58 protein-coding genes and 1 tRNA gene (1 of these 59 cut by a window edge) are annotated in these 55,318 nt (G+C 63.1%); 34 read left to right on the top strand and 25 right to left on the bottom strand.

Translation table 11 applies throughout. The features are described from left to right. Positions 1–358, top strand: partial view of a riboflavin biosynthesis protein RibF gene (gene ribF / locus D1159_RS09015; RefSeq protein WP_161845340.1) — the end only. The gene continues 554 nt to the left of window position 1, outside the view; only the last 358 of its 912 coding nucleotides appear in the window; its start codon lies off the left edge, out of view; its stop codon occupies positions 356–358. A gap of 117 nt (positions 359–475) precedes the next feature. After that, positions 476–1,363 carry an RluA family pseudouridine synthase gene (locus D1159_RS09010; protein WP_161845339.1) on the top strand — a complete coding sequence of 296 codons (888 nt, stop codon included), beginning with the start codon at positions 476–478 and terminating at the stop codon, positions 1,361–1,363. A 111-nt stretch (positions 1,364–1,474) separates the two neighbouring features. On the opposite strand, the gene D1159_RS09005 is transcribed toward D1159_RS09010, so the two are convergent. From D1159_RS09005 to D1159_RS08985, 5 genes are all read right to left on the bottom strand, one after another. Next, on the bottom strand, positions 1,475–2,434 hold the full coding sequence (locus D1159_RS09005; protein ID WP_161845338.1) for an oligopeptide/dipeptide ABC transporter ATP-binding protein: 960 nt from the start codon (positions 2,432–2,434) through the stop codon (positions 1,475–1,477). Continuing rightward, on the bottom strand, positions 2,425–3,444 hold the full coding sequence (locus tag D1159_RS09000) for an ABC transporter ATP-binding protein (protein WP_161845337.1): 1,020 nt from the start codon (positions 3,442–3,444) through the stop codon (positions 2,425–2,427). The genes D1159_RS09005 and D1159_RS09000 overlap by 10 nt, the downstream gene beginning before the upstream one ends. A 13-nt stretch (positions 3,445–3,457) precedes the next feature. Beyond that, positions 3,458–4,351, bottom strand: coding sequence for an ABC transporter permease (locus tag D1159_RS08995; RefSeq protein WP_161845336.1), 894 nt, complete (start codon positions 4,349–4,351; stop codon positions 3,458–3,460). Positions 4,352–4,363: 12 nt separating this feature from the next. Beyond that, on the bottom strand, positions 4,364–5,290 hold the full coding sequence (locus D1159_RS08990; RefSeq protein ID WP_161845335.1) for an ABC transporter permease: 927 nt from the start codon (positions 5,288–5,290) through the stop codon (positions 4,364–4,366). 98 nt (positions 5,291–5,388) lie between these two features. Then, the gene (locus tag D1159_RS08985; protein ID WP_161845334.1) at positions 5,389–6,945 is read right to left on the bottom strand and encodes an ABC transporter substrate-binding protein; all 1,557 of its coding nucleotides are present in this window, start codon (positions 6,943–6,945) and stop codon (positions 5,389–5,391) included. 458 nt (positions 6,946–7,403) lie between these two features. Between D1159_RS08985 and D1159_RS08980 the strand changes: the two genes are divergently transcribed. From D1159_RS08980 to D1159_RS08960, 5 genes are all read left to right on the top strand, one after another. After that, positions 7,404–8,288 (top strand): MurR/RpiR family transcriptional regulator, encoded by an 885-nt coding sequence (locus D1159_RS08980; RefSeq protein ID WP_161845333.1) that lies wholly within the window; start codon positions 7,404–7,406, stop codon positions 8,286–8,288. Between the two features lie 69 nt (positions 8,289–8,357). Then, on the top strand, positions 8,358–9,731 hold the full coding sequence (locus tag D1159_RS08975) for an amidohydrolase (RefSeq protein WP_161845332.1): 1,374 nt from the start codon (positions 8,358–8,360) through the stop codon (positions 9,729–9,731). A 13-nt stretch (positions 9,732–9,744) separates the two neighbouring features. Further along, entirely contained in the window at positions 9,745–10,458 is a 714-nt protein-coding gene (locus D1159_RS08970) for a flavodoxin family protein (protein ID WP_161845331.1), read from the top strand. 93 nt (positions 10,459–10,551) lie between these two features. Continuing rightward, on the top strand, positions 10,552–10,857 hold the full coding sequence (locus D1159_RS08965) for a TIGR04076 family protein (RefSeq protein ID WP_161845330.1): 306 nt from the start codon (positions 10,552–10,554) through the stop codon (positions 10,855–10,857). Between the two features lie 6 nt (positions 10,858–10,863). Next, positions 10,864–12,099 (top strand): amidohydrolase, encoded by a 1,236-nt coding sequence (locus D1159_RS08960; protein WP_161845329.1) that lies wholly within the window; start codon positions 10,864–10,866, stop codon positions 12,097–12,099. 63 nt (positions 12,100–12,162) lie between these two features. On the opposite strand, the gene D1159_RS08955 is transcribed toward D1159_RS08960, so the two are convergent. From D1159_RS08955 to lspA, 7 genes are all read right to left on the bottom strand, one after another. Beyond that, positions 12,163–13,473 carry a [Fe-Fe] hydrogenase large subunit C-terminal domain-containing protein gene (locus D1159_RS08955; RefSeq protein ID WP_161845328.1) on the bottom strand — a complete coding sequence of 437 codons (1,311 nt, stop codon included), beginning with the start codon at positions 13,471–13,473 and terminating at the stop codon, positions 12,163–12,165. 30 nt (positions 13,474–13,503) lie between these two features. After that, positions 13,504–13,926, bottom strand: coding sequence for an ATP-binding protein (locus tag D1159_RS08950; protein ID WP_161845327.1), 423 nt, complete (start codon positions 13,924–13,926; stop codon positions 13,504–13,506). A 3-nt stretch (positions 13,927–13,929) separates the two neighbouring features. Beyond that, positions 13,930–14,271, bottom strand: a complete 342-nt coding sequence (locus tag D1159_RS08945) for a DRTGG domain-containing protein (RefSeq protein WP_161845326.1) — start codon at positions 14,269–14,271, stop codon at positions 13,930–13,932. Between the two features lie 227 nt (positions 14,272–14,498). Further along, the gene (locus D1159_RS08940) at positions 14,499–15,683 is read right to left on the bottom strand and encodes a DEAD/DEAH box helicase (RefSeq protein ID WP_161845369.1); all 1,185 of its coding nucleotides are present in this window, start codon (positions 15,681–15,683) and stop codon (positions 14,499–14,501) included. Next, a complete protein-coding gene (locus D1159_RS08935; protein WP_161845325.1) occupies positions 15,683–16,534 on the bottom strand; it encodes an HAD family hydrolase in 852 nt (283 codons plus the stop codon). Before D1159_RS08935 ends, D1159_RS08940 begins: the two co-directional genes overlap by 1 nt. Before the next feature lie 52 nt (positions 16,535–16,586). Beyond that, on the bottom strand, positions 16,587–17,492 hold the full coding sequence (locus D1159_RS08930; RefSeq protein WP_161845324.1) for an RluA family pseudouridine synthase: 906 nt from the start codon (positions 17,490–17,492) through the stop codon (positions 16,587–16,589). Further along, a complete protein-coding gene (gene lspA / locus D1159_RS08925; protein ID WP_161845323.1) occupies positions 17,467–17,952 on the bottom strand; it encodes a signal peptidase II in 486 nt (161 codons plus the stop codon). Before lspA ends, D1159_RS08930 begins: the two co-directional genes overlap by 26 nt. Before the next feature lie 188 nt (positions 17,953–18,140). Here lspA and D1159_RS08920 point away from each other — a divergent pair. Then, positions 18,141–18,225, top strand: a tRNA-Leu gene (locus tag D1159_RS08920). 121 nt (positions 18,226–18,346) lie between these two features. On the opposite strand, the gene D1159_RS08915 is transcribed toward D1159_RS08920, so the two are convergent. After that, positions 18,347–18,781 (bottom strand): Rrf2 family transcriptional regulator, encoded by a 435-nt coding sequence (locus tag D1159_RS08915; protein WP_161845322.1) that lies wholly within the window; start codon positions 18,779–18,781, stop codon positions 18,347–18,349. A gap of 175 nt (positions 18,782–18,956) precedes the next feature. On the opposite strand from D1159_RS08915, the gene cysK reads away from it, so the two are divergent. Further along, positions 18,957–19,889 (top strand): cysteine synthase A, encoded by a 933-nt coding sequence (gene cysK / locus D1159_RS08910; protein WP_161845321.1) that lies wholly within the window; start codon positions 18,957–18,959, stop codon positions 19,887–19,889. Between the two features lie 83 nt (positions 19,890–19,972). Here cysK and D1159_RS08905 read toward each other — a convergent pair whose 3' ends face one another. The 9 genes from D1159_RS08905 to D1159_RS08865 all read right to left on the bottom strand — a co-directional run bounded on the left by D1159_RS08905 (position 19,973) and on the right by D1159_RS08865 (position 32,716). After that, entirely contained in the window at positions 19,973–20,902 is a 930-nt protein-coding gene (locus D1159_RS08905) for an ABC transporter permease (RefSeq protein WP_161845320.1), read from the bottom strand. Between the two features lie 12 nt (positions 20,903–20,914). After that, positions 20,915–22,075 carry an ABC transporter permease gene (locus D1159_RS08900; RefSeq protein WP_161845319.1) on the bottom strand — a complete coding sequence of 387 codons (1,161 nt, stop codon included), beginning with the start codon at positions 22,073–22,075 and terminating at the stop codon, positions 20,915–20,917. A 108-nt stretch (positions 22,076–22,183) separates the two neighbouring features. After that, positions 22,184–23,224, bottom strand: a complete 1,041-nt coding sequence (locus tag D1159_RS08895) for a BMP family protein (RefSeq protein ID WP_161845318.1) — start codon at positions 23,222–23,224, stop codon at positions 22,184–22,186. A 76-nt stretch (positions 23,225–23,300) separates the two neighbouring features. Beyond that, positions 23,301–24,824 (bottom strand): ABC transporter ATP-binding protein, encoded by a 1,524-nt coding sequence (locus D1159_RS08890; protein ID WP_161845317.1) that lies wholly within the window; start codon positions 24,822–24,824, stop codon positions 23,301–23,303. Positions 24,825–24,860: 36 nt separating this feature from the next. Continuing rightward, positions 24,861–26,591 carry an adenine deaminase C-terminal domain-containing protein gene (locus D1159_RS08885; RefSeq protein ID WP_161845316.1) on the bottom strand — a complete coding sequence of 577 codons (1,731 nt, stop codon included), beginning with the start codon at positions 26,589–26,591 and terminating at the stop codon, positions 24,861–24,863. Between the two features lie 134 nt (positions 26,592–26,725). Next, positions 26,726–27,712: a LacI family DNA-binding transcriptional regulator gene (locus D1159_RS08880; RefSeq protein WP_161845315.1), complete on the bottom strand. Its 987-nt coding sequence runs from the start codon at positions 27,710–27,712 to the stop codon at positions 26,726–26,728. 227 nt (positions 27,713–27,939) lie between these two features. Then, positions 27,940–30,306, bottom strand: coding sequence for an ABC transporter permease (locus D1159_RS08875; protein ID WP_161845314.1), 2,367 nt, complete (start codon positions 30,304–30,306; stop codon positions 27,940–27,942). After that, positions 30,303–30,959 carry an ABC transporter ATP-binding protein gene (locus tag D1159_RS08870; protein ID WP_161845313.1) on the bottom strand — a complete coding sequence of 219 codons (657 nt, stop codon included), beginning with the start codon at positions 30,957–30,959 and terminating at the stop codon, positions 30,303–30,305. Before D1159_RS08870 ends, D1159_RS08875 begins: the two co-directional genes overlap by 4 nt. A gap of 5 nt (positions 30,960–30,964) precedes the next feature. Next, positions 30,965–32,716, bottom strand: coding sequence for a zinc ribbon domain-containing protein (locus D1159_RS08865; protein WP_161845312.1), 1,752 nt, complete (start codon positions 32,714–32,716; stop codon positions 30,965–30,967). Positions 32,717–32,930: 214 nt separating this feature from the next. On the opposite strand from D1159_RS08865, the gene D1159_RS08860 reads away from it, so the two are divergent. The 22 genes from D1159_RS08860 to D1159_RS08755 all read left to right on the top strand — a co-directional run bounded on the left by D1159_RS08860 (position 32,931) and on the right by D1159_RS08755 (position 47,155). After that, positions 32,931–33,224, top strand: coding sequence for an XRE family transcriptional regulator (locus tag D1159_RS08860; RefSeq protein WP_161845311.1), 294 nt, complete (start codon positions 32,931–32,933; stop codon positions 33,222–33,224). Continuing rightward, positions 33,214–34,470: a PBSX family phage terminase large subunit gene (locus D1159_RS08855; RefSeq protein ID WP_161845310.1), complete on the top strand. Its 1,257-nt coding sequence runs from the start codon at positions 33,214–33,216 to the stop codon at positions 34,468–34,470. Before D1159_RS08860 ends, D1159_RS08855 begins: the two co-directional genes overlap by 11 nt. Before the next feature lie 19 nt (positions 34,471–34,489). After that, the gene (locus D1159_RS08850) at positions 34,490–35,656 is read left to right on the top strand and encodes a phage portal protein (RefSeq protein ID WP_161845309.1); all 1,167 of its coding nucleotides are present in this window, start codon (positions 34,490–34,492) and stop codon (positions 35,654–35,656) included. Beyond that, a complete protein-coding gene (locus D1159_RS08845; protein WP_161845308.1) occupies positions 35,653–36,570 on the top strand; it encodes a hypothetical protein in 918 nt (305 codons plus the stop codon). The genes D1159_RS08850 and D1159_RS08845 overlap by 4 nt, the downstream gene beginning before the upstream one ends. Positions 36,571–36,592: 22 nt before the next feature. Continuing rightward, positions 36,593–36,928 carry a hypothetical protein gene (locus D1159_RS08840; RefSeq protein ID WP_161845307.1) on the top strand — a complete coding sequence of 112 codons (336 nt, stop codon included), beginning with the start codon at positions 36,593–36,595 and terminating at the stop codon, positions 36,926–36,928. An 18-nt stretch (positions 36,929–36,946) separates the two neighbouring features. Then, positions 36,947–37,978: a phage major capsid protein gene (locus D1159_RS08835; RefSeq protein WP_161845306.1), complete on the top strand. Its 1,032-nt coding sequence runs from the start codon at positions 36,947–36,949 to the stop codon at positions 37,976–37,978. After that, entirely contained in the window at positions 37,971–38,327 is a 357-nt protein-coding gene (locus tag D1159_RS08830) for a hypothetical protein (protein ID WP_161845305.1), read from the top strand. Before D1159_RS08835 ends, D1159_RS08830 begins: the two co-directional genes overlap by 8 nt. Further along, the gene (locus D1159_RS08825) at positions 38,324–38,650 is read left to right on the top strand and encodes a hypothetical protein (RefSeq protein ID WP_161845304.1); all 327 of its coding nucleotides are present in this window, start codon (positions 38,324–38,326) and stop codon (positions 38,648–38,650) included. Before D1159_RS08830 ends, D1159_RS08825 begins: the two co-directional genes overlap by 4 nt. A gap of 1 nt (position 38,651) precedes the next feature. Continuing rightward, positions 38,652–39,152, top strand: coding sequence for a hypothetical protein (locus tag D1159_RS08820; protein ID WP_202621006.1), 501 nt, complete (start codon positions 38,652–38,654; stop codon positions 39,150–39,152). Beyond that, on the top strand, positions 39,149–40,183 hold the full coding sequence (locus D1159_RS08815) for a phage tail sheath subtilisin-like domain-containing protein (protein WP_161845303.1): 1,035 nt from the start codon (positions 39,149–39,151) through the stop codon (positions 40,181–40,183). The genes D1159_RS08820 and D1159_RS08815 overlap by 4 nt, the downstream gene beginning before the upstream one ends. A 14-nt stretch (positions 40,184–40,197) precedes the next feature. Further along, on the top strand, positions 40,198–40,587 hold the full coding sequence (locus tag D1159_RS08810; RefSeq protein WP_161845302.1) for a hypothetical protein: 390 nt from the start codon (positions 40,198–40,200) through the stop codon (positions 40,585–40,587). After that, positions 40,584–41,006, top strand: a complete 423-nt coding sequence (locus D1159_RS08805) for a hypothetical protein (RefSeq protein WP_243152201.1) — start codon at positions 40,584–40,586, stop codon at positions 41,004–41,006. The genes D1159_RS08810 and D1159_RS08805 overlap by 4 nt, the downstream gene beginning before the upstream one ends. Before the next feature lie 5 nt (positions 41,007–41,011). After that, positions 41,012–41,221 (top strand): molybdopterin oxidoreductase, encoded by a 210-nt coding sequence (locus D1159_RS08800; protein WP_161845366.1) that lies wholly within the window; start codon positions 41,012–41,014, stop codon positions 41,219–41,221. Next, complete coding sequence (locus D1159_RS08795) at positions 41,218–42,051, top strand: hypothetical protein (protein ID WP_161845301.1); 834 nt, start codon at positions 41,218–41,220, stop codon at positions 42,049–42,051. The genes D1159_RS08800 and D1159_RS08795 overlap by 4 nt, the downstream gene beginning before the upstream one ends. A gap of 15 nt (positions 42,052–42,066) precedes the next feature. After that, positions 42,067–42,630, top strand: coding sequence for a LysM peptidoglycan-binding domain-containing protein (locus D1159_RS08790; RefSeq protein WP_243152200.1), 564 nt, complete (start codon positions 42,067–42,069; stop codon positions 42,628–42,630). Further along, positions 42,627–43,574 carry a hypothetical protein gene (locus tag D1159_RS08785; protein WP_161845300.1) on the top strand — a complete coding sequence of 316 codons (948 nt, stop codon included), beginning with the start codon at positions 42,627–42,629 and terminating at the stop codon, positions 43,572–43,574. The genes D1159_RS08790 and D1159_RS08785 overlap by 4 nt, the downstream gene beginning before the upstream one ends. Positions 43,575–43,619: 45 nt before the next feature. Beyond that, complete coding sequence (locus D1159_RS08780; RefSeq protein WP_161845299.1) at positions 43,620–44,027, top strand: hypothetical protein; 408 nt, start codon at positions 43,620–43,622, stop codon at positions 44,025–44,027. Next, positions 44,027–44,404 (top strand): hypothetical protein, encoded by a 378-nt coding sequence (locus tag D1159_RS08775; protein ID WP_161845298.1) that lies wholly within the window; start codon positions 44,027–44,029, stop codon positions 44,402–44,404. The genes D1159_RS08780 and D1159_RS08775 overlap by 1 nt, the downstream gene beginning before the upstream one ends. Next, on the top strand, positions 44,391–45,455 hold the full coding sequence (locus D1159_RS08770; RefSeq protein ID WP_161845297.1) for a baseplate J/gp47 family protein: 1,065 nt from the start codon (positions 44,391–44,393) through the stop codon (positions 45,453–45,455). The genes D1159_RS08775 and D1159_RS08770 overlap by 14 nt, the downstream gene beginning before the upstream one ends. After that, complete coding sequence (locus D1159_RS08765; RefSeq protein WP_161845296.1) at positions 45,452–46,018, top strand: DUF2313 domain-containing protein; 567 nt, start codon at positions 45,452–45,454, stop codon at positions 46,016–46,018. The genes D1159_RS08770 and D1159_RS08765 overlap by 4 nt, the downstream gene beginning before the upstream one ends. Positions 46,019–46,041: 23 nt before the next feature. Then, the gene (locus D1159_RS08760; protein ID WP_243152199.1) at positions 46,042–46,506 is read left to right on the top strand and encodes a phage holin family protein; all 465 of its coding nucleotides are present in this window, start codon (positions 46,042–46,044) and stop codon (positions 46,504–46,506) included. Positions 46,507–46,894: 388 nt separating this feature from the next. Then, positions 46,895–47,155, top strand: coding sequence for a hypothetical protein (locus D1159_RS08755; RefSeq protein ID WP_161845295.1), 261 nt, complete (start codon positions 46,895–46,897; stop codon positions 47,153–47,155). A 78-nt stretch (positions 47,156–47,233) separates the two neighbouring features. On the opposite strand, the gene D1159_RS08750 is transcribed toward D1159_RS08755, so the two are convergent. Further along, positions 47,234–47,866 (bottom strand): corrinoid protein, encoded by a 633-nt coding sequence (locus D1159_RS08750; protein WP_161845294.1) that lies wholly within the window; start codon positions 47,864–47,866, stop codon positions 47,234–47,236. Between the two features lie 55 nt (positions 47,867–47,921). Further along, a complete protein-coding gene (locus D1159_RS08745) occupies positions 47,922–48,995 on the bottom strand; it encodes a hypothetical protein (RefSeq protein WP_161845293.1) in 1,074 nt (357 codons plus the stop codon). A gap of 304 nt (positions 48,996–49,299) precedes the next feature. Here D1159_RS08745 and spoIVB point away from each other — a divergent pair, with 304 nt between their 5' ends. Then, complete coding sequence (gene spoIVB / locus D1159_RS08740) at positions 49,300–50,406, top strand: SpoIVB peptidase (protein WP_161845292.1); 1,107 nt, start codon at positions 49,300–49,302, stop codon at positions 50,404–50,406. Between the two features lie 76 nt (positions 50,407–50,482). Here the strand turns inward: spoIVB and D1159_RS08735 are convergent, their stop codons facing one another. After that, positions 50,483–51,385: a hypothetical protein gene (locus D1159_RS08735; RefSeq protein WP_161845291.1), complete on the bottom strand. Its 903-nt coding sequence runs from the start codon at positions 51,383–51,385 to the stop codon at positions 50,483–50,485. A gap of 197 nt (positions 51,386–51,582) precedes the next feature. Here D1159_RS08735 and dgt point away from each other — a divergent pair, with 197 nt between their 5' ends. Together dgt and D1159_RS08725 are read left to right on the top strand one after the other, a co-directional pair. Then, the gene (dgt, locus tag D1159_RS08730) at positions 51,583–53,055 is read left to right on the top strand and encodes a dGTP triphosphohydrolase (RefSeq protein ID WP_161845290.1); all 1,473 of its coding nucleotides are present in this window, start codon (positions 51,583–51,585) and stop codon (positions 53,053–53,055) included. A 178-nt stretch (positions 53,056–53,233) separates the two neighbouring features. Then, on the top strand, positions 53,234–55,207 hold the full coding sequence (locus tag D1159_RS08725) for a methyl-accepting chemotaxis protein (protein ID WP_161845289.1): 1,974 nt from the start codon (positions 53,234–53,236) through the stop codon (positions 55,205–55,207). Positions 55,208–55,318: the final 111 nt, after the last annotated feature.

Genomic DNA, 55,318 nt, shown 5'->3' with positions numbered 1-55,318 from the left:
GGTGGCCCACGGCAAGCGCCTGGGCTCCAGCCTGGGCTTCCCCACGGTGAACCTGCGCTTCCCCAAGGGGGTGCTGGTCCCCGCCTACGGAGTGTATGCCTGCAAGGTGTGCTTTGAGGACGGGGAGAGCCGTATGGCCGTGACCAACGTGGGCACCCGCCCCACCGTGGACGACGGGGACGAGGTCAACGCAGAGGGGTTTATTCTGGACTTCCGCGGGGACCTCTACGGCCGGAGCATCCGCATGGAGTTCTACCGCCGCCTGCGGGGGGAGCGGAAATTCCCCAGCCTGGACGCCCTGCGCCGGGAGGTGATGAAAAACGCGGAGGAGACCAGAGATTACTTCCAAGGCACGTAAAACATTGCGGCCGGATTGTTCCGGGCCGCCCCGCCTCCCCGGGGCGCGCGGTTGTTGTGCTTTTTCCGGCGGTATGGTATGATAACGATAAGAAAAGTTGGGATAAAGGAGACCGTTATGCAGGACACCGCCGAGAAGCGCCCTGCCCTGGTGGGCGTTGCAGAGGAGAAGACCACGCTGCTCCCCTTTCTTCTGGCCCATGTGGCCGGGAAATCCAGGAATAATGTAAAATCCATGCTGTCCGGGGGGCAGTTTTTGGTCAACGGCCGGGCGCGCAAGCGCCACGACTGTCCTCTGGCCCCGGGGGACCGGGTGGAGCTGCTGCCCCGGCAGGAGAAACCCGCCCCGGCGCTGCCCTTCCCCGTGCTCTATGAGGACAGGGACATTATCGTCATCGACAAGCCCGCCGGCCTGCTCACCATCGCCAATGAGCGGGAGAAGGTGCGCACCGCCTACCACATGCTCCGGGCGTACAGGGAGGAAAAGGAGCGGGGCGGGCGGGTGTTCGTGGTCCACCGGCTGGACCGGGACACCTCCGGCGTGGTGCTCTTTGCCAAGAACGAGGAGACAAAGCTGGCCTTTCAGGAGGCGTGGGACCGGCGGGTGCTGCGCCGGGGGTACCGGGCGGTGGTGGAGGGCGTCCCGCCCAAAGCCCAGGACCGGCTGGTGTCCTATCTGCGGGAGACCAAAACCCACCTGGTCTATGCCGGGGGCCCCGGCGGGGACGCCAGGGAGGCGGTGACCCGGTATCAGGTAATCGCCGCCGGCGGGGGGTACGCCCTGCTGGACATTGACCTGGAGACCGGGCGGAAGAACCAGATCCGGGTGCAGCTGGCGGAGATAGGCTGTCCCATCGCCGGAGACAGGCAGTACGGCGCGGAGAGCCGCCCCCTGGGCCGGCTGTGCCTCCACGCCCACGAGCTGCGCCTGGAGGACCCCCGCACAGGGGAAGTGCGGACCTTCTCCGCCAGAGAGCCTGCCGCCTTCCGCCGGCTGTGCCGGTAATATGTGACACGAGAGCGCACCGCAGCGAAAACCTGCGTGCGCTTCTTTTTTCTCCCGGAGCGCATAAAAAGCTGCCGGTCCAGGTGGGGACCGGCAGCAAAGAGAGGGTATTTATTGGTTAAAGCAGGCCACAAAGTGGCCGGGGGCGCGCTCTCGCAATGGGGGCTCCTGCTGCCGGCACTGATCGGTGGCGTGGGGGCAGCGGTTGGCGAACCGGCAGGCGTTGGGCGGATCGATGGGGGAGGTGATCTCCCCCTTGAGCAGAATCCGCTTTGTCTCGCGGTGGAGCTTGGGAATGGGGATGGCGCTGAGAAGCGCCTTTGTATAGGGGTGTGTGGGGTGGGAGAAGAGGTCCTCCGAAGGGGCCTTCTCCACCAGCCGCCCCAGGTACATCACCATAATGTCGTCTGAGAAGTGGTTGACCACAGACAGGTCGTGGGTGATGAACAGATAGGTCAGGCCGATTTTCTCCTGCAAATCCTTCATCAGGTTGAGGATCTGGGCCTGAATGGACACGTCCAGGGCGGACACCGGCTCGTCGCATACAATGAATTTGGGATTGACGGCCAGGGCCCGGGCGATGCCGATGCGCTGGCGCCGGCCCCCGTCCAGCTCGTGGGGGTAGGCGTTTACCAGCCGCTCGGACAGGCCCACGGTCTCCATCAGCTCCAAAACCCGCGCCTGCCGTTCCTGTTTCCCCCGGATCAGCCTGTGCAGGCGGATGGGCTCCGCGATGGTCTGGCCCACCGACTTGCGGGGATCCAGGGAGGAGAAGGGGTCCTGAAAGATCATCTGCATCTTGGTGCGCATGGCCCGCATCTGGGCGGGGCTGAGCTTGCTCACATCCTCGCCCGCGAAGCGTACCTCGCCCCCGGTGGGCTCCAGCAGGCGGAGGATGGCCCGGCCCATGGTGGACTTGCCGCAGCCCGACTCCCCCACCACACCCAAGGTCCGCCCCGCCTCCAGGGTGAAGGTGACGTCGTCCACGGCGTGGAGGGTGCCCCGGGGCGTTTTAAAGTACTTTTTCAGGTGATTGACCTGAAGCAGAGGCGCGGTGGATGTTACTCCCATACGGCGCTTCCCCCCTTCTCAAAGCAGATCTGCCGGCAGCGGTGGCACTCCGCGTAGTGCTCCTGGGTCCGGTAGAAGCGCTCCGGCCTGTGCTGGGCGCACTGATCCGTGGCGTAGGCGCAGCGGGTGCAGAAGGCGCAGCCCTCCGGCAGGTTGGCCGGGTCCGGCATCAGCCCCGGAATGGGCTTGAGCCGGGCGGTGCGGTCCTCCAGATTGGGCAGGGAGTCGAACAGCCCCCTAGTGTAGGGGTGGAGCGTGTGCTCAAAGATATCCTCCAGGGTGCCATACTCCACAATGCGGCCGGCGTAGATGACCGCCACCCGGTCGCAGGTCTCCGCCACGATGCCCAGATCGTGGGTGATCATCAGCATGGACATCTGATATGTTTGCCGCAGCTGCTTCATCATCTCCAGCACCTGGGCCTGGATGGTCACATCCAGGGCGGTGGTTGGCTCGTCCGCGATGAGCAGCTGGGGGGAGCAGGCCAGGGCCATGGCGATGACCACCCGCTGCTTCATGCCGCCGGAAAACTGGTGGGGGTATTCGGAGCCCCGCTCCCCCGGGATGCCGACGGTTTCCAGCATCTGTCTGGCCTGCTCCACCGCCTGCCGCTCCGGCAGGCGGGTGTGGTGGGCGATGACCTCGGCGATCTGCCGCTCCACGGTCATCACGGGATTGAGGGAGGTCATGGGGTCCTGAAAGATCATGGAGACCTGTTTTCCCCTGATTTTCCCCATCTCCTGCTCGCTCTTGGCCAGCAGATCTTCCCCGTCCAGCCGGATGGACCCGGCGCGGATGCGCCCGGCGGGCTGGGCCAGCAGGCGCAGCACGGACAGAGCGGTTGTGGTCTTCCCCGCCCCGGTCTCCCCCACCAGGCCCAGGGTGGTCCCCTGCTCAATGGACAGGTCCAGGCCGTTGACCGCGTGTACCACCCCGTCCAGGGTGTGAAATTCTACCACAAGGCCCTGGATGTCCAGGGCCAGACTGCCGTGTCTCTTCTGATCGCTCATCTCGCCCCTCCTGTCACTTGAGTCTGGGATCCAGCGCGTCCCGCAGGCCGTCTCCCAGAAGATTGAAGGCCAGAATGGTCAGCATGATGGCCAGGCCGGGGAAAAAGGTCATATAGCTGTAGTCCCGGATATAGGTCCGGCTGCTGGCCAGCATGGCGCCCCACTCCGGCCGGGGGGCCTGTACCCCCAGCCCCAGAAAGCTCAGGCCCGAAATAGTGAGAATGGCGAAGGAGACGCTGATGGTCAGCTCCACCAGAATGGGGGCCAGGCAGTTGGGGAGCACATGGTGGATAATGATGGTGCCGTTTCTCGCCCCAATGGCCCGGGCGGCCTCGATGTGCTCACAGTCTTTCACCGTCATCACGGCCCCTCTGGTGATGCGGGCGAATTTGGGAATGCTGGAAATGGTGAGGGCCAGAATAAGATTCCGCATGGAGGTTTCCAGCGCCGCCACAATGGCGATGGCCAGCAAGGTCCCCGGGATGGCCATGAGCATATCCATAACCCGGGAAATAATCATGTCCACCCGCCTGCCGTAGAAGCCGGAGACGGCGCCGATGGCCCCGCCCAGGAAGGACGCCATAATCGTGGCGGCGAACCCGATGGACAGGGAGACACGGGTCCCGTGGATCACACGGGCCAGAATGTCCCGGCCCAGCTCATCCGTCCCGAAGGGGTAGGCAAGGGAGGGCCCCTGGCACATCTCGGCGTAATTCTGCTTGATGACCGTCTGCTCATAGTTGAACAGCACATCCGCAAAGACGGCCAGGAGGATCATGATGAGAATGATGATAAACCCAAGGACCGCCGTCTTGTTCTGGGCCAGCCGGCGCATGGCGTCATACATCTGGCTGTTGTGCCGTCTGGCGTCCCGGGATGCTGGCTTTGCCGCCGCTTGTACTGCCATAACTATCCCCCCTTACGCGTATTGGGATTTCATCCGCGGATCGATAAAGCCGTACAGGAGATCCACGATGAGATTCACAATGGAAAAGAAGATGGCGAAAATGATGATACAGCCCAGCACCGTGGGGATGTCCCGCTGCTGGATGGAGGTGATCATCAGCCGGCCAATCCCCGGCCAGGAGAAGACGGTCTCCACCAGCACCGAGCCGGACAGCAGGAAGCCCACCTGGATGCCGATGGAGGTCATGGTGGGAATCATGGCGTTGCGCAGGGCGTGCCGCCGGATGACCCGTCCCTGGGAGATGCCCTTGCTGCGGGCGGTGCGGATGTAGTCCTGACGGATGACCTCCAGCATAGAGGCCCTGGTGGTGCGGGCCACGGAGGCCATTGAGCTCACGGCCAGGGCGAAGGCAGGCAGAATCACGCTCTTCCACTCGTCCGCGCCGAAGGGGGGCAGCCAGCCCAGCGTCAGGGAGAACAGCAGAATCAGAAGCAGCCCCAGCCAGAAGGAGGGCATGGACACCCCCAGCAGGGAGAGCACCATGCACAGGCCGTCCAAAAAGGAGTTCTGCTTGATGGCCGCGATTGTCCCCAGGGGAAGGGCCAGCAAAATGCAGATGATGATTGACGCGGCCGCCAGCCAGAGCGTATAGGGCAGCCGGGCGAAAATCTCGTCAGAAACCGGGGCGTTGGTGCGGTAAGAGGTGCCCATGTCTCCGTGGACCAGATTGAGCATGTACCGCCCATACCGGACCAGAACGGGGTCGTTGAGGCCCATCTCCTCCCGGAGCTGGGCGATGGCCTCCGGCGTGGCGTTCTCTCCTAGAATAATCCGCGCCGGATCCCCCTGGGCCATATTTAGAATGAGATATACAATGAGCGTCGCGCCAATAATGACTGGCAGAAGAGAGATCAGACGCTTTAATATGTACTTTAACATTCCTCTTCCCCTTCCTCTTCTTCGGCTCTGCCGCCTGGGGGACGCCTTACTCCGCCCCCAGGCGGCCTGCCGGGTGATTCAATTACGCGGAAAACCTCTTATTTCCAGAAGAGCCAGTGGTAGTAGGCCGCGCCTGTGGCGTTGCAGTTGGCTCCGCCCAGACCGCTGTTGTACGCTTTCACATAGATGGCGCTGTACAGGGGGATAGTGGGACAAAGCTCATTGAGGCGGGCCACACACTGAGTCATCAGCGCCTGGCGCTGGGTGTCGTCCAGCGTGACCGCCGCCTGGTCCAGAAGAGCGTCGATCTCAGGGTCGTTCAGCCGGGTGCCGTTGGTGGCGCCGATGTTCTTGGAGTGGTAAAGGGTGGTGACCCACTGCTCCATGGTCCGCTGGGCCAGCTGGATGATGCCGGCGGTATAGTCCCCGCTGGCGTAGCTGGACAGCCAGGTGGCGTTGTCCATGGACTCCAGGGTGACTTTGATGCCCAGCTCTCCCAGATTGGCCTGGATGATGGTGGCGGTGCGCAGGTCGGCGTCGCTGGTGTAGACCAGAGGCATCTCCACCGTGGAGGGATCCACTCCGGACTGGGCCAGATATTCCTTGGCCTTGTCCAGGTCATAGCCCACCGCGTTGTCATTGGTGGAGCAGGTATACCCCGCAGGAGCGTTGGAGATGGCGGGATTGGCAAAGCCGTTCATGGTGACCTTGATGATGCTCTCCCGGTCGATGGCCGCGGAGATGGCCCGGCGGAACATCACATTATCAAAGGGGGGCTTTTCGTTGTTGATCATGACGTAGACCAGGCCCGCGCTGTCCTGACGCAGCACCTCTACATTAGAATTCGCCTCCAGCTTGGGCACGTCGACGGTCTCCAGGTCGTAGAGATAGTCCACGGCGCCGGACTCCAGGGCGATGGTGCGGGCGGAGCCCTCGGGGATGATGCGCCAGATCATGTGGGCAATGGCGGGCTTCTCGTCGGGATTGAAATAGTTCTCGTTGACCTCATACTCGATCTTGTCCCCAGGGGTATAGCCCACGAACTTGTAGGGGCCGGTGCCGTTGACGTGGGTGTTGAAGTCCACGCCGGCGTCAATGTCATCCTTGCTCAGAATGGATACCTGCTGGTTGGTCAGGTCCATGAGCAGGCTGGAGCAGGGGCCGTTGGTAGTGATCTTTACAGTATAGGGGTCCACAACCTCGACGCTGGCGATCTTCTCTACATACTGCTTGGCCTGGGCCACGGTGGCCGCCTTCTCCAGGGTGGCCTTGACATCCTCGGCGTCCATGTCGCTGCCGTCGTGGAATTTTACCCCCTGGCGCAGGTGGAAGACCCATTCGGTGTCGCTGACAGCCTCGTAGCTCTCAGCCAGATCGGGCTCGGGTTGGAGGTCATCCCCCACCCGGACCAGACAGTTATGGGTGAGCAGGGTGGAGACGCAGGTCATCATCCAGTTCTGATTCATGGTGTCAAAGGTGGGAGCCTCCCGCCCGGCGGCGATGACTACCGTGTCCTTCACGGCGCCGCCGCCGGTTGGACCGTTGGACTCAGAGGGGCCGGCCGACTGCTTTGGGCCGCAGGCCGAAAGGCCAAGGGTGAAGCCCACGGCCAGCAGCAGGCAGCTCACGCGAACGCGAAATGGTCTCTTCTTCATGTTTACACCTCGTCTTTCTGTTTTCTGTGCAAGTGACACATTCTCTTCCTGTTGTTTATGGCTATCATATCATAAGTTGCTCCGGCGCACCTCCTCCAATTTCTGGATTGTATCAATGAGTGCCCCCGCCCTGGGGTGCCAGGGCGCGCTGCATGGAACCAAGGTCAGGATGTAAATAATTTTTTACTCGAGCATAGTATACATAAAAATATTTTTACTGTCAAGTCTGAACTGAATTGGTCGATTGTCACAAAAAAGTTGAAATTTATCCGGATATTAGAGATATAATGGACGATTTCTCTACTGACAGGCGTAAAAATCAAAATCCAAAAAGCCATTGACAGAAAAATTTTTACACTCTATAATATAAGCGTAAAATATATTTTACTCATGCCGGCAGGGGGATCCTTCCGCCGGCTGGTCTGGGAAGCCGTATTAAATAAGGGGGCCTTGCGGCAATGACGATTTCGGAACGACTCAAAGAGGTGTATCCCTCTCTCAGCCCTGGCAAACGGCTGGTAGCCGACTACATCAACTCCAATCCTGATATCGCGGCATACTGTACGGCCTCTCAGCTGGCGAAGAGCGTGGGGGTGAGCAACGCCCAGATTGTAAAGTTTGTAAAGTCTATCGGGTTTGACTCCTATAAGGATCTGCAAAACGCCATCCGGGGCGAGGTGGTGCAGCGGGTGAGCATGTCCGGCTCCCTGCGCAGCTGGAGGGCCAACGAGCAGCGGGAGATGCGGGATAACTGCTGGAATATCATCAATCAGGACCGGGAGAACATCCGCACCACCTTCGCCGCCGTTGACTTCAGACAGATGGAGGAGATCGCAGACCGGATCGTAGCCGCCGGCCGGGTGGGCTTTGTGGCCGCCCGCACCGGCGCGGCCTGCAATCTGATGGCCTCCATCTTCATGGGGGAAATGCGGGAGAATATCTTTCACTTCACCCCCGGCTTCAACAACACGGTGGACGCCCTGAAGTGGTGGGGAGAGAGGGACGTTGTGCTGGGGGTAAGCGCCTACAGCTATGGCAAGGGTTTTAGCACGGATATGCTGGATCTGGCAAAGTCCAAGGGATGCTATACCGTCTGGTTTACGGACAGCGAGTCCTTTATGCAGACCCCTGTAAAGCCCTATGACCAGGTGATTCAATACGCCACCCACAGCGCCATGCTCTCCCTCACAGCGCTGGTGGCGCTGTACAATGTGCTTAACTATCTGGTGGCCGTCCGGCTGAACGACTCCATGGAGTCCATCAGCTATACGGAGGAGATGCTGTTCCCGTCCAACGGGAATGCCGCCCCCTTTCTGGAAAAATTGGAGCCCACGGAGCAATGACATAGCCCCTCGCCCTTGCTGCATGGAACACAGCATAGGACGGATGGAAAAAGGAGCTATACTGAAATTATGCAGAAGATTGACATGCTGGTGCGGGACGCCAGGTTAATAGTACCAGGGCAGCAGCAGGCCGGCGGCGGCGCCGCGGTTGCCATAGATAATGGTATGGTCCTCGACATCGGCGGCGGCGCCCTGTGTGAGCGGTACGCGCCCGCGCAGGTGCTGGACGCCAAAGGAATGTATCTCGTCCCCGGCTTCATCAATACCCACGATCACCTCTTCCAGGTGCTCACCAAGGGGCTGGGCAAGGAGCGCCCCCTGTGGCAGTGGCTGGAGGGCACCATCCGGCAGATGACCCCCTATATGGACGAGGAAGCCCTCTACTACGCGGCCCTGGCGGGCTGCATGGAGAACCTGCGCAGCGGCGTGACCACCATGCTGGATTTCCAGTACTGCCACTCCCATGCGGGACAGTTCGACGCGGTGTGTCAGGCCTTCCGGGACTGCGGCATCCGGGGCTATGTGGGGCGCATCCGCCACACCGGCGACTACCTGGGCCTGTCCAAGGTGCCCAAGGAGAGCACCCAGGACTACTTTGCCGCCGTGGACCGCATTCACCGGGCCATGGAGGATCCGGCCATGCTGGACGTGGCCCTGATTGCGCCGGGAATGCCCGGCTTGTTCGACGACCCCTACTTCAGCCCGGGATTTTTCCGGGAGATCCGGCTGTGTGCGGAGGAGCTGTCCATTCCCTACACCCAGCATCTGGTGGAGACGGTGGACGACGACGCGTACATCACCGCCAAGACTGGCATGACCAGCGTGGAGTATCTGGACAAAGAGGCGTTCTTCGGGCCGCGCTGTATCCTGGCCCACTGCGTCAAAATGGCGGAGCCTGATTTTGCGGTGTTCCGCCGCCACGAGGTGAAGGTGTCCCACAATCCCGTATCCAATATGCTTCTGGCCTCGGGGGTGTCCCCGGTGCGCCGGTTCCTGGAGGAGGGCATTTGCGTCAGCCTGGGCATTGACGGCTCCGGCAGCAATGACGGGCAGGATATGCTGGAGACCTTGAAAATGGCCTGCCTGCTGCAAAAAGTGTCCGCTCTGGACGCCCAGGCCCTCACCGCGGCCCAGACGCTGGAGCTGGCCACCCTGGGCGGCGCCCAGGCCCTGAACCGGGCGGATCTGGGGATTATCGCGCCGGGAAAGCGGGCGGACTTCTTCCTGTATAACCCGGCGGTGCTGAAATCCGCCCCTGTGGCGGACCCCGTGGCCAGTCTGGTGTATTGCAGCGGAGAGAGCAACGTACACACTGTGGTAGTCAACGGAAAGGTAGTGCTGGAGGACGGAGCCTTCCCCTGCCTGGACGAGGGGAAGGTCATCGAGCAGCTCATCCGCTGCGCGGAAAAGGTGCGGGCCGCCTCCGGCATCATGTCAAGGTAACGGAGGGGCGGGGATGGAGCACAGAAAACCCCTTATTTTGGGGGTAAACGGAAGCCCACGCCGGGGGGCGGCGGCCAAGGCGCTGGGGATCAGTCTGGAAGCCGCGGCCCAGGTCCCAGGGGTGGAGACCGTCCAGATTGATTTGGCCGGGAAGGAGATCCGCTGCTGCACCGGGTGCAACGCCTGCCGGACCCGGGGACTGGACCACTGCCCTGTATTTCAGGATGATTTCGCGGCGGAGTTTTTCCCCTTGTACCTGGGCTGCGATGGGATCCTCCTGGCGTCCCCGGTCTACTCCATGAATCCCACGGGGCTGCTGATGAACTTCCTCAACCGGATGCGCCCCGCCGGGGGCAGCCGGAGCCCCCGGGGAATGGCGGGAATGCGTATGGGGGGCTGCATCGCCGTGGGGGGACGGCGCAACGGCGGACAGGACACGGCCCTGGCGGCGATGAACGCCGCGCTGCAGAGTACGGGGACCAATGTCGTGGGCGGCGGTGTGTATTTCTACAACGGCGCCGCAGTCTGGTCCCAAAACGAGAGAGCGTTTGACGACCCCACGGGGACTCTGGAGCTGGAGGCCCTGGGGAGAAAAGTGGCCTGGGCGGCAAAGATTGTCCAGGCGGGACTGGCCTGCCTGGAAGGGCAGGTGAGCGCGGCCAACTGCGCGGGCTTTGCGTCCCAGGAGCAGATGGCCCAGGCCAGGAGACAGCTGGGCTTGACCTAGGCCACGTTTGAAAAAGGAAAAAGCGCCGTCTTAGGGCGTCTTTTCCCCCAAGTAAAGAGAAGACAACCCGACAAAATTAGGAGGTCATTGAGTATGGATAACCACAGCTATCAGAAGCCGAAGAAGGTCCGCATTGTCGTTGATCACTGCCGGCCCCACCCGGAAAACGGGCACACCTGCCGCTGCCACCAGGAGGGACAGGTTTTTGAGTTTGACTTTGAGCGCTGCCCCCAGAATTTCTGCGCCGCCGCGTTCCACAGCCTGTGGCCCGCCCTGCGGGTGCTGGAGCTGGGGGGGCGGCATCCCTGGGATGCCAAGGAGGGCTGCACTTTGGTGGCCTGCCCGGATCCCGTAGTTACGGTCAACTTCCGGATCGAGGCGGTAGAGGAAGAGGAGTAAGAAGCGATGAAATCGCCTGACAAAGCGCAGTTAAAGGCGGCGGCGCTGGATTATATCCAAAAACACCGCCAGGCATATCTGGACCTGGGCCGGGATTTTTACCGCCATCCCGAGCTGGCCTTTCGGGAGACATATACCGCCCAGAGGCTGCTGGACGAATTCAGCGCCCTGGGGCTGGCGGAGGTGACGCGGACGGCCCACACCGGCGTCACGGCCAGGCTGCCCCTGGGCAGGCCAGGGCGGAACTTTGGGGTCATTGCGGAGCTGGACGCCCTCTATCTGCCCAATCACCCCGACGCGGACACTGCCACCGGCGCCGCCCATGTGTGCGGCCACCACATCCAGACCACCGCCCTGGCGGGGGTGGCAAGGGCGCTGAAGGAGAGCGGAGTGGCCCAGTTCCTGGCAGGGACGGTGTCTTTCTTCGGCTGTCCGGCGGAGGAAGGGTCCGTTCCCAAGGAGCTCTATGACACCCTGTGCCGGGAGGAGGGCTTTCACAGCGCCAGCGGTAAGCAGGAGATGCTCGCCCGGGGATGCTTTGCGGGGGTGGAGGGCCTGCTCAGCACCCACGCGCTGATCAATGACAGCAAGGTGACTCAGCCCGCCCTTCTCTCCGCGGGGTGCGACGGGTACAACCGCTGGGTCTTTGATATCCGCGGCCGCACCGCCCACCCCACCATGGACCCCAGCAAGGGGATCAACGCCCTCAACGGGGCCGTGCTGGCCCTGCATGCGTTGCAGTGCGTGCGGGAGTCGTTGGCCCTGGACGACTACTCCATTATTCTCACCGCCATGGACGAGATTGTACAGGCGCCCGGCGCCATCCCCGACTATGTCAGGCTGCGGGTGACGACCAAAAGCAAGACGCCCGCCATTCTGGAGGAGATTGACGGCAAGGTGTGCCGCGCCGTCCAGGGAGCCGCGGGGAGCATTGGGTGCCAGGTGGACTGTGAAAAAATCCCCGGCTATCAGTCCTTTATCGCGGATGAAGCGCTCAGCCGCGTGTACATGGACAACTGCCAGGCTATCACCGGCACGGCGGTGCCTGTCCGTCCCCATGGGTACTACAGCAACGACCTGGGGGATGTGTCAAAGCAGGTGCCCACATCGCAGATTGTGGTGGGCGGCTTCTCCGGCGCCCTGCACTCGGAGCGCTTCCGCATTGAGGACGAGGAGATGGCCTACCTGCTGCCGTCGAAAATGATGACGTGTACCCTGATTGACCTGCTCTATGCAGAGTAGGAGATGGCCGGCACCAAAAAAAGCGAGGAACGGATTAAATTCCGTTCCTCGCTTTTTGTTCGGTCAGTCGGCCTGTTTTTTCTGGCGGAAGGGGGGCGGGAGATAAGCGTCGGGTCCGCCCGGGCCGGCCACGTTGCGCATTCGCTCCCGCACCTTAAAGATGCAGTCGTCGGGGGAGGCGAAGCCCAGCACCACGTCCTCCGCAAAGGCATGGCAGTTGGGCGCGCCGCAGGAGCCGCAGTGCAGGCCGGGGAGGCGGCTCTCAAACGCCTCGATCCGCAGGTGCTTGGACATGGCCTGGCTCCGGTCCTCATCCAGCTGGAAAGCGGGGCTGTACTGGAGAATGCGGTTAAATTTCAAAGCCTCCTGTTCCTCCGGAGTGACCGGCGCGGTATGCTGGGTCGGGGGCAGAGTCTTCATCATGCGGCGGATGCGCATCCGGGCGGAGTAGGGATTCTCCACGTTGAGACAGCCGCCCACGCACCCTTGGGTACAGGCGGACAGCTCGATAAAATCCACCTCTGGCTGGCGGCCGTCCTCAATCTGCTCCAGCATCTGGATGGCGTTGTCAATGCCGTCCACCGCCAGAAAGCGGGTGGAGCCCCGGGCGTGGCTCTCCCCGCTGGCCACCGCCACGCCGATGCCGGTGGCCCCGGCGGAGCGCATGGGCGTAAGCGCACCAAGCTCCTTCATGGGATGGAGCAGGCGGAGATAAATGTCCCGAATGGCAAAGGCGCCGTCCAAAACAGGCTGCTCCAGCCCCTCGGGCTTGTGGACGGCGGTGACCTTGGCGGGACAGGGCACAATGGCAAATACACCGATGTCCTCCGGAGGCAGGCCGGTCTCCGCCGCCGCCTCCCGCCGGGCCTGGATGGCGGCCAGCTCCATGGGGAGAATGAGGGGGTCGATATGCTCAATCAGCCGGGGAAAGCGGATGCGGATCAGGCGCAGAATGGTAGGGCAGTGAGAGGAGATCAGAGGCGAAGGACGCTCCGAGTTCCTGTGCTCCCCGCTGAACGTGAACTCGGACAGAAGCTCTGACGCCTTGGACGCCTCATATACCTTGTGAAAACCCACCTGAAGCAGACCATTGAGCACCAGATCAATGTCCCACATATGGTGAAACTGTCCGTAAAGCGCGGGCTCCGGCACCGCCACGCAGAAGCGAAAGCGCTCCAGCCCGTCCAGGCTGTCGCTGACGGACTTAATGGCCCGGTGGGGACAAAACTGGATGCAGCGGCCGCAGTCAACGCAGCGGTCGGGCAGAATGGTGGCCTTGCCCCGGCGGACCCGGATGGCCTCCGTGGGACAGTTTTTGATGCAGGTTGTGCAGCCGCGGCACCGGTTTCCGTCTATGACAACAGCGTGTTTCATATCGGCATCATCTCCAGAAGAGGGGGGCGGTTATCCGATTTTCAGCATCATAGTCACCGTGGTACCCTTTCCCACCTCGGTCTCAATGGTCATCTCGTCGGAATAACGCTTCATGTTGGGCAGGCCCATGCCGGCGCCGAAGCCCAGGCTTCGGATCTCGGGGCCGGCGGTGGAATAGCCCTCCTCCATGGCCTTGGGCACGTCGGGAATGCCGGGACCCTGGTCTACCATGCGCAGGACAATCTGATCCATGGTCACCGTAACCTCTGCCTGTCCGCCGTTGGCGTGGATGACCATGTTGATCTCCCCCTCGTACATGCAGATGGCCGCCTTGCGGATCACATCCGAGGGCAGGCCCAGCTTTTTCAGGGCCATTTTCATCTTGCTGGAGGCCTCGCCGGCCTCGATAAAGTCCCCGCCCTCTACCGGGTATACCATTTTTACAGGTTCCATTTGTCAATTCCCCCTTAGTCCATTGCTGTACAAAAGTCCGCAGGCGGTGTACATCTGCTCGCCCGATGTCATGACCACGATGTCCCGCTCCTGCGCCAGGCGGACAATGTCCTCCCCGGGCTGCTTGCCCCGGACAAAAACCACGCACTTGATGTCGGTCATCTCCGCGGTGCGGATCACCTGGGAATTAACCATCCCGGTGAGCAGGAGATTTTGATCGTGGACATAGGCCAGCACATCGCTGAGAAAATCGCTGCCGCAGCAGGAGGTGACCTCCTCCTCCAGCCGGGACGACCCACAGAGAACCGCAGCGTTTAGGATCTCTTTTACCTGACTCAACCGCATCTTTTGCCTCCTGTCCGCTGGGTGCCATAAGTAAACTCTCAATTCTAAACACAGATGTATTCTATCACAAAGACGGCATGGGTGTAAAGAGATGTTTGGACTTTTTCCACGCCGTCTCATAAATCTGGAACCGGCCTTCAGATACAAACAAAAAATACCGGCCTGTGCGCATTTGGACGTGCACAGGCCGGCTGTCCATGGACGGCGAAGGCAGGCTTTGGAGGAAATTACTGGATCTCCTCAATGGGGAGAAGGCAGCCGCCGGCGTCGTATTTCAGGCACTGGATGTCCGCCTTGGTGTTGCGGATGATGTCATCCATGCGGATGCCCTCGGTGATGTTGGCCACGAAGGTGTAAGCCACGCCGTGGCGCTTGGCCCGGCCGGTGCGGCCGATGCGGTGGGTGTAGTTCTCCAGCTCGTCGGGGACGTCGTAGTTAAAGACGGCGTCCACGTCGTCGATGTCCAGGCCCCGGGCGGCCACGTCGGTGGCCACCAGCACCCGCACCGCCCCCTTTTTGAACTTTTCCAGGGTCTTTTCCCGGATGCGCTGCTGAATATCGCCGTGGATGGCCTGACAGGAGATGCCCCGCATGGCCATAAGGCCGGCCAGCCGGTCGGCCATATTTTTGGTGTTGCAGAAGGCGATGGCACGCTCGTATTCCCCGTGGGTGATGAGCGCGCACAGGGTGTCCAGCTTCTGGGTGCGGCCGTCCAGGTCGATGCGGTACTGCTGGATGTCCGGCTTGGACTCCTCCACCGGACGGACGGTGATCTCCACCGGGTCCCGCTGGTACACCCAGGAGATGTCCATCACCTCCCGGGAGATGGTGGCGGAGAACATGCCCATATTCTTGCGGTGCTTGATCTGGTCCAGAATGCGGGTGACGTCCCGGACAAAGCCCATGTCCAGCATCCGATCGGCCTCGTCCAGCACTACGGTGGCCACCTTGTCCAGCCGGACGGTGCGCCGCTTCATGTGGTCCATGAGCCGGCCGGGGGTGGCCACCACAATCTGGGGCCGTTTTTTCAGCTGGGTGATCTGCTTGTCAATGGGCTGTCCCCCGTAGAGGCAGACCACCCGCACCCCCTCTTTAAAGGCGCACAGGTCCCGCAGCTCCTCCTGGATCTGGAGGGCCAGCTCCCGGGTGGGAGCCAAAATGAGGCACTGCACGTTGGAGGAGGCGGGATCGATGTGCTCCACCATGGGGATGCCGAAAGCAAAGGTCTTGCCGGTGCCGGTGGGGGCCTTGGCGATGACGTCCTTCCACTCCATAAAGAAGGGGATGGCCGCCGCCTGGACGGGGGTGGCCTGGGTGTAGCCCTTTTTGTCAATGGCCCGGAGAATCCCCTCTGAGAGGCCCAGGCCGGCGTAGTCGGATTGGCAGCGGATCTGCTCGCCGTTAATTTCTATCATTGTACTTTGTTCCTTTCCGATGATTCGGATCCGGCCGGGCCGTAGCGGCGGGCCAGAATGTGGATGATCTCCGCGATGCAGCTGTCGTCGCAGGAGCCCACCATGACGGCGCCCCACTCCTTCACCGCCGGGGCGCTGTTGGCCGGGGCGAAGGGGACGGCAGAGACAGCCAGCATGGGGATGTCGTTCTCATTGTCCCCCACGCAGTAGATGTGTTCTCGGGAAACCCCCAGGCGGCGGGCCAGCTCCAGCACCATGCCCCCCTTGCTGCTGCCCTTGCGGGTGAGTTCCAGCAGGACCTGGTTGGAGAAAATGGCCTCATAGTGCTCCCCCCAGCGGGAGAGAATATACTGCCGGGCCTGGTCCAAAACAGCGCGCTGGGTGTGCTCGATGAGCACCTTGGACAGCGGCTGGGGGATGTCCCGGATGGCCAGCTGGGCGCCCTCAGAGCCGATGCGGTCCAGGTGGGCCCGGGTGACTGCGTTGGGGTTGTGGAGGTAGATGTCGTCGCCGTGGTACGCCTCAAACCCGATCTGGGGGACGAGGAAGGTGAGCTCCATGAGATCCTGAAGCACCCGGTCCGGGAGAAAGGTTTCGCAGACGGTCTCCCCGGCGCGGAAATCGTAGAGGGCGGACCCGTTGGACAGGATGACCGGCGCGTTGATGGGGGCCAGATTGGCGCAGGGGGCGAAGGCGGGCCGGGCCCGGCCGGTGGCCACCGTAAAATAGCCGCCCTGGTCGATAAAGGACTGAATGGCGTCCACATTTTTCTGGGAGACTGTCATATCATAGCCGTAGAGGGTGTCGTCAAAGTCAGAAACCAGGAGGACGCCGCTGAATTTACCCAAAATTGCTCACCTGCTTTGCGAATGTTATTTGGCGGAGGAGGGGGACAGGCCGTCAGTGCAGGCGGTCCAGAACCGCCTGAAACCAGGGGGGGAGGGGACAGGACAGCTCCATCCGCTCCCCGGTGCGGGGGTGGCGGAAGGCCAGCCGCCGGGCGTGGAGACACTGACCGGCCAGGCCGGGATAGGGGCGCTTGGCGCCGTAGACCACGTCCCCCAAAAGGGGGTGACCGAAAGAGGCCATGTGGACCCGGATTTGGTGGGTGCGGCCGGTCTCCAGCCGGCACTGGAGATGGGCGTGGCGGTCCAGACGCTCCAGCACCGTCCAGTGGGTGACGGCGGGGCGGCCGCGCAGGTGGTCCACCGCCATTTTTTTCCGGTCGGTGTGGTGCCGGCCGATGGGAGCGCTGATGGTGCCGCAGTCCTCCCGGGGGGCGCCGACGCACACCGCCTCGTACACCCGGCACAGGGAGTGATCCTGAAGCTGGGCGGAAAGGCCCAGGTGGGCAAAGTCGTTTTTGGCGGCGATGATAAGGCCGGAGGTGTCCCGGTCGATGCGGTGGACAATGCCGGGGCGCAGCGCCCCATTGATGCCGGACAGGCTGTCCCCGCAGTGATAGAGCAGCGCGTTGACCAGCGTGCCGTCCGGGTGGCCCGCCGCCGGGTGGACCACCATGCCAGCCGGCTTGTTGACCACGATGACGTCCCCGTCCTCGTACACCACGTCCAGAGGGATCTCCTGGGGGACCAGGTCCACCGGGGCGGGGTCGGGGAGGACCAGGGTGAGCACGTCCCCAGGGGAGAGCTTTGCGTTTTTCTTCACCGGCGCGCCCTCTTTGGACACAGCCCCCTCCTCCAGCAGGCGCTGGGCGGCGGAGCGGGTGAGCTGGGGGAGAGACCGGGTGAGGAACTGGTCCGCCCGCTCCCCCGCCCGGTCAGCGGTCAGATGCAGAGGCGTCATGGCCGGACTCCTTTCCCGTCACCTTGTCGTGAAAAAAGAAATAGTAGACACAGAAGGCAATCCCGCCCAGCACCACGCAGATGTCCGCCACGTTGAAGACGGCGAAGCGGATAAAGATGGTCTGAAACATATCCGTGACGAAGCGGAAGCGGACGCGATCGATGAGATTGCCCACCGCCCCGGCCAGCACCACCGTCAGCATCAGCCGGGCCGCCGGATGGCGGAAGACCTTCACCACAAGGAAGATGAGGACGGCAGAGGCCGCCAGGGAGACCAGAGTGAGCAGCCAGGTATGCCGGGAGAGCAGGGAGAACGCCGCTCCGGTGTTCTGACAATAGGTCAGATTCATAATGTGGGGCAGAAAGGGGACGGACTCCCCCAGGGGGATGTGGGCGCGGACCAGATACTTGACCAGCTGGTCCGCCCCGATGAGCAGACCGGCGAGAAGGACGTAGAGCATAGCAGACTCTCCTACTTGTCAGATTAGATTCCACACCATTCTACCACGAAACACCCGCAGGAACAACTAGAGTCTGCTTGAAACATGCCAGAACGTCCAGAGAGCGGCAGGCTGATAAATATAAGAAATTCCGCTGCGGTTATTTACAAGATGGGGGCAGGTGAGGTATAATCAAAATAATTTAAAATGCGGGTATGGCGGAATTGGCAGACGTGCAGGATTTAGGTTCCTGTGGAGTAATCCGTGTGGGTTCGACCCCCACTACCCGTACCAGCGAAGAAATTCCCTGCACCGCTGCGTTTCCGCCTGTGGCGAAAACTGCGCTGTGCAGGGAATTTCTTCGCTTCCAGCCGTGACCCGCTTCGCTGGGGTCGCGGTTAGGGACAAGCCGGTTTCACTGTGGTGCAGGCGGTGAGACGGGGCCCTCTGGGCGGGCCAGATCGGCGAGGGTGATTTGATCCAGGTAGTCCCGGATGACCCGGTCCAGGCCCTCCCACAGGGCGCGGGTGGGGCACTGGGCGGTGCGGGGGCAGGGGGCGGCCTGCTCCTCCAGACAGGCCACAGGGGCCAGGGACTCTTCCGTAAGCCGCAAAATCTGGCCCGCGGTGTACTGCTCCGGAGACTGGGTGAGCTTGTATCCGCCGCCCTTTCCCCGCAGGCCGGTGAGCAGTCTGGCCCGGACCAGGAGCTTGATAATGCTCTCTAAATATTTTTCCGAGATCTCCTGCCGCTGGGCGATCTCCTTTAAGGGAATATAGTCCCCGTCCTGGCGCTGGGCCAGATCGATCATCACCCGAAGGGCATAGCGGCCTTTTGTGGATACGAGCATGAGAAGCCCCCCTTTCTTCTAACCCATTATACAAAATGGTTAGTGGGTAATCAAGAGGTATAGAAAAACAGACAGGAAATTTACGGAAAAGAAGGGTTGACAAAGGGCGCAGGGCGGTCTATAATTCCAGATAAACCTACTTGAATAGTTGGTATTATGGAGGGAGGCACAGAGCATGAACGCGATCTATACATCTGTAGAGGAGCTGATAGGCAGGACGCCCCTGCTGGAGCTGACCCGCTTGGAGCGGAGCGAGGGACTGGCAGGACATATTCTGGCCAAGCTGGAGTGCTTCAACCCCGCCGGGAGCGTGAAGGACCGGGCGGCGAAGGCTATGGTGGACGACGCCGAGGCCAGAGGGCTGCTCAAGCCCGGAGCGGTGATCATCGAACCCACGTCAGGGAACACGGGGATCGGTCTGGCCTGTGTAGCGGCAGTGCGGGGGTACCGGATGATTGTCGTTATGCCGGAGACCATGAGCATAGAACGGCGCAGGCTGATGGGGGCCTATGGCGCGGAGGTAGTGCTCACAGAAGGAGCCAAGGGGATGGTGGGCGCCATTGCCAAGGCGGAGGAGCTGGCCCGGACCATTCCCAACAGTTTTGTGCCGGGGCAGTTCGTCAACCCCGCCAACGCCGCCGCCCATGAGAAAACCACCGGACCGGAGATCTGGGCGGACACCGGCGGGGCGGTGGATATCTTTGTGGCCGGCGTGGGTACTGGGGGCACGATTACAGGGGTGGGGCGGTACCTCAAGAGCCGGAACCCCCAGGTGAAGATCGTGGCGGTGGAGCCGGCGGCCTCCCCGGTGCTCAGCGGCGGGCGGGCCGGCGGCCACCCCATCCAGGGGATCGGCGCCGGGTTTGTTCCCGGTGTGCTGGATACTGAAATTTACGATGAGATTGTCACCGTGGAGGGGGAGGACGCCCTGGCTATGGGGAGAAAGCTGGCCAGGACAGAGGGGGTTCTGGCAGGGATCTCCTCCGGCGCGGCCTTGTGGGCGGCAGCGCGGGCTGCAAAACGGGAGGAGAACCGGGGGAAAAATATCGTGGTGCTCCTGCCGGATACCGGGGAGCGGTATCTGTCCACAGCGCTGTTTGGAGAATAAAAATTAAGGGGCGTACCGCTGGCCGGCGGTACGCCCCTTAATTTTTATGGTGAGGTGATGGGAAAACATGGGGAGGGGAACGGTCATTTTTCGTAAGGCTTGGACAGAGCCGCCGGACGGGCGGAGGCCTTGCCCCGCACCAGCAGAACCATAACCAGCGCCAGCACCATGGGGATGACCAGGAGGATGCTGGTGGGGATGGGGACGTTGTAGATTTGCAGGCGCATTTGCAGGGCGTTGCCGGCGCCGAAGATAAGACCGCCCAGCAGAGCGCCCACGGGACTCCACTGGCCCAGAATGACGCAGGCCACCGCCATATAACCCCGGCCGGCGGAGATGTTGTCCACAAAGCAGTTCATGAAGCAGATGGACAGGATGACGCCGGAGACGCAGGCGCACACGTTGCCAAAGACGGACATGCCGTACTTCCAGGCGATGACGTGGATGCCCATGGTGTCCGCGGCCTTGGGATACTCGCCGATGGCCCGGATTTTCAGGCCCCAGGTGGTCTTGTAGAGGACAAACGAGGCGACGAGAACCATCAGATAGGACACGTAGACCAGCAGGCTGTGCCGGAAGAAGACAGGGCCGAGAACCGGAATATCGCTGAGCAGGGGAATGGAGATGTCCTGGAAAGCGGGGACAGTGAGAGGCACGTCCCGCACACCCCAGATCATCCGGGCCAGCAGAGAGGTCAGGCCCAGAAAGAGGATATTGATGCCGGTGCCGGTGACAGCCTGATTGGCCCCCAGGCTGATGGTGGCCCAGCCGAAGACAAAGCCCAGCACCACACCGCCCAAAATGGCCAGCACTAAGCCCATCCAGGGCGTCTGGAACAGGTAGGAGCCCAGCACGCCCAGAAACGCGCCGAAGAGGATGCCGCCCTCAATGCCCAGATTGAAGATGCCGGCCCGCTCCAGCATGACCTCGCCCACGGCGGCCAGGATGATGGGGGCGGCCATACGGATGGCGGTATAGAAGAAATCCTGATTGAAAATAGCGAGAAAATCCATTGTCCACCCTCCTTAGGCCGCGTTGGACAGGGTGCTGTCCTGGCGGTTCTTTCGATTCATCTCGCGGATGGCCAGATAGCGGGGCAGCTTCATCAAAACGGGGCTGATGGCCACAAAGAAAATGATAACACCGCTGAGCACCATGCTGAAGCTGGTAGGCAGGTCCGCAGCCCGGGACATGGTGCCCCGGCCGGCCTTCAGCGCGCCAAAAAGAATGCCGGCGATGACCACGCCGAAGGGGTGCTTCTGCCCCAGCATGGCCACGGCCAGGGCCTCATAGCCATAGTTGGACAGGAAGCCGGAGCGCAGGCGGTACTGGGAGCCCAGAATCTCCGCAGAGCCGGCCATTCCGGCCAGACCGCCGGCCACGATGACGATGACCATCTGCATGGTAAAGACGTGGATGCCGGAGTGGCGGGCAGCGGTGGGGTTTTCACCCAAAGTACGCAGGTCGTGGCCAAAGGAGGTCTTGAATAGAATTACATAGGCCAGTACCGCAAGAATCAGGGCGATGAGAAAGCCCGCGTGGAGCCGCGTCTTGGGCAGCAGGATGGGCAGACGGGCGGACAGCGCCACCTGGGCGGACTGGGGGGCGAACTTGTCCGGCTCCTTCATGGGACCCTGGACCAGGGCGGTGATGATGCCGCTGGCGATGTCGTTGAGGAGCATGGTGGTAATCATGAAGTTGACCCCGTGCCGGGCGAAAAAGTAGCCGGGGACAATGGCCCACAGGGCGCCGCCCAGGAAAGCGGCCAGCAGGCAGACAGGGATATAGAGCGGGGCAGGCAGGCCCTGCATGGCAGGCAGCGTACCCACAAACGTGGCGAAAATGCCGCCCATGATGATTTGGCCTTCGCCGCCCAGGTTGATGACGCCGCAGCGGGCGGCCAGGGCGATGCCCAGTCCGGTGAGAATGAGAGGCGTGGCCATCACCAGGCTGTTGGACAGATTATAGGCGTTGCCAAAGGCGCCTGAGAGAAGGGCGGCGTAGGCCTCCAGCGGGGAGGCGCCCTGGGCAAGGATGATAATGCTGCCGATGAGCAGAGAGACCGCAATGGCGACAACGGGAATGAGAATATTGAACAGCTTTTCAAACCGGCGGACCAGCTGGTCAAGGCGGTCGTAGTTGGCCGACGCTTCCGGCTTTGTCGAGGCTTCTGGTTTGGCAGGCATGGCGCTTCCTCCTGGCAGTATGAATACGGTTCTAGGCCTTTTCAAACGCGGCCTAGGGCGGGAATGGGGCCGCCGGGGGTCCCATTCCCGCAGGCGGAAGGTTCGGGGTTAGCTGGCGGCGGTGACTTCCAGCTGAATGGCGCCGCTGGTCAGGTCGTCCACAACCTTCTGGACCTGGCTCTGGACGTCAGCGGACATGAGGCTGTCGCTGTAGCCGCCCACCTTGAACAGACCGGAGGCAAAGGTGCCCTCAATCTTCAGGCTGCTGTTGAAGTTGCCCTCGGTATAGGCTTTGACGGCGCTGACGATCTGCTGCTTGGTGTCAGTCTGGACATACATGGCGGCGGTGTTGGGGGCCATCTCCTGCTGGCTGGGGCTGGTGACTACAATGGTCTTGCCGCTCTCCTCGGCGGCCTGGACCACGCCGATGCCGGCGCCCTGGGCGTACTGGAAGATACAGTCCACGCCCTCGTCAAACAGGGCGTTGGCCTGCTCCTTGGCCTTGGCGGAGTCGTCCATGGAGCCCACATAGGTGATGACGGGCTGGGCGCTGGGATTGGAGGCGGCCAGACCCTGGACAAAGCCGTTTTCCACCCGCTTCTGGGCCAGACCCTCAGTGGAGCCCACAAAGCCCACCTTGTTGCTCTGCGTCAGCAGGCCCAGGGCGTAACCGGCCACATAGCCCTGCTCCTCGTTCTTTACGTCGATGCCCACTACGTTGTCATAGCCCTCTACCACGGAGTTAGTGACGGCGAAAGCGGTGTCGGGAAACTCGGCGGAGACGCTCTTGATGGCATCCAGGAAGTCGTTGCCGTGGCCGATGATCAGGTTATAGCCCCGGCTGGCGTAGTCGCGGATGGTGCTCTCCTGCTCCGCCAGGGGGACGGACTCGGAGTAGTCGGCGGCGGCCAGGCCGTACTCGTCCTTGGCCTGCATCAGGCCGTTGTAGCCGGCGGCGGACCAGCCGGCGTCGTTGATGGTGCCGGGGAGCAGAATGGCCGCGGAGACGCCGTCACCGCCGCCCTGGCCGTCGGATCCACCGGCGCCGCTGGGGGCGCTGCTGGGCTGGGAGCCGCCTCCGCCGCCGCAGGCGGTGAGGCCGAGGGTCATAGCCGCTGCAAGAGTCAAAGCCGCAATTCTCTTTTTCATAACATTCACCTTTCTCCAAATAGAAATTATGTCTTCTGATGATTCCGCTGGCGCAGGCAGCGGGGACACAGGCGGTTCAGGCGGGGGCGTCCGCGGCGCTCTTGCCCAGCATCATAAGGCCAATCTGCTGCACCGCCTTGGCGGTGGCGGGGGCCTCGCCCATGATCTGACCCTTGAAGAGGACCAGAATCCGGTCCGACAGGGCCAGCAGCTCGTCCATCTCGGTGGACACCAACAGGACGGCCTTGCCGTCGGCGCGCTCCTGAAGGATACGCTTATGGATGAACTCAATGGCGCCGATGTCCAGGCCGTGGGTGGGGTGGCAGGCGATGAGCAGGTCGTGAGGCCGCTCAATCTCCCGGCTGGCCACGATCTTCTGCTGGTTGCCGCCGGACATATTGCCCGCCCGGGTCTCCGGGCCGTTGGCCTTGATGGAGTAGTCCTGGATCATTTTGCGCACAGTGCTGTCGATAACCTTGTTTTGAAGGAAGCCGTGCTTGGCGTAGGGTTTGTGCCAGCGCTCCTTGAGAATAAAGTTGTCCCGGACGGAGAAGTTGAGCACCAGGCCCTCGGTCTGGCGGGAGAAGGGGATGTTGGACACGCCCTGCTCCAAAATCTCCTTGGGGGTGCTGTGGGCGATGGAGCTGCCCTTGAAGCGGATATCCCCGGAGGCTGCGGGGGTGAGGCCCATAATGGCCTCAATCAGCTCCAGCTGGCCGTTGCCGTCTACGCCGGCAATCCCCACGGTCTCGCCGGCCCGGACGGTGAAGCTGACGTTGTCCACGGCAGGGATGCCGCCGTCGGCCCGGACGGTGAGGCCGTCCACCTCCAGTACGGTGGCCCCCGCCTTGGCGGGGGGCTTCTGGAGCTGGAGCTCCACGTCCCGGCCCACCATCATGCGGGCCAGGCGCTCCTCGTCGATGTCGCTGACCTGGGCGGTCTCGATAAAGTGGCCGTCCCGCAGGACGCTGACCCGGTCGCAGAACTCCAGCACCTCACGCATCTTGTGGGTGATGAAGATCACCGTGTTGCCGTCCTTGATCCAGTTGCGCAGTACGGCGAAGAGCTCGTCGGTTTCCTGGGGAGTAAGTACCGCGGTAGGCTCATCCATAATGAGGACGTTGACCCCCTTATAGAGCACCTTGATGATCTCCACCCGCTGCTGGTCGCCCACGCTCAGGTCGTGAATGCGGGCGTCCGGGTCCACCTTCAGGCCGGTGCGCTGGGACAGGTCCAGAATCTTCTGCCGGGCGGAGCGGGTGTCCAGAAGGGGTTCCCGCTCCAGCTTGGCGCCCAAAATCACGTTTTCCATTACGGTGAACTTGGGGATGAGCATGAAGTGCTGGTGGACCATGCCGATGCCGTGGGCAATGGCGTCCTGGGGGCCGCTGATGCGTACGGGAGCGCCGTCAATGGTGATGACGCCCTCGTCCGGCTTGAGCAGGCCGTAGAGCATATTCATCAAAGTGGACTTTCCCGCGCCGTTTTCGCCCAGCAGCGCGTGAATCTCCCCCTTGGCAAAGCCAATGGATACGTCGGCGCTGGCGGTGACGCCGGGAAAGCGCTTGGTGATATGCTCCATTCTGATATAATCGTTCATAACAGCTTTCTCCTATCCTGCGCGGGCGGGGCCGGATTACTCCATAAAACGGAAGCGGTGCAGGGAGATGAACAGGCTGAGCAGCTTGTTTGTGACAGGCTCCCCCTCGTTGTGGTTGCCCAGAGCCTCCAGCGCGTCGTCGATCTTCTGAGAGGCGGCCCGCAGCTCGTCTACCGGCAGATTGGCCATCATGCCGTAGATCTCAATGGGGAAGACGGCGGAGGGCTTCTGGTCCTCGGTGACGATGCAGGCGCCGGAGTACTGGTCCACCGCCTTCAGGCAGGCGCACATCTCCTGGCTGTCCTGACCCACCACCACCATGTAGGGCGTGGGGGCGGGGAAGGAGGTGGAAACCGCCCCCCGGTCCACATACACGCCCTTAAACAGGCCGTTGACAATGTGGCGGGCCTCTCCGGCGGCGGGATAGCGCTTGAGCACGGAGATGCGGGAGAGTTTTTGACCGTCCAGCTCGGGGATTACCTTGCCCTCTGCATAGGGCACCCAGACCTCCTGGTAGAACTTGGCGTGGCCCCGGCCGTACACGTCGAAGAGGAGGACCTTGGCCTGCTTGCCGTCGGCGGAGATCTCAATGGGCTGGATGTCCAGCTGGTCGGCGGTGAGGTCATTCAGGCCGGGCACGCCCTTGGTGACCATGCCGTCGTAGCCGATCTCCGTGTGGGTGAGCAGCTTGCGGTCCTGGGCGATGAGCTTGCCGCTCTTAAAGACGTACTTGGGCTCAATGACAGAAAGGCTGTCGGTGAGGACGATGTCCGCGAAGCGGCCGGGGGTGAGGGATCCGAACTGGTCGTCCATGCGGAAGTACTTGGCGGTGTTGTAGGAGGCCATCTTAATGGCCTTGATGGGGGGGATGCCCATCTCCACGCACAGGGAGATGATCCAGTCCATATGGCCCAGCTTGGTCAGGCGGTCGATGGAGATGTTGTCGGAGCACAGGCAGAAATTGTCGGTGGGGAATTTCCGGTCCACAATGGCCCGGAGAAGGGTTTTAATCACTTCGCTGCTGCCCACGCCGAACTTGATCTGGGTGGCGTAGCCGTAGCGGATGCTCTTCTCCATATCATTGACGTTCCAGACGTCGTGGTTGTTGGTGGAGCCGATGGCGGGGAGATAGTTCAGCTCCATGTCGCTGAGAGTGGTGACGCCCCAGTGGGAGTTCATAAAGCCGCCCCGCTCCCGCAGCCAGGCCGCCTTCTTGAAGTCGTCCTCATTGCCGCTGGAGTAGGAGAAGTGCTCAAACTCGCCCAGGCCGATGACCGGGTCCAGCTTCAGAATCTCCTCGGTAATGGCGGCGGGGACCTTCTTGCCGGGGGCAAAGGCGTACACCCGGTAGGGCAGCTTCTCATAGTCCTTGAAGAGGAGCTTAAAGGCCTCCAGGCCGTCCGCGCCGGCGGAGCCGATGAGATCCAGGCACTCGGCAAAGATGGTGGTGGTGCCGTTGGGGACCATGGCCTCCCCCAGGGCGGTGGGGTGGGCCAGCTGGGACTCGAAGTGGATGTGGGCGTCGATGAGGCCGGGAATGGCGTACAGGCCCTGGCCGTCAAAGACCTCCTTCACCTTGATCTTGTCCTCGTCGGGTGAGAGGGCCACGATGCGGCCGTTGTAGATGAGCAGAGAGCCGGCGTAGACCGTCTCGCCGTGGACATCCAAAATGTTGAGGTTCTTGAGGAGGAGGTCAGCCTCTTTTTCGCCGTGGACAATGTCAAAGATGTCGTGGACCTGCTGGAGCTGAGAGACACTGTGAGACATGGTGAATCGTTCCTTTCCGTCTATCTCGTGGAACCTGTCCAGGGACAGGTTTTTACGCTTTAGTTATACGTTTAACTTTTATAACAAAAGACGAACAGCGGCGGTTCGTCTGTTTGTCCTTGAAAAATACCGGGTCAGGTGGAGGTGCGCTGGACGATGGAGGGCTCCAGCACCGTTACCGGGTCGATGGGCAGGCCGTCAATCTGGCGGATGATAAGCTGGGCGCTGTGGATGCCCAATTCGTAGTTCTGAAGGTCTACACAGGACAGCTCCGGGGTGGTGATCTCCCCCACGATGGAGTTTCCGAAGCCCAGCACGGCAATGTCCTGGGGGATGCGCACCCCCCGCTGGGACAGGCACTTCACCAGGCCGGCGGCGATGAGCTCGTTGAGGGCGAAGACCCCGTCAATGCCGCCGTCGATGAGCGCGTCCAGACAGCTGGGAGAGGTGACCAGGCCGGGGCTGGTGTCCAGAATCACCGGCTCCGGCAGGCCGGCGGCCAGAGTGGCCGTGCGGAAAGAGGCCGCGTGCTGCACCATGGGGTCGTCCCCGCTGTCCCCCTTGCGCACCAGGGCCAGACGGCGCTTGCCCCGCTGGATGAGATGGCCGGCGGCCAGCTCCCCCACCTTGAGAAAGTCGGGGTAGAGCAGAGGGTAATGGGTGTACGGAATGAGGCGGTTGACATAGACCACGGGGATGCCCCAATCCACTAAGTACTTTAAAGTATCCTTGAAGGCCAGGTCATAGGACATCCCGATAAAGATGACCCCGGCGGCCATATTTTCCCGCATCATCTGCAAAATTTCCAGCTCGCTCTTCTGCAAATGGTCCTTTTCGAAAATGAAGAGGTGATAGCCGTGCTTGGCCAGCTCCCAACTGATGCCGCCGGTCATGTCGGAATAATAAGAGGTGTTGATGCGGGGGACGATAACCGCGATGTTGGAGGTGCTGTTGCGCTTGAGTGACTGGGCCACTACGTTGGGGACGTAGCCCAATTCCTCTATGGCGTGTTCCAGCCGCTCCTGGGTGTCCCGCCGGACGGTGATCTTGTGGTTGAGATATCGGGAGACGGTACAGACGCTGACGCCCGCGTGCTGGGCGATATCCTTAATGGTAGCCATAGTGATCACCTGATAAGAATGATACGTTTAACAGAGTATAATCTTGCGTTAGTTATACGTTTTACTTCATGGCGATACTATAGCACACAGAAAAAAAGTATGCAAGCGTTTTTTGAATTGTCCCTGTAATTTTAGATATTATATACAGAAAAGAGAGAAAAATTTTGTCGCGGACGGCAGGAGAAAAATTTCCCGGGCGCTTCTGCCGCCCGGGAAATGGCTTGAGGTTACGGCTCGCGGGTTCCCTCCCGGGGCGGCGCGCCGAGAAGGAGGAGGAGCAGGGCGGCGGCGGGGAGGATCAGAGCGGCGGGACGCCAGCCCTGACTGAGCCGCAGGGCGAGACCCTGGGGCGTACACAGGGACAGGCGGCGCAGAAAGGGGGAAAACTGTCCCAGATCCCCAAAGCAGCCCCCCGCCAGGCAGGTGATCAGCGCCGCAAAGGGAGCCAGAGCGTCAATCCGGCCGCTGAGGGCGGAAAAGCGGGTGAGAGCCAGGGCAAAGGCGGACAGAGTACATAAATAGAGCAGCAGGGCGGCCAGCTCCAGAGGGGCGGGGGGACCGCCAGGCAGAAAGGCGGCGGCGGAGATCAGCAGTCCCACCAGCAGCAGAGCCAGAAAGTCGCTGCCGTAGGAGAGCAGCCGTCCGCCAGGCAGGGCGCACACCCGGCGCTCCACCCGGCGGGCGTCGGTGCGGCCGGTCCACGCCGCCCAGGTGAGCAGGGTGAACATAGCCGCCAGAGTGGTGAACCCCAAGGGGCTGGGGGCGAAGGGGTCCGCCGGTGCAGCGCCCCCCAGGGCGGTGAAGCGGCACAGCGGGGGGAGGGCCTCCTGTGCCTGGGCCATGCTGTCGTAGAGAGTGCGCGCCTCTTGATCGGAGAGAGGGCGGTTCAGACGGGCCTCCGCGTCCCGCAGGCCCCGCAGCCGGGCCCGCTGGGCGGCGGTCTGGCCGGCGATGAGCTCCCGGGCGGCCTGGGCCGAGGCGGAGGAGGCGGCGCTGTTATAGGTGAGCGTGGGGAGACGGCCCGCCTCCAGATCGGCGCCGTAGCCGGGGCCTATCGTGAGCACTCCCTCTGCCCCGCCGGAGGCGAGGAGACGCCGGCCCTGTCCGGCGGAGACCACCTGGAGACAGACCCCCTCCTGGGCGGCAAGGCGGTCTGTCAGCTCCTGGGCCAGCGGATGGGCGTCCTCCACCACCGCCGCCAAGGTGAGAGCGGTGGGGCGGACCTGAACGGCGTAAGCCGCCAGAGCCCCGCACAGAGCCGCCGCGCCCAGCGTGACCAGCAGGCCCAGCCAGCCGCCGGCCATGGAACGGACCTTGAGGACGGCTAGAGAGAACAGCCGGCCGGACCGGGGGAGGTAGGGCTGGGCGCCGGGCTGCTCCGGTGCGGCGGAGGAAAGGGCGGGGACGCCGCCGGTGCGGCGCCGGCCATGGTGGACCAGACCGGGGAGCGACAGCAGGGCACATCCGCCCCCCAGGGCCAGGAAGGGCCAGAGGACAGACAGACAGGGGACGAAGACGCCCTCCTGGCGGGACAGCGCCTCCAGCCCCTGCCGGGCGTAGTAGGGCAAGGTGAGCCGGCCCAGAGTCTGGACCGGGAGGGGGAGCAGCTCCCTGGCGTACAGCGCGCCGCCGGAGAGCAGGGAGAGCAGGAGGATCAGATTGCCCCGGCGCTGGGCCGCGGCGCTGTCCGGCGACCAGGCCGCCACACACAGGAGCAGGCCGAAGGCCCCGCAGAAGAGAAGAAAGGAGAGAAGCAGCACCCCGCGCCAGTCCCCCGGCTGAAAGACAGCCACCAGAAGGAGAAGGGCGGGAGTGGTGAGCAGCAGGGCGGTGAGAAATTTGGAAAAGAAGAAGGCGGCCGCCCGGCCCCCCGCCGCCAGATACCGGGGGAGAATCCCCATGGCCAGCTCCTCCGGCAGGGTCTTCACCGCGCAGAGAGGGAAGAAAAGGCACAGGGCGGACAGGGCGCAGACAAAGAAATTCCGCTCCAGGGTCTGCTGGACATCAGCGGTCTGGACGGCGGCGTCAAAGACCTGCTGCCGGCCCAGGGCGTCCTCCAGCAGATGCCGGGAGGTCTCCCGCCAGAGCTGGGCGGAGCGCTCGGGGGTAAGGCCGCCGTAGCAGAATTCATAGACCGCCCGGCCCGCCGTCTGGTCCGCGGCGATGATATCCGTGACGGAGGAGATGACCGATTGAAAGAGAGCCGCCTCCAGAGGCATGGAGCGGTTGAGGGTGACAGAGACGGCCTGGTTGTCCATGGTGTACATGGTATAGAAAAAATCCTTGGGAATGGTGACCACTGCGGCGGCCCCCTGCCGGAGAAGGTCAGCGTCTGACTGGCCAGGCAGCGCAAGCACTACCTGGGAGAAGAGCTCCACACGGCCAATCTGACCGATCAGCGAGCGGGACATGACGGTTTGATCCTCATCCCGGACGGCGATGGGGAAGGGCTCCACATAGGCCTGCCGGGGGGTGGAGGCCATGCCGGCCCGAAGGGCCAGCAGGAGCAGGGCTGGCAGAAGGAGAGCGATAAGCCCCGTGCCGCTGCGGAACAGGCGGAGATCCTTCCCAAGTGCGGCCTTTAACCCTCTCATGGCGCGGCGTCCCCCTCTGACTGCGAGATAACCCCCTTTTCCAGGGTGAGGATGCGGGTGCTCACCCGCTCCAGCTCGCCGTGCTGGTGGCTGATGAAGACCACGCCGCAGCCCCGCTCCCGCAGGTGGGTGAGGATGCCCAGAATCAGCTCCGCCGAGGGGGCGTCCGCCCCCACGGTGGGCTCATCCAGCAGGAGCAGCCGGGGAGTGATCATCAGGGCGGTGGCCAGATGGAGCCGGCGGCGCATCCCGCCGGAGTAGGCGGATACCGGCGCTTTGGCCTTGGCGGTAAGGTCCAGCCGCTCTAACAGCCAGCGGCTGCGGGCGGCGATGGCCTTCCGGGGGAGACCGTACACCCGGCCCCAGAAACGGAGGTTTTCCAGACCGGTGAGGGAGTCGTACAGAGCCACCTCCTGGGGGACGTAGCCCACCTGCCGGTCCAGGTCCGCCCCGTAGCGGCAGGTCCCGCCGTCCGGCCGGAGCACCCCGGCCAGGAGCTTGAGCAGAGTGCTCTTCCCCGCACCGTTGGGGCCGCGGATGCCCAGAATCTCACCGGCATATACCTCCAGAGAGAGGGGGCCCAGCACCGTTGGGCCCCCGCGGTACCGCTTCTCCGCCCGGTCCAGGGTGACGATTGGCTGACGCTGTTCCATGGCGCTCAGCGGTAGTAGACGTCCAGCTGGGACAGAACGTCGTGAGTGAGGGTATCGCTCAGGCGCTCCATCAGATCCTCATACTGCCACCAATCGTAATTGGTGATGTCCTGGGTGTGGGTGCGGGGCTTGGCGGCGGTGGAGGGCTGGTCCGTGGTGTGGAGAGTGACGGTGAGGCCGCGCAGCTCCTCTGTGTAGGTCAGATCGGCCAGGCTGTCAAAGTCAAAGATGTGGTCCGTGCCGCCTTGGGCGGCTTTCATTACGGAAAAATTCATCGCATAGAGGTCGCCGGAGTAATCCACAGGCATGATGATCTGATAGTCACCGTAGCAGGCGCCCAGGGCGGAACGCTTGGTTTTGTCCACATCGCGGAAGGAGACGCGGTAGAGCTCCTGGTCATAGGAGGTGGTGAGGACGCATTCGCCGCTGTAGCGGCCGTTCTCCTCCGCTATGGTGAGGTCGGCGGCAAAATCCCGGGAGCCGTAGGACTCCATATAGTACAGGTCGTGCCGCTCCCCCTTGCCGGGGCGGTAGGACTCGTAGGCGAGGACCACGTCGCCGCCGTCCAGCTCCAGGCGCTGCATACAGACCTTGCCGCCGCTGACCCCCAGATACCAGCAGAAGCCGGAAGATTCCATTGTGCGGCCGATCTCCGCCGCCTGAGCCCGGAGGTTGTTGGCCGCCTGGGAAAGAGCGTCGTCCAGGACATCCTCCAGGTCCACACCGGTTGCCCGCTCGATAAGCGCCTGGTTGCTGCCCAGCAGCGTGGTGACAAAGCCGCGCAGGTTTTTGTCCTTCTCCAGGGTGTCCGCCAGGCGGAGGACCATCCCCTCAATGTCTTCGGCGGAGGGGCGGAAGACGTAGGTCTGTCCGTCCACCGTCTTACCAAGGCCGTCCAGACGGATGACCTTGCCGTCCAGCTGGGTGACATTGTCCTTGTTTACCGTGTCCAGCACCACGTTGATGTAGCACTGGGCCAGATCGTGGAGGAGATCCGCTGGGATGGTGGGGATCTCCAGATCCTCCAGCCCCTCAATGCCGCCAGAGCGGCGGGCCAGCTGGGCCAGGTCGATGAGATAATAGGTGTCGTCCAGCTCCGGCAGGCAGAAGCCCAGGGTGCCGTTGTCGTAGGTCAGCGCGCCGGTGAGGATGGTGCTGCCCATGAGGTCAAATTCCAGATTGGCGAGAAGGGCCCGTTTGTCCATGTCCACCTTCAGGCGGAGGGCGGATCCGTCCAGATACTGGTTGATATCGGGATCGTCCACCCGGGCGGTGAGGGTCATGTCCGTGGACAGGCCCAGCAGGCCGTTGATCTGCCGGGTGTTGTCCATCAGGTCGGACAGGCCCTTTTCCAGCAGGAGCTCCTTTTGATAGGCCAGGAATTTGTCCGCCGGAGAGGCGAATACGCCGGTAAAAAAGGCAATGGCCGCACCCGCACCCGCCAGCACCACCGCGAAGAGGGCCACGAAGGGGAGAATGCGCCGGGCCTTGGCGGGCTTCTTTACCACAGGGATGGGAGACGCGGCGGGAATAGCCGGGGAAGACGGAGCCGGCGGCGGGGGCGGCGGGGCGGCGTCCAGACAGGCGCCGCAGTTGGGGCAGAAAGCGCCGGCGTCCCCGGAGAGCAGCTCCCCGCAGTTGTGACAGAATCCCCCGGAGGCCCTGGGCGGCGGGGGCGGCGGGGCGGACGCGCCGCAGTTGGGACAGAACCGGGCGTTCTGGTCCAAAGGCTGGCCGCAGTGAGTACAGGTTTGCATCAAAATCCCTCCATCTCCGCCCTGTCCTTGGATCACACACAAACGGAGAGAGCGGTTTTTCCTATTCTATCAAAACAGGGTGGGAAATGCAACTTGAGGACGGGCTGGTTCTTCAACAAGAGGAAAATAAAAATATTTTTCCTCTTAGATGTACGGAGACGTGCAACTTTTGGGGGTTGGGAAGCAAGGGTGAAAAGAGGTGAGGCAAATCGCCATGAGAGATGGACGGAAAACCGTACTCCGGCAGATTGAACAGATGGCAAAGAGCAGGCCCAACGATGTGGTAAAGCTGGCCTTCCTGGACGGCGGACAGCTGGAGGAGATCGACCGGATGGATTTGATGATGCTCTCCGAGCTCAGGCGGAGCGGAAACGGTGGGGTGGAGGTGAAGCTCAACGACAGGCTGAAGACCCTGGAGCGGCTGCTGGAGCTGAGCCGGGAATCGGAGGAAGCGGGCGGGTTCTTTCAGGCGCTGGAAAAGGCGGCGGAGGGGTTGAATGAAATTTAAATCCTTTTCCCCCAAACAGCGGACGGTGTTGACCTGGTGGTGCGGGCGCTCCCCCTGGAGGGACCGGGAGGCTATTATCTGCGACGGGGCGGTGCGCAGCGGGAAGACCCTGTGCATGGGGCTGTCCTTCTTCTGCTGGGCCATGGGGCGCTTTCGGGAGGAACAGTTCGCCCTGTGCGGCAAGAGCGTGGGGGCCCTGCGGCGCAACCTGCTCCGGGAGGTGCTGCCCGCCCTGCGACAGCTGGGGTTCCAGTGTGAGGAGAAGGTAAGCCGGAACGTGATCGAGGTGCGGCGGGGGAGGCGGCACAACACCTTCTATCTCTTCGGCGGGCGGGACGAGGGGAGCGCCGGGCTGATCCAGGGCGTCACTTTGGCGGGGGTGCTGCTGGATGAGGTGGCCCTTATGCCGCGGTCCTTTGTGGAGCAGGCGCTGGCCAGGTGCTCCGTCCAGGGAGCCAAGAGCTGGTTTTCCTGCAACCCGGCGGGGCCGGAGCACTGGTTTTACCGGGAGTGGATTGAAAAGAGCGAGGAGCGGCGGGCGCTGTACCTCCACTTCACCATGGAGGACAACCCCAGCCTGTCCAGACAGGTGCGGGAGCGGTATGCGCGCACCTACAGCGGCACCTTCTACCGCCGGTTTGTGTTGGGAGAGTGGACCGCCGCCCAGGGGGCGGTATACGACTTCTTCGACAGCAGCTACGTCAAGCCGGTACCGCAGGGACCCATGGAGCGGTGGTGTGTCTCCTGCGACTACGGGACCCGCAACCCGGCCTCCTTCGGGCTGTGGGGCCTGCGGGAGGGAGTGTGGTACCGGGTAAAGGAGTACTACTACGACGCGGGAAAGACAGGCCGGCAGAAGACCGATGGGGAGTATGCCCAGGACCTGGCCCGGCTGGCGGGGGAGCGGAGCGTGGACACCGTGGTGGTAGATCCGTCGGCGGCCAGCTTTATTGAAATCCTCCGCCGGGAGGGCTGGAATGTGGTGAAGGCGGACAATCAGGTGCTGAGGGGGATCCGAAGGACGGCGGAGCTCCTCCAGACCGGGCGACTGGTGATCTGTCAGGGATGCGGCGACGCCATTCGGGAGTTCTCCCTGTACTGCTGGGACGAGCGGGCGGGGGACGACCAGGTGAGAAAAGAACACGACCACGCCATGGACGACATCCGCTACTTCGCCGCCACCATCGCCGGCCGGGAGGAGGAGACGGAGTTTGAGGCCCTGTGCGTGGAGCGGCAGGTGTTCTGAATGGGAGGGTTTTTAAAGCTTGAGGTGGTTTGAAAAGGGGAAAAAGCAGGAGGCGCCGGCGGTACAGCTGCGGGAGGCAGAGCGGCACCCCTTCGCTTTGCTGGATGGGTACGTGCCCTTGCGCAATGGGGAGATCGCCCTGTACCGGAGCATCCGGGAGGCGGTGCCGGTGGTGGACGCCGCCATTTTGAAGCTGGTGCGGCTGGTGGGCGGGGTGGCGGTGCAGGCGGAGGACCCGGCGGCGGCGCCAGGACTGGCGGAATTTCTGCGCACAGTGAACACCGGGCGGGGACAGAGGGGATTGCAGTCCTTTCTGGACAGCTATCTGGACGCCATGCTCACCTGCGGCAGAGGCGTGGGGGAGCTGGTGCTGGACCGGCGGCATACAGAGATTGCCGCCCTGCTGTGCGGAAATCCGGCGGATCTGATGATAAAAGAAGGGGACAGCCCGTTGGACTTTACCCTGTGCGTCAGGGGAGAAAACGGAGTCCCACAGCCGCTGCCAAGGCAGGATCTGCTGCTGTTTACGCCCTTTCAGCCGGAGACGGACAGCCCCTATGGGGTGTCCCTGCTGCGGTCCATGCCCTTCTTGGTGGAAATCCTGCTGAAAATCTATCAGGCCACCGGGATGAACTGGGAGCGGATGGGCAATGTGCGCTTCGCCGTGGTGTGCAGGCCGGAGCGGGACGGATTGGAGCGGGGAAGAGCCCAGGAGCGGGGCGCTCAGATCGCCAGAGAGTGGTCCGCCGCCATGCAGGCGGGGAAGCAAGGCAGCGTGAGAGACTTTGTGGCGGTGGGAGACGTGGACATCAAGGTCATCGGCGCGGACAACCAGGTCCTGGACAGCGAGGTGCCGGTGCGGCAGATTCTGGAACAGCTGGTGGCTCGGACAGGTATTCCGCCCTTCCTGCTGGGGCTGAGCTGGTCCACCACCGAGCGGATGAGCGCACAGCAAGCGGATATGATGACCAGCGAGATCACCGCCATACGGCGCACACTGACCCCGGTGGTGGAGCGGATCTGTGAGCTGTGGCTGAGAGTACACGGCTTCGGCAGCGGAATCCAGGTGGTGTGGGAGGACATCAATTTGCAGGATCTGGTGGAGGAGGCCAGAGCCGAGCTCTACCGGGAGCAGGCCCGAAAGACCAGGATGGAGAACGAATTGGAGGGGGAGAAGCGGACATGAACATTATCAAAGAGGCGGGCGTGGGCGGCAGCGGCACGGTGAGTCCGGCGGATCTGGCGCTGATTCACGCCCAGAGCAAAAAGGAGCTGACGGAGGAGGAGGTGTATACCTTCTGCGTGCGGCTGTGCGACAACGAGGTGGACCGGGATTTTGAGCGGTTTCCACTGGCCTCCCTGGAGGAGCTGGCGGAGCGGTTTGTGGGCAAGTGCGGCGTGTTCGACCACAACTGGAGCGCCAAAGAGCAGGTGGCCCGGATCTACCGCGCCGAGCTGGTGCGGGAGGAGCAGGCGCGCACCGCGGCGGGAGAGCCCTACTGCTACCTGAAAGGGTACGCCTATATGCTGCGCACCCCAGGCAATGAGGAGCTCATCGCAGAGATTGAGGGGGGCATCAAGCGGGAGGTGTCCATCGGATGCGGCGTGGAACGGGCAGTGTGCTCCGTGTGCGGCGAGGACATCCACGACCGGGGGCGGTGCGCACATATCAAGGGACAGCGCTACGGCGGCCAGCTCTGCTGGGCGGATTTGACCGGGGTGATCGACGCCTATGAGTGGTCCTTTGTGGCTGTGCCAGCCCAGAGACAGGCAGGGGTGCTCAAGCATATGGATATGAGCTGGAAGGAGCTGGTCCAGGCCAGGCCCGAGCTGAAGCGGCTGGAGCGGGAGGCGGAGACCGGAAGGCGCTATCTGGCCCAGCTGCGCCGGGAGGTGGCCCGGCTGGGCGGCCTGGCAGAGCCGGGACTGAGCCATGAGACCATGGCGCGCATCGCGGACCGGCTGGAGGAGGGAGAGCTGGCCGCCCTGAAAGCCGCCTATGAGGACCGGCTGGAGCAGCTCTATCCGGCGGGAAGCCAGCTGAGCTACCAGAGCAGCCAGGGGCTGGAGACGCAGGCAGATGAGGGATTTCGTATTTAAACAAAATTAAGGAGGAGAAGAGATGGAGCGAATTTCGTTTGAGGGGATTGGAGAAGTGATGGCCACCTTTGAGGCGGAAGAAAATGTGAAGGCGGGCCAGGTGGTAAAGGTGAGCGGAAACGGCACGGCAGCCCCCTGCGCCGCCGGTGACCGGCCGGCCGGCGTGGCCGCGGCGGTGAAGAACGGGTGCGCCGCGGTGCAGGTGAGAGGCTTTGCAACGGTCCCCGCCACAGGCGTGGGCATCGGATGGGCCAAGCTGTCCGCCGACGGCAGCGGCGGCATGGCGGCGGACGAGAACGGCGCGGACTATCTGGTGGTGCAGGCCGACGGCGAGGGCGCCGCTGTGGTGCTGCTGTAAGAGAGGGAGGAGAGATTGATGAGCTATCAGTGTGAGCGAGTGAGACTGGAAAAGGGCATGTACAACGAGGCGGGACGATCCTTTACCCAGGTGCTGGAGCGGGAGGACCCCTCCGAGAGCTACCGGGGGACGGCCATGGAGGGGCTGGACGCCTATCAGCGGCAGCTCAAACGCTTCGACATCAAGGTGAAGGGCAAGGGGAGCGACGTGGTGGAGAAGTTCTTCGCCAGCGCCCAGTCCGCGGTGCTTTTTCCTGAGTACATCGCCAGAGCGGTGCGCCAGGGCATGGAGGAGAGCAATCTGCTGCCGCAGATGACCGCGGCGGTGACCCAGTTCGACGGGATGGACTACCGGTCTATCGCCTGCGTGCCGGAAAAAAAGCATAAGGAGCTGCGCCATGTGGCAGAAGGGGCGGAAATCCCACAGACCCGGGTGAGAAGCCAGGAGAATCTGGTGCGGCTGCACAAGCGGGGCAGAATGCTGGTGGCCCCCTATGAGGCCATCCGCTATCAGAAGCTGGACCTGTTCTCCGTTACCCTGCGGCAGATTGGCGCGCACATCAACCGGATGCATCTGGAGGACGCCATCGACGTGCTGGAGAACGGAGACGGCAACGGAAACCCGGCGCCCAGCTATACCATCGGCACCAGCCCCATCGGCGGCGCCAAAGGTACCTTGAGCTATGACAGCCTGGTGGACTTCTGGGCCCAGTTTGACCCCTATGAGATGAATACGCTGCTGGTATCCGGAGACGTGATGCGGGCGCTGCTCAAGCTGGAGGAGTTTCAGAATCCCCTGACGGGACTCAACTTCCAGGGGACCGGCAGACTGAATACCCCGCTGGGGGCGACGCTGCTGCGCACCTCCGCACTGGGCAGCGGCACGATGATCGGCCTGGACCGGAACTATGCCCTGGAGATGGTGCAGGGCAGCGAGGTAATGGTGGAGTACGACAAGCTCATCGACCGGCAGCTGGAGCGGGCGGCCATTACCAGCGTCAGCGGGTTTGCCAAGCTCTTCGCCGACGCGGCCAGGGTGCTGCATGTATAGCACGGAGCTGGAGGAGAAAATCCTGGCCCTGGCGGTGGAGCTGGGCGGCCTGGACCGGGAGGAGCGGGACGGGATAACGGCGCTGTGCTGGGCGGCGGCGGAAGAGCTGGCCCCCCGGCTCAGGGCGGGGACGGGGCCGGAGGACTGCCCTGTCTTCCCCCTGGCGGCGGCCTGCCTGGCCCTGGGGCTGAGGAGTGAGCGGGGCGCGGTGGAACGGTTCTCCGCCGGGGATCTGAGCATTGATACCGGGGGCGGCCGGCGGGGTGCGGCCCTGCGGGAGCAGGCGGAGCGCCTGCTGGCCCCCTATGCAAGAGACGAAGGGTTTTGCTTTCAGGGGGTAAGAGGTTGAACGGCGGGTTTGAATGGATCCTGAAGGAGTACGGCCGGCCGGTGGAGGTCTGGCGGGAAGGGGCTTGCCAAAAGGGGCGCGCCCTGCTCCAGCCCATTTTGGAGAAGGGAGGTGGGGACGCCCAGGAGGTCCCCACTCCCCTGGGCCGGCGGCGCACCGGCCGGTTCCTCTACCTGGGCAGCGCTAAGGTCCCGGTGGCGTGGAACGACCGGGTGGTGTGCGGGGGGAGAAGCTACCGGGTGCGCCGGGCCCAGGCCATCCGGGCGGGAGCGCAGTTCTCCCACTGGTGGGCTGTTGTATCGCCGGAGGACAAGGAGGGGTAGCTTGGCGGGACTGGATGATATTCGGGAGTGTCTGACCGCTTTCCTGGAGGAGCAGGGGGTGCGGGCGGTGAGCGCCTGGCCGGAGGAGAGCCGAAAACAGAGCAGGGGCGGTCTGGCAGCGGTGTCCCTGCGGGAGGTCCAGGGAGGCCCGGCGGGGTTCCGGGATTACCTGGGGGAGCGGTACGACGAGCAGACAAAGCGGTGGGTGGAGCTGTACGGCCGGCGGGTACTCCTTACCTTCGGCGTGGACCTCTACGCGGGGCCGGGAGAGGGGGCGGCGGAGGTGGAGCGCACCTTCGACCGGCTGGCCCAGGCCCTGCACACCGGCGGGCCGGCGGGGCTGAAGATAAAGGAGTTCTCCTGCGGAGAATGCGTTTACGACGGGGAGGCGGATCGATGGCGCTGTCCGGTGCGGGCGGTGTGCCAGGCGTACCTCTACGCTGCGGCGGATGAGGGAGGCGCCTTCCTGGATTTTGAAGTGAAGGGAGTCAACAGAGCATGAATCAAATGACAAGCCATGAGCGGCCGGGGGTGTACTCCTCCTATGACGCGTCCTCCATTGTGCAGGGGGGCGGCGGCGCTTACGCCGTGGGGATCGCGGCACAGTGCGAAACCGGGGAGGCCGGCGCCCTGTACCACTTCAGCCGGTTTGAAGAGGCGGCGGAGACCTTCGGCGAGGAGGCGGCGCTGAGCGGGCTGGTCAAGCTGCTGTTCCAGAACGGAGCGGCGGCGGTGTACGCCGTGCCGGTGGCCGGAGAGGACTACACACAGGCATTTTCTCTGCTGGGAAGCGCGGAGGGGGCGGCAATCCTCACCTGCGACAGCACGGAGCTGACGGTGCAGCAGGCCCTGCGGGAATGCGTGATGGAGGCGTCCCAGGCCCGGCGGGAGCGGATCGCCGTGGTGAGCGGCGGCGCGGAGAGCGTACAGGCCCTGACCCAGCGGGCGGCGGGCCTCAACTGCGAGCGGGTGGTGCTGGTGGGTCCGGCGGCGGGGGAGGACAACGGCGCCGCTTTGGCCGCCGCCGTGGCAGGAGCCATCGCCGGGGAACGGGACCCGGCGGTGCCCCTGGGCGGGGCGGAGCTGAAGGGCCTGAACGGCCTGAGCGCCCGGTACACCGACGGGGAGATTGACACGCTGGTCCAGGGGGGCGTGACCCCGGTGGAGGAGAGCGGCGGCATATATACCGTGGTGCGCGGGGTGACCACCCGCACCAAGACCGGCGGCGCGTCCGACACCACCTGGCGGGAACTGAGCACCATCCGGATTGTGGACGACGTGATTCCCACCGTGCGGGAGGCCCTGCGGGTGAAGTTCCGCCGGGCCAAAAACAACGAGCAGAGCCGGGGGGCCATCCGGTCCCAGGTGGTGCTGGAGCTGGAAAACAAGGTGAATCGGGAGATCATCAACAGCTATGACGGCGTGACCGCCCAGGCGGACCCACAGAACCCCACCGTGTGCCGGGTGGAGTTCGCCTTCTCAGTGACCCACGGGCTCAACCAGATCTGGCTGAGCGCCCACATTACAGTTTAAAGGAGGAATGTACAGTGAAAATCGCGGGATTTCCCACCAGCAGCGATATCTATCTGGAGGTGGAGGGCCGGAAGGTGGCGGTGGTGCAGAGCTACGCCGCCCGGACCACAAAGCGCAGCCAGATTGTGGAGGCCTTCGGCGAGGATGAGCCGGTGGCCTCCATCCCAGGACAGCGCAGCCATGTGCTGGAGCTGACCCGGCTGTACGCCACCGACGAGGCCATTCGGGACGGACTGAATTTCTATGAGCTGAAGGACTTCAGCCTGGTGATCTGCAAGCCGGACCGGAAGGTGATTTACTCCGGGTGCCAGTGGAGCGACATCAGCGAGACCGGCGCCCTGGGGGCCATGGTAGTGGAGAAGATTACCATTGTGGCCACCAAGCGGATTGAGATGGCCCTATGAGCGGTAATCGCTGGACAAAGCTGCTGGCTGGGGCGGACCGGCTGGCGTTGGAGGATGGGCTGGCGCTGCGCCTGCTGAGCGCCGGAGAGACGCTGGAGGCCCGGCGGGAGGCAGAGAGTCTGGCCAGAGACGGTCGGGAGCGGGCCCTGTGCGCCAATGCCTGTCTGCTGGCCCGGGCCCTGGAACGGGAGGGAACCCCCCTGTTTGAAAACGGACAGGCCGCGCTGGATGGGCTGACCGCTCGGGAGATCGCCGCCCTGGCGGAAAAGTGGGCCGCCTTCGACCGGGAGGAGAACCCCTCTATGCAGGGAGAGGCGGAGGCCGAAACCCTAAAAAAAGCCTGGAGCACGCGCCGGACGCCCGGCTCCGCTGGCGCGTGCTCCGGACCTTCAGCGCCCTGCCCAGCGAGGCGCGGGTGAGAGAGATGAAGGAGCGGGACTATCTGTGGTGTATCCTCAACCTGATGCTGGACGACGAGGAGGCCTTGGGACAGCTGTGCCCCGCCTGCCGGGCGGAAGCACTGGAGGGGCGGTGTCCCGGGTGCGGCAGCATCGTCAGCCAGCAGGAGGGGGGGCACAACGCCGCGTTTGACCAGGAGCGGTTTGAGGCCCTGGGACGGGGGGCGGCGCTTTGATTGACTATTTAGAGGCGCTGCTGGACGCGGAGCTGCCCCAGGAGGAGGAGACCATCGAATTTCCCGAGATCGGGGCGGTCCTGGGACCCGGGGCGGAGACAAAAGCGGCTCCGCCCAAATCCGCGGCGGCGGGAGAGGCGCGTTCCGAAGGCCGGGAAAGAGAATATGGCCCAGAGGCAGGGCGGAGAGAGGGCCTGCCAAGGGAAGACCATTCAGATGGGGAGCCGGATCCGGAGGAGGCGTGGGCTTTTTGGGCCCCTGTTTGGGAAAAACAGGGGGAGAGGGCCCCCAGGGAGTCCCGGGAGAGGGCGGCGGGCGAGGAGATCCCCGCTGCCCTGTCAGGGAGCGCCCCGGATGCCGCCCCAAAAAGGGCGAAGAGGAGAGAGAACGCGTGGGAGCGGAGAGAGACGCCGGAGGAGCGCACAGGCTCCGCCGGTTTTTTGGGAAAAGAGGCCCTCCAGACCGCCGTTCGGGCCGGGGAGCTTGCCGGAAGGGTTGGAGACAGAGCAAGGCGGGGAGAAATGCTGCCGGAGGCGGTGTCCGCCGGGGAGGAAGGAGCAGGGACGGCGGAGATCGCCGGGATAGAGCAGGTCCGCGGGGCCGCGGAGGTCGCCGGAATGGAGCGCATCCGCGGGACGGCCCTGGCCCGGCAGGCCGGGCAGCGGCGCTCCGCCGCCCAGTACAGCAGGCAGATTCAAAGCCGGTCCGTCCGGTGGACGCTGGACAGAGGGACGGCGGGGGCCGGGGAGACTTCCCTGTCCCCGGAGGGGCTGGACCGCCTCTTCCAGCGGGACGCCCGGCGGTATGACGGGGGATTTCCCCTGTTTTGACGGAGGAGGATGGGTATGAGATTGGAACCCATGCGGTATAAGGACTTCGTGTGGCCCCACAACCCACGGACCTATCGGATTGACTACGAGCGGTCCATGGCGGCCAATAAAGTGCCCTTTGGGCGGTATCACCTTCAGGACCTGGGGCCGGGGCGGCGGGTGATGCGGGGAGAGGGGGAGTTTACTGGCCCGGACGCCTACAGCCAGTTCAAGCAGCTGGCCAGCGTGTTCTACAGGGAGGGGCCGGGACTGCTGGTTCACCCGGTGTGGCAGTGCGCCAATGCTTACTTTGTGGAGCTGACCCTTCAGCAGGAGCCCCGCAGCGACTATGTGCGCTACGCATTTACCTTCTGGGAGAGCTATGGCGGATATACGGACAGCTTGAAGACTGAGTATCCGGCGGGTGGAACGGCCCCTTCCGGCTCCGCCGGCGGGGTGTGGCACACAGTACGGCGGGGGGAGAACCTGTGGGGACTGGCACGGCGGTACGGGTCGGCACTGGAGGATGTCATCCGGTGGAATCCCCAGATCAAAAACCCCAATTTGATTTTTCCGGGAGAGCGGGTGCGGGTGAAATGATGGAGTGCTGGCTGAGCTGCTATGACGGGCGGCGGCTGTCGCTGCCCCAGGCCTTTCGGTGGACCTTCCGCTATGGGCTGGGCGCCCCCTGCGACAGCTTTTTTGTGCAGTGCCTGTGGGGCGAGACCGCCGCCCCGGAGCTGGGAGACGCCACCCGCTTCTACGCTCAGAAAGGGGCGCAGCGGGTGTTCTCCGGCGTGGTGGATGAGTACGAGACCCGGTGGGACAGCCGGGGGGCCAGGCTGGATATCCACGGACGGGGGATGGCGGCCCTGCTGCTGGACAATGAGGCGGTAGGGGCGGACTACCAGCTGGCCACGGTGGAGGATATTGTGCAAAACCACGTGAAGCCCTACGGGGTGGAGACGGTGCAGGGGGAAAAGCTGCCCTCGGTGCCGGGCTACTCGGTAAAGACAGGGAGCAGCGAGTGGGCGGTGGTGTATGAATTCGCCCGCTACCACGGAGGCGTGCTGCCCCGGTTCGACCGGGAGGGACGGCTGCGCCTGGATGGAGGCGCCTCGGGGCGGCGGGTGCTGGACGAAACCGCCCCAATTACATGGGCGGCCCTAGGAGAGCGGCGGTACGGCGTGCTCTCCCAGGTGCTGGTGCGGGATCGCACCGGACGGGGGGAGCAGAAGGTAATTAACCAGAACTTCACCCGGCAGGGGGGCATGAGCCGGAAGGTGCTCACGCTGCCCCGGAAGAGCGGGTATGAGGCCAAGCGGTACAGCGGACAGTATCAGCTGGACCGGTCCGCCGAGGGGACCAAAACACTGACCCTGCGGCTGGCCAGCCCCTGGGCGGCGTGGCCCGGAGAGCAGGTGGAGCTGCGGGTGGAGCGGCCCAGGCTGTCCGGGACGTGGCTGGTGGACCAGTGCGAGACCGGCGTGGACGGAGAGGGGGCCTATACCCAGCTGACCATGGTGAATAATAAATGGAAATAGAAAGCGGTACCATAGGCCGGGTTCTAAGTGAAAGGAGGGAAAATCATGTGGCTGTCTCAGAGAAGCCGCCAGGGGCGGCGGGAGGAGAGCCAGGCCCAGGTGGGCCAGGTGACCTTGCCGGGAAATCCGGCGGGGGTGTATTCGTCCGGAGAGCGGCGGGAAATGCCGGTCTTCGGGCCGGGAGGCTACCAGTGGAAGCCGGAGGCAGGGCAAGAGGTGCTGGTGCTGAAAACCGGGGAGGAGGGGGAGACGCCCTGCGTGGCGGGGACCCGGTACGGCGGCAGCCTGGAGCCGGGGGAGATCCAGCTGTTCAGCAACGGCGGGGCGTCCATCGCCCTGCGGCGGAATGGCAATGTGGAGATTGTGGCGGCAAAGGTGCTGGTAAACGGCGTCCCCCTGACGCTGGAGCCACCGGCGGAGGGAGGAGACGATGGAGACGGAGGAAATACGTAATGGATCTGATGCTGCGGGATGGAGACTATGAGGCGGACGGGCGGGGCGGCGTGCGCACCGTCGCCGGCGGGGAGGAGATCTTGCAGCGGGTGCTGCTGCGGCTGAACGCCAGGCGGGGAGCCCTCCCGTGGATGCCGGAGCTGGGCAGCCAGCTCTGGCGGCTGGGGCGGGTGAAGCCCGCCCAGCGCCTGGCCCTGGCCCGCCAGTATGTGGCGCAGGCCCTGGAGCCGGAGGAGGAGCTGGAGGTGGAGGAGGTGCGCCTGGAAGAGGAGGCGGGCCGGGGCCGGCTGAAGGTGTTTTTGCGCTGGAACGGCACGGCCATGACGGCGCAGACCCAGTGGCAGGACAGAGGGGAGGGAGACAATGAAGAGCATTGAGGAGCTGTACAGCGGGATGCTGGCGGACCTGTGCGAGCGGACGGGGACACAGATCAGCGGCACCAGCGAGATGGCGGTGCGGCTGTACGCCGTGGCGGCCCAGATTCACGCCTTGTATGTCCAGGGGGAGTGGGTGGCCCGGCAGTGCTTTCCCCAGACTGCACAGGGGGAGTATCTGGACCGGCACGCCGCCCTGCGGGGGCTGTCCCGCCGGGGAGCGGCCCGGGCCCAGGGGACGCTGTGCTTTTTGGTGGACGGAGCGTCGGGGAGCGATTTGGCTGTTCCCCTGGGAACGGTGTGCATGACGGCGGGGCAGATGCGCTTTGTCACCACCCAGGCGGGGGTGCTGCGGGCAGGAACCACGTCTGTTACCGTGCCGGCGGAGGCGGCGGAGCCGGGAGAGGCGGGAAATGTCCCCGCGGAGACCGTACTGACCATGGCGGTGGCCCCGGTGGGGATACGGCGGTGTTCCAATCCCGCCCCATTTCTGGGGGGCATGGATGAGGAGGAGGACGAGGCCCTGCGCCAGCGGGTGCTGGAGACATTCCGGCGGATGCCCAACGGCGCCAACGCCGCCTTCTATGAGCAGGGAGCCATGTCCTTTGAGCAGGTGGCCGCCGCCCAGGTCATCCCCCGGCCCAGAGGGAAGGGAAGCGTGGACGTAGTGGTGTCCACCTTGGACGGTGTACCGGACCAGAACCTCCTGGCACAGCTGGAGGAATACTTCCAGGCCCGGCGGGAGATCGCCGTGGATGTGAAAGTCAAGGCCCCGGTGCCGCGCACGGTGGATCTGACAATAAAAGTGCGCCCGGCGGAGGGATACACCCAGGCGGAGGCCCAGCAGGCCGTCCGGAGAGCGGTAGAGGGCTGGTTTGACGGCCGCCGGCTGGGGAAGAGCGTACTGCGGGCGGAGGTGAGCAGTCTGGTCTTTGGCCAGGAGGAAGTAGGAAACTGTGCGGTGACGGCCCCGGCGGGGGATATGGCGCTGGCGGTGGGAGAGCTGCCCCGGCTGGGTCAGCTGACGGTTGCCGCGCTGGAGGGTACGGCATGAGCTATGGAGACTATCTGAAAAAGCTGCTGGCCCCTCTGGGTATCTACCGGCTGGAGGGGAGCTTGAACGGAGGGGAGCTGGAGAGCATCGGCGGCGCCCTGGACGGCGGCGCGGCCGCGCTGGAGGAGCTGGAACGGGAAATGCTGGTGTCCACCGCCCAGGGCGAGGGGCTGGAGAATATAGAGCGCCTGCTGGCCCGGCGTCCCGTCACCCATACCCTGGAGGACCGGCGCACCGCCCTGGCCGCCCTGCTGCGCATCGGTGGGGACAGTTTTACCCTGGCGGCTATCAACGACAATCTGCGGGGGTGCGGCCTCAACGCGGTGGCCAGTGAGACCGGCGACCCGGGGCGGGTGGAGGTGCGCTTCCCCGATGTGCCGGGGATTCCAGACGGCTTTGAGGAGATGCGGGGGATTATTGAGGATATCCTCCCCTGCCATCTGCTCATTGAGTATGTGTACTGGTTTATCACCTGGGACAAGATGGAGGAGCGGTTTGACACCTGGGACAGCATCGAGGCGCTGGGTCTGGACTGGGAGTCCTTGGAGAAGCTGGTGAAGTAGCACAATAGATGCAAGAGGGAAAAATGGGAAGAGAGGGAAGCATGAGAGAGATTGCGTCAATACGAAATCTTGCGCTGGCGGCGGCCGCGGCGGCGGGGAGCTGGCTGGCCGGCCTGCTGGGAGGGTGGGACACCGCCCTTCAGACGCTGGTGGTGTGCATGGCGGCGGACTATATCACAGGCGTGGCGGTGGCGGGGGTGTTCCGCCGGTCGGGAAAGAGCAGAAGCGGCGCCCTGGACAGCAGGGCGGGCTTTCAGGGGCTGTGCAGAAAGGGGGCGGAGCTGATGCTGGTGCTGGCGGCGGCCCAGCTGGACGGGATGCTCCGCAGCGGCGGGTACGCCCGCACCGCGGTGCTGCTGTTTTTTATCGCCAACGAGGGACTGTCTATTTTGGAAAATCTGGGGATTATGGGAGTGCCCTACCCCGCCTGCCTCCGGGCGGCGCTGGAGGTGCTGCGCCAGCAGGGGGATGAGGGGAAGTCACGCTAAAAAACAGAGAACCTGTATTCACAACCGTTGAACGCGGTATGGCTGGTCTTTTTCCCGCCATACCGCGTCGGTTTTCCTTGTCCGATGGGAAAAATCCCCCGTTCATCCGGCATCCCAGGTTAATGAATACAGGTTTTAAGAGGTAAGGGCAAGAGAGAAGGATAAGAGAAAGATTCCAAATATAAGTCGTATTAGCGGCAAAATAGTGTGAGATAATTCCAAAACGAAGCGGCGGCTATTGGTGTTTTCCATGGATTTTTCGGTAATACAGGTTTTGAGGTGACGGTTAATTTGAAATGCTCGGAGTTTTATTGGAATCGAGAAGGTTACTGGATCCGCGGCTGGGATGTTGTTGGCGCAAGTATAAAGACCTGTTGGTTCTGCGTGAATGAAAGACGCTAAAAACTTTGTGTACGCCCTTTTGGCTTGTATATGCGGGATACTGTATCTGTGCAGTCTCCTCTTTCCTGTGTACAGCAATCTTTTGGTTGCCGGCGCCGTGGAACTTGCCCTGGGGCTAAATGTTTATGATCTTGTGACCCGGTATCGAAAAGAGCAGACGAAATGGGCGCTGATTTTGGGGATCGTTCTGGCGCTTTTGATTGTTATTATTCCGATTTTTGCAATCGTAATCACGTTGAGAAAATGAGGCGTCGCTTTTGTCAGGACGGCGAAAAAAGAGGGCCCCTGTCATCCGACAGGAGTCCCTTTTTGCATTTTATGGGGATTACGCCAAAAATCCGGCGGCTACGGTGGCGGCGGTGGCGGCGTCGGGGGTGTAGGCGTCCGCGCCGATGTCAGTGCAGAACCGGTCGGTGACAGGGGCCCCGCCCACCATAATCTTCACCTTGTCCCGGATGCCGGCGGCTTTGGCCGCCTCCACCACCGCGCCCATGGAGGGCATGGAGGTGGTGAGCAGGGCGGAGCAGGCGATAATCTGACAGTCCTTTTCAATGGCGGTCTGGACGAAGGCTTCCGGGGCGACATCTACCCCCAGGTCAATGACCTCAATGCCCTGGCCCTCAAACATCATGCGCACCAGATTTTTGCCGATGTCATGAAGATCCCCCTTGACAGTACCCAGGCAGGCCCGGCCCTTGAAGCCGGCGCTTTCCCCGCTGAGATGGGGCTTGAGCAGCTCCATGCCGGCGTTCATGGCCTTGGCTGCCATGAGGACCTGGGGGACGAACATCACGCCGGTTTTGAACTGCTCTCCCACCGCGTTCATACCGGACAGAAGCCCCTCCTCTAAAATTGCCTTGGGACTGGTCCCCGCCTCCAGGGCCTGGGGGACCAGCGCCTTTACCAGCTTGGCACGGCCCTTCTCCACCGCCTGGGACAGTTCGGTCAATGTACTCATGTCCATCCATCCTTTTTGCAAATTTTTGAATGCTCAAATACGGTTCAGATCGGTGTTACTCCTTGGTGAAGCCGTAATAGTTGCCGGTGGTCATGTTCGCGATGTCAAGATAGGTTCCGTCCAGCAAAAGAAAGCCGAAATAAGAGGATACATTCGGCTGGTCGAGCTGCTCCTCCCCATTGCGCAGAAAGGATTGGTTTGTGGTGGAGAAGCAGACAAAATTGTCCACGTTGTACGCCGGCGCCCTGGCGATGACGCCCAGAATTTCCTCTTCCGTCACGGCGTATTGAGACAGCTCGGTGGTCAAATACTTGATCCCGTCAGAGCCCATGTGAAATTCATAGGTGCCGGCGAAATAATTGTCGTCAGTGATTCCCTTTGTCTGGTACCAGTGGAAGGTATGATCCGGCTCAAAGACCCAGTAGGAGCCGTCGTTGTTGGCGATCCAGGCCGTCCCCGCCAGAAAATCCTGCTGTTCCCGGGGCCGCTCCCGGGGGAGAAGGAGGAAGGTAACCACCGTCAGGGCGCAGGCCGCAGGGATCCCGATTGCACAGAGAAGGGGCAGCCTTGACGGCTTCGCGTGCGGGTCCGCCTGGGGCGGACGTTCCGCCAGCTGGGCGGTTACCAGCTGATTAAACTGCTCTAAATTCTGGGCGTTTCGGGAGGAAATAGTAAACAGCTTGCGGGCGCCGCTGTAATAGGTGTAGATAGTGGCCTGAGGGGGCTTCAGCCCGGCGGCGTCCCGCCGGGTGACGGCGTAGGCCAGCAGTCCGCCGCCCACTGCCCCGGCCAGCGCCGCCTTTTTGGGGTCAGAGTAGTCAAACTTCTCCCCACGGGAGGTGATCTCCGACAGCGCCACGGTTCTGGACCGCCGCCACAGGGGGTAAAAGGTGACGGTCTGCCCGTCTGCTTTGATGCGGGGGCGCCGGGCGATGTAAAAGGAGAGGGCGAAAAACAGAACAAAAATGCCGGTAAAGGCAATAAAAACCCAATAGGCGCCCTCTTCCCGGAGGGTATCCGCCATAAGATCCCAGTTGAGGAACCACACCAGCACCCCAATCATGACGAGGGAGAGAATCCGCAGGGCGGCCACCCGCGCCCCGTTTTTCACCCGTACTTCAAAGGACATCAGTCTGCCTCCTAATTCCGCATTTTATAAAACCAACCTCATGATAACACAACCCAGGGAAAATAAAAAGACTGATTTTCCCAACTGTGTTCCCGTTTCTTTCTGGCAGACTTGGAAGACAGGCGCAGGGGAGATCTCCCAACGCCCTGCCGCCAGCCGCCAGGGAAACTTTGCCGATCCAAAGGTGTGTTTCATTGGCAGCGCGGGCGGCGTTTGTCCTGCCGTTTCCCGGCCATATTAAATCTGCGCGGAAACGCTGCGCGCGTTTTGCGCAAATTTTATTCTTTTCAGAAAGGGTGATTTGATGCGGGACGAACAGCACAGGCCGCCCAGGCGGGCGCCCCGCCGCCTGCTGGCACTGGCGCTGGTTCTGGGGGCGCTCTCTCTGGCCGCCCCCGCGGGGGCCTTGACCCTGCCGGGCCGGGGAGAGGGAAAGACCAGAGCCGCCGCCCCGGCGGAGGATGCCGTGGACGGCGGAAGGACCTTGATTCCCATCGGCCGGGCGGTGGGAATCAAGCTGTTTTCCGACGGCGTGATGGTAGTGGGCCTGGCCGATGTGGACACCGGCAGCGGCAGCCAGAATCCGGCCAAGACCTGCGGCCTGCGGGAGGGGGATATCATTACCCACATCAACAGCGAGGAGGTGGACTCCATTGAGGAGGTCCAGTCCATCCTCCAGGATCTCAGCGGCGAGAAGATGAGCATCCGGGCGGTCCGGGGGGGACAGGAGCTCCAGATGACCGCCCAGGCCGTCAAGTGCAGCGCCGACGACAGTTACCGGCTGGGGGCGTGGATTCGGGACTCCATGGCGGGGATCGGCACCGTCACCTACTATGATCCCCAGACCTGTACCTTCGGCGCACTGGGCCATGGGGTGAGCGACGTGGATACCGCCCAGCTCATGCCCCTCCAGTCCGGGTCCATCATGTATGCCGAGGTCAGCGATGTGAAGCGGGGGGCGGCGGGCGCCCCCGGGGAGCTGCGGGGGGCCTTCCAGGTGGAGCGGGATCTGGGCGACCTGTACGCCAACACCGGCTGCGGTATTTTCGGCACCCTCACCGACGAAGCCCTGGCCGGCGGGCTGGAGGCCCTCCCAGTGGCGGCGCGGAATGAGGTGAAGACCGGCAAGGCCGTCATCCGCTCCAACATCGCCGGGGACCGGGTGGAGGAATATGAGGTGGAGATCACCCACGTCTATCCAGACAGCGGAGGGGAAGGCCGGGATCTCATGCTCAAGGTCACGGATCCCCGGCTGATCCAGCAGACCGGCGGCATTGTCCAGGGGATGAGCGGATCCCCCATTGTGCAAAACGGGAAGCTGGTGGGAGCGGTGACCCATGTGCTGGTGAACGATCCCGCCCAGGGCTACGGCATTCTGGCGGAGAGTATGCTCCAGGCCGCCCAGCGGTAGCGCATTGGGAAAAAGGGAACGGGGGCGCTTCACTGGAGCCCTCCGTTCCCTTTTCTTTTGATGATGTTTGGCTGTGTCACGGCGCGCCCGGCCCGCCGCTTGTCTCCCCAATGTGGAACGGGAGGCCGGGAAAGGCAAGCGTATCCTGATACACGGCCCGATCCCGGAGGGCGGCGAAGTCCATGGCGGCGATGACAGCCTGACAGCCCGCCCGGTCGTCCTGCTGCACGGAGATGGCGGGAATATTTCGCTCCGACAGGCCGCAGCCATAGCCAAAAGACCACAGCTTCCGCTCGGCCTGGAGGTCGGTGGAGCCGTCAAAGGGGAAGAAGAGAATGTGTGCGCAGACGTTGTCCCGCCCTACCCCCTGATCCAGATCGCCCACGTCCTGCCAGGTAAAGTTGACAGTGTCATAGTCTCCGCCGCCGGAGAGGTAGGCGGAGAGATCCCCATAGTCCCCCGGCTCCTCCTCCTTCAGCACATAGCGGGCTTTGAGAAGGTGCTGGTTGCCGCTGGCCATGGGGATGTATTGATAGGTCAGCTCGTCCGGGGTTCGGTCCAGTAGCTCCTGACTCATCTGCCACAGCTGCGCCGCAAAATCCTCCGTCCCGAGCTCCGCCCAGTCCATGGCCCGATAGCAGACGGTTCCATGGCTGTTCCAGTAGAGCCAGCCGTCATACCAGAGGTAGTCCCCGCCGCCGTGGGCCTCGCAAAAGGCCAGCGTATATGCCTGGGTGCGGTAGATGTCGATATCCCAGCCTGCCTCTGACCAGCTGAGGGACCAGCCCTCCCAGTCCTCCGGCGCCTCCTGCCGGAGCCGCTGGGAAAAGGTCTCGTACACTTCCCGGGCCTGGTCCTCTGAGCCGGTCACCTCCCCAAAGGGCTCCCGGCCCGGCAGGACAGGCACAATGCCGCACCCGGACAGAAGCGCCGCCAGAATCAGGACCGCCCCAGCCGCCGCTCCTGCGCGAATCCCCATAGCGCAGCCTCCTTTCCATGTGATATGTTCTGATGGTATCACAAAGCGGCGGACGGCGCAAGGCGGAGCGGAAAACGGGTGGAAGCAGACGGATCTGCCCTTGCCGTTTTCCCCAGGGGTATGCTATAATGGAACATATTTCCCCCATTTCCAGCGCTTTTACGCCATGCGCAGTACCAAGAAAAGGAGGCGGCTCTATGAATTGGAGGACACTTTTGGGGGCGAAGCGGCAGGAGGAGATTGACATCCCTCCCGATATGGCCAAGTACCCCACCAGCGAGTTTGAGCAGGATTACTGGCGCATTGTCAACAGCGCGCCCTTCCGCCGGCTTCAGGACAAGACCCAGGTCTTCCCCCTGGACAAGAGCGACTTTGTCCGCACCCGGCTCACCCATTCGGTTGAGACCTCCGCCCTGGCCAAGCAGCTGACCACCATGGCTACCGCCAACATCATCCGCTACCAGAAGGACACCCCCTACGCCATCACCGAGGAGCAGGCCAAGGAGGCCGCCAACGCCGCCATGTGCGCCGGCCTTCTCCACGACATTGGCAACCCGCCCTTCGGCCATTTTGGCGAGGTGGTCATCGGCGCCTGGTTTCAGGAGAATCTGGGGAAGCTCAGCTATAAGGGCAGCGCCCTGGACCAGCTCTTTGACACCAAGATGACCAATGACCTGTACCACTTCGAGGGCAACGCCCAGGCCCTGCGCCTGCTCACCAAGGTGTACCACGTGGACGGGTCCTGCGGCATGAATCTGACGCCTGCGGTGCTCCATACCCTGGTGAAGTACCCGGTGGATTCCAGCTCCTTTCACCCCAAGGACCCGGATATCAAGCGCCACAAGCCGGGGTATTTCCAGGCGGAGGAGGAGCAGTTCCGGCAGATGGCCCGGCAGTGCGGCACGGAGATGGACGGCACAGTCCAGCGCCACCCCCTGACCTACATCCTGGAGGCCGCAGACGATATCGCCTACGCCACCGCCGACCTGGAGGACGCCTATAAAAAGGGCCTGTTTACCTTAGATGACTTTATCACCTTCTATTGGGACACCCTGGCCCAGAACCGGGAGCGCTGGGCCCTCACCCCCCAGCAGGAGGAGAAGTCCGGGGATCTGATCCGCCGGCTGGAGGACCTGCGCCGGGAGTACGGCGGGATGGAGGCGTTCCAGCGGTGGATCGCCTATGCCCGCCACTGGCTGATGTACACCGCCGCGTTCGGATTCACCCCCTATGGCTCCCACAAGGACAACACCTACGCCGATATCATGGAGGGGCGCTTCCAGCAGGAGATTATCAGCCGCACGTACCACGGCGGCAGCATCCGCATCCTGAAGGCCGCCATGGGGGAGTTTGTCTATCAGTCCCCCGGCATCCTCACCCTGGAGCTGGCCGCCCAGACCATTTTGTCCTCGCTGCTGTCCCGGTTCGCCCCGGCCGTTATCTACATGGACGCGGATGACGGCACCTCAGAGGAATACAGGCCCACGCCCTCCCAGCGGAAGCTCATCCGGCTGCTCTCCGACAGCCAGCTGGCGTGCTACCAGCGGGAGAAGACCGGGGAGCCGGTGCGGGACCTCTATTTACGGATGCTCCTGGTCACCGACTTTATCAGTGGTATGACCGACTCCTACGCCAAAAACCTGTATCAGGAGCTGGCAGGCATTTACTGACCGCCGGAAGCGCGTTTGCCCTGTCTGGCGAAAGAAACACGCGCCGCTGGATATTCTGCCATTTATCAGGCAAGACCTATTGACAAAGGGTCTTTTTGGCCAATATAATGAATATATTAGAGGAAATACCAAAACCACCAGGCAGTTCAATGACAAAAAATTATTGGGGTGCAGAGAGATGAACAGTATCCGGAAGAAGATCACAGTATGTCTGATGGCCACCGTTTTGGCGGCGCTGGTTGCGGTGGGCAGCTTCAGCATTTCGCTGAATTACAACAGCACCATCGCCACCGTGGACCAGATGATGAGCCAGACCGCGGTGCTGGCGGCGGAACGGGTGGAGCAGGAGCTGACCGCCTACAAAAACGTGGCCATGGACACGGGGTGCATCCCCCAGCTGTCCGACGAGACCGTGCCGGTGAGCGAAAAGCAGGCCGTCATTGACGAGCGGGTCAAGGTACACGGGTTTCAGCGGGGAAATATCATCGGCCTGGACGGCTACAGCATCTTTGACGGAAAGGACTACTCCGACCGGGAGTATGTGCAGCAGGCCATGCAGGGCAATGTCTACGTATCGGAACCCCTGATCAGCAAGGTGACGGGGGAGCTGTCCATTATGGTGGCGGCGCCCCTCTACGACGGGGGGATCTACGGCGCCCGGATTGTGGGCGTGGTCTACTTCGTGCCGCCGGAGACCTTTTTGAACAGCATTGTCTCCTCCATCAAGGTAAGTGAGAACAGCCGGGCCTATATGATCAACAAATCCGGCGACACCATTGCCGACGTCACGCTGGAGACCATTACCACCCAGAACATCGAGCGGGAGGCCGAGAGCGACCGCTCCCTGAAGGAGCTGGCGGCGCTGCACAGCGAGATGCGCCAGGGGAAGAACGGCTTCGGCAGCTTCCAGAGCGCCGAGGGCCCCCGGTTTGCGGCTTATGCCCCGGTGGGGGGCACGGACGGCTGGAGCGTGGCGGTCACCGCCCCCAAGCTGGACTATCTGGCGGATACATACTTCGGCATGATTATTAATGTAGTGGTGATTGTGATCTCCATTCTGGCCTCCATTGTGGTGGCGCTGAAGCTGTCCAGCAATATCAGCGTACCCATGCGGGCCTGCGCCAAGCGGATGAAGCAGCTGGTGGCGGGGGATCTGGAGTCTCCCGTCCCTGAGAGCAGAGGCAGAGACGAGACCGCCGAGCTGACCCGTTCCACGGCGGAGCTGGTGTCCGGCCTGAATACCATTATCGGCGATATCCGGTATCTGCTCAAGGAGATGGCCGGTCAGAACTTTAACATCCAGTCCACCCACCGGGACGCCTATGTGGGCGGGTTCCAGGGAATTCTGACCTCCATGCGTACCCTGAAGGTGGAGGTCAGCGGCACCCTGCGCCAGATCAACGCCTCCGCCGGCCAGGTATCCGCCGCAAGCGGACAGGTATCCACCGGCGCCCAGACCCTGAGCCAAGGCTGCATGATGCAGGCCAGCTCGGTGGAGGAGCTGGCGGCCACCATCGCGGACATCGCCGGCAGCGCCAAGGAGACCGCCGCCGCCGCGGAGGAGGCAGGCCACTATGTGCAGCAGGCCGGCGCCCAGCTGGGGGTCAGCGTGGAGCACGTGAAGGAGCTGAATACCGCCATGGAGAAGATCTCCGCCTCCTCTGAGGAGATCTCCCGTATCATCGCCGCCATTGAGAACATCGCTTTCCAGACCAACATTCTGGCCCTGAACGCCGCGGTGGAGGCTGCCCGGGCAGGCTCCGCCGGCAAGGGCTTTGCCGTGGTGGCGGACGAGGTGCGCAATCTGGCCTCCAAGTCCGACGAGGCCGCCAAGGCCACCAAGGAGCTCATCAGCAGCTCCATTGAGGCTGTGGCCGAGGGCCGCCAGGCGGTGGACCAGGTAAACGAGGCTTTGGAGCAGACCAGCGTCCAGGCCGGCCACGTGACCGCCCAGATGGACCTTGTGGTGCGTGCCATCGAGAGCCAGACCTCCGCCATCGAGCAGGTGAACAGCGGGGTGGAGCAGATCTCCTCCGTGGTGCAGACCAACTCCGCCACCAGCGAGGAGTCCGCCGCCGCCAGCCAGGAGCTCTCCGCCGAGGCCGCCAGTCTGAAGCAGCTGGTAAACCAGTTTATTTTGGCGGAAAACTGACCGCCGGCACTGTGAACAAAAAGCCGCGGGACTTTGAACAGCACCCCATTTGTTAGACAGTATGGTATACTACTAACAAGTGGGGTGATTTATTATGCCAAAAGGAGTAGC

Source organism: Pseudoflavonifractor sp. 524-17 (assembly GCF_009935845.1).
Lineage (GTDB): Bacteria > Bacillota > Clostridia > Oscillospirales > Oscillospiraceae > Pseudoflavonifractor_A.
This window is presented reverse-complemented; position numbering and strand designations above follow the sequence as displayed.

Excerpts from the sequence above, each read along its gene's own strand:
- D1159_RS08860 (WP_161845311.1), top strand. The coding sequence starts at position 32,931 with ATGAGAGATGGACGGAAAACCGTACTCCGGCAGATTGAACAGATGGCA.
- D1159_RS08840 (WP_161845307.1), top strand. The coding sequence starts at position 36,593 with ATGGAGCGAATTTCGTTTGAGGGGATTGGAGAAGTGATGGCCACCTTT.
- D1159_RS08995 (WP_161845336.1), bottom strand. The coding sequence starts at position 4,351 with ATGGCAGTACAAGCGGCGGCAAAGCCAGCATCCCGGGACGCCAGACGG.
- D1159_RS08970 (WP_161845331.1), top strand. The coding sequence starts at position 9,745 with ATGGAGCACAGAAAACCCCTTATTTTGGGGGTAAACGGAAGCCCACGC.
- D1159_RS08945 (WP_161845326.1), bottom strand. The coding sequence starts at position 14,271 with ATGCGGTTGAGTCAGGTAAAAGAGATCCTAAACGCTGCGGTTCTCTGT.
- D1159_RS08915 (WP_161845322.1), bottom strand. The coding sequence starts at position 18,781 with ATGCTCGTATCCACAAAAGGCCGCTATGCCCTTCGGGTGATGATCGAT.
- D1159_RS08930 (WP_161845324.1), bottom strand. The coding sequence starts at position 17,492 with ATGACGCCTCTGCATCTGACCGCTGACCGGGCGGGGGAGCGGGCGGAC.
- D1159_RS08815 (WP_161845303.1), top strand. The coding sequence starts at position 39,149 with ATGAATCAAATGACAAGCCATGAGCGGCCGGGGGTGTACTCCTCCTAT.
- D1159_RS08895 (WP_161845318.1), bottom strand. The coding sequence starts at position 23,224 with ATGAAAAAGAGAATTGCGGCTTTGACTCTTGCAGCGGCTATGACCCTC.
- D1159_RS08830 (WP_161845305.1), top strand. The coding sequence starts at position 37,971 with ATGTATAGCACGGAGCTGGAGGAGAAAATCCTGGCCCTGGCGGTGGAG.
- D1159_RS08800 (WP_161845366.1), top strand. The coding sequence starts at position 41,012 with ATGAAGGAGCGGGACTATCTGTGGTGTATCCTCAACCTGATGCTGGAC.
- D1159_RS08890 (WP_161845317.1), bottom strand. The coding sequence starts at position 24,824 with ATGAACGATTATATCAGAATGGAGCATATCACCAAGCGCTTTCCCGGC.
- D1159_RS08980 (WP_161845333.1), top strand. The coding sequence starts at position 7,404 with ATGACGATTTCGGAACGACTCAAAGAGGTGTATCCCTCTCTCAGCCCT.
- D1159_RS08745 (WP_161845293.1), bottom strand. The coding sequence starts at position 48,995 with ATGTCCTTTGAAGTACGGGTGAAAAACGGGGCGCGGGTGGCCGCCCTG.
- D1159_RS09005 (WP_161845338.1), bottom strand. The coding sequence starts at position 2,434 with ATGGGAGTAACATCCACCGCGCCTCTGCTTCAGGTCAATCACCTGAAA.
- D1159_RS08725 (WP_161845289.1), top strand. The coding sequence starts at position 53,234 with ATGAACAGTATCCGGAAGAAGATCACAGTATGTCTGATGGCCACCGTT.
- D1159_RS08885 (WP_161845316.1), bottom strand. The coding sequence starts at position 26,591 with ATGTCTCACAGTGTCTCTCAGCTCCAGCAGGTCCACGACATCTTTGAC.
- D1159_RS08900 (WP_161845319.1), bottom strand. The coding sequence starts at position 22,075 with ATGCCTGCCAAACCAGAAGCCTCGACAAAGCCGGAAGCGTCGGCCAAC.
- D1159_RS08960 (WP_161845329.1), top strand. The coding sequence starts at position 10,864 with ATGAAATCGCCTGACAAAGCGCAGTTAAAGGCGGCGGCGCTGGATTAT.
- D1159_RS08855 (WP_161845310.1), top strand. The coding sequence starts at position 33,214 with ATGAAATTTAAATCCTTTTCCCCCAAACAGCGGACGGTGTTGACCTGG.
- D1159_RS08780 (WP_161845299.1), top strand. The coding sequence starts at position 43,620 with ATGTGGCTGTCTCAGAGAAGCCGCCAGGGGCGGCGGGAGGAGAGCCAG.
- D1159_RS08805 (WP_243152201.1), top strand. The coding sequence starts at position 40,584 with ATGAGCGGTAATCGCTGGACAAAGCTGCTGGCTGGGGCGGACCGGCTG.
- D1159_RS08865 (WP_161845312.1), bottom strand. The coding sequence starts at position 32,716 with ATGCAAACCTGTACTCACTGCGGCCAGCCTTTGGACCAGAACGCCCGG.
- D1159_RS08905 (WP_161845320.1), bottom strand. The coding sequence starts at position 20,902 with ATGGATTTTCTCGCTATTTTCAATCAGGATTTCTTCTATACCGCCATC.
- D1159_RS08775 (WP_161845298.1), top strand. The coding sequence starts at position 44,027 with ATGGATCTGATGCTGCGGGATGGAGACTATGAGGCGGACGGGCGGGGC.
- D1159_RS08845 (WP_161845308.1), top strand. The coding sequence starts at position 35,653 with ATGAACATTATCAAAGAGGCGGGCGTGGGCGGCAGCGGCACGGTGAGT.
- spoIVB (WP_161845292.1), top strand. The coding sequence starts at position 49,300 with ATGCGGGACGAACAGCACAGGCCGCCCAGGCGGGCGCCCCGCCGCCTG.
- D1159_RS08735 (WP_161845291.1), bottom strand. The coding sequence starts at position 51,385 with ATGGGGATTCGCGCAGGAGCGGCGGCTGGGGCGGTCCTGATTCTGGCG.
- D1159_RS08975 (WP_161845332.1), top strand. The coding sequence starts at position 8,358 with ATGCAGAAGATTGACATGCTGGTGCGGGACGCCAGGTTAATAGTACCA.
- D1159_RS09000 (WP_161845337.1), bottom strand. The coding sequence starts at position 3,444 with ATGAGCGATCAGAAGAGACACGGCAGTCTGGCCCTGGACATCCAGGGC.
- D1159_RS09010 (WP_161845339.1), top strand. The coding sequence starts at position 476 with ATGCAGGACACCGCCGAGAAGCGCCCTGCCCTGGTGGGCGTTGCAGAG.
- D1159_RS08785 (WP_161845300.1), top strand. The coding sequence starts at position 42,627 with ATGATGGAGTGCTGGCTGAGCTGCTATGACGGGCGGCGGCTGTCGCTG.
- lspA (WP_161845323.1), bottom strand. The coding sequence starts at position 17,952 with ATGCTCTACGTCCTTCTCGCCGGTCTGCTCATCGGGGCGGACCAGCTG.
- D1159_RS08750 (WP_161845294.1), bottom strand. The coding sequence starts at position 47,866 with ATGAGTACATTGACCGAACTGTCCCAGGCGGTGGAGAAGGGCCGTGCC.
- D1159_RS08765 (WP_161845296.1), top strand. The coding sequence starts at position 45,452 with ATGAGCTATGGAGACTATCTGAAAAAGCTGCTGGCCCCTCTGGGTATC.
- D1159_RS08955 (WP_161845328.1), bottom strand. The coding sequence starts at position 13,473 with ATGAAACACGCTGTTGTCATAGACGGAAACCGGTGCCGCGGCTGCACA.
- D1159_RS08790 (WP_243152200.1), top strand. The coding sequence starts at position 42,067 with ATGAGATTGGAACCCATGCGGTATAAGGACTTCGTGTGGCCCCACAAC.
- cysK (WP_161845321.1), top strand. The coding sequence starts at position 18,957 with ATGAACGCGATCTATACATCTGTAGAGGAGCTGATAGGCAGGACGCCC.
- D1159_RS08870 (WP_161845313.1), bottom strand. The coding sequence starts at position 30,959 with ATGGAACAGCGTCAGCCAATCGTCACCCTGGACCGGGCGGAGAAGCGG.
- D1159_RS08965 (WP_161845330.1), top strand. The coding sequence starts at position 10,552 with ATGGATAACCACAGCTATCAGAAGCCGAAGAAGGTCCGCATTGTCGTT.
- D1159_RS08875 (WP_161845314.1), bottom strand. The coding sequence starts at position 30,306 with ATGAGAGGGTTAAAGGCCGCACTTGGGAAGGATCTCCGCCTGTTCCGC.
- D1159_RS08770 (WP_161845297.1), top strand. The coding sequence starts at position 44,391 with ATGAAGAGCATTGAGGAGCTGTACAGCGGGATGCTGGCGGACCTGTGC.
- D1159_RS08985 (WP_161845334.1), bottom strand. The coding sequence starts at position 6,945 with ATGAAGAAGAGACCATTTCGCGTTCGCGTGAGCTGCCTGCTGCTGGCC.
- D1159_RS08990 (WP_161845335.1), bottom strand. The coding sequence starts at position 5,290 with ATGTTAAAGTACATATTAAAGCGTCTGATCTCTCTTCTGCCAGTCATT.
- D1159_RS08880 (WP_161845315.1), bottom strand. The coding sequence starts at position 27,712 with ATGGCTACCATTAAGGATATCGCCCAGCACGCGGGCGTCAGCGTCTGT.
- D1159_RS08835 (WP_161845306.1), top strand. The coding sequence starts at position 36,947 with ATGAGCTATCAGTGTGAGCGAGTGAGACTGGAAAAGGGCATGTACAAC.
- D1159_RS08950 (WP_161845327.1), bottom strand. The coding sequence starts at position 13,926 with ATGGAACCTGTAAAAATGGTATACCCGGTAGAGGGCGGGGACTTTATC.
- dgt (WP_161845290.1), top strand. The coding sequence starts at position 51,583 with ATGAATTGGAGGACACTTTTGGGGGCGAAGCGGCAGGAGGAGATTGAC.
- D1159_RS08755 (WP_161845295.1), top strand. The coding sequence starts at position 46,895 with ATGAAAGACGCTAAAAACTTTGTGTACGCCCTTTTGGCTTGTATATGC.
- D1159_RS08760 (WP_243152199.1), top strand. The coding sequence starts at position 46,042 with ATGGGAAGAGAGGGAAGCATGAGAGAGATTGCGTCAATACGAAATCTT.